Source organism: Pseudomonas sp. NBRC 111143 (genome assembly GCF_001320965.1).
Classification (GTDB): Bacteria; Pseudomonadota; Gammaproteobacteria; order Pseudomonadales; family Pseudomonadaceae; genus Aquipseudomonas; species Aquipseudomonas machongensis.
Genome location: NZ_BCBT01000006.1, coordinates 54,408 through 112,078, shown reverse-complemented (window position 1 = coordinate 112,078; position 57,671 = coordinate 54,408). Strand labels below are relative to the sequence as shown.

Sequence of the window (57,671 nt, the reverse complement as noted above, 5' to 3'; positions counted from 1 at the left end):
CGCACTGCGCAGCGTGGCCAAGGCCTGGGTCGGCAGCGACAACGCGCTGAAGAACCTGCGTGCACTTCTCAAGACCAACCAGAACGGCGGCTTCGACTGCCCTGGTTGCGCCTGGGGCGACTCGCCCGAGAGCGGCATGGTCAAGTTCTGCGAGAACGGCGCCAAGGCCGTCAACTGGGAGGCCACCAAGCGTCGCGTCGACGCTGCCTTCTTCGCTCGCTACAGCGTCAGTGCGCTGCTCGAGCAGAGCGACTACTGGCTCGAGTACCAGGGCCGCCTGACCGAACCGATGGTCTACGACCCGGCCAGCGACCGTTACCAGCCGATTGCCTGGGATGCAGCCTTCGAGCTGATCGCCAGCCACCTCAAGGCGCTGGAGTCACCAGACCAGGCCGAGTTCTATACCTCCGGGCGGGCCAGCAACGAGGCGGCGTACCTGTACCAACTGTTCGTGCGCGCCTTCGGCACCAACAACTTCCCTGACTGCTCGAACATGTGCCACGAGGCCAGCGGCGTGGCCCTGGGGCAGAGCGTCGGCGTCGGCAAGGGCACCGTCACCTACGACGACTTCGAACATGCCGACGCGATCTTCGTCCTGGGCCAGAACCCCGGCACCAACCACCCACGCATGCTCGACCCGCTGCGCGATGCAGTGAAGCGCGGCGCCCAGGTGGTCTGCGTCAACCCGCTCAAGGAGCGCGGCCTGGAACGCTTCCAGCACCCGCAACATCCACTGGAGATGTTGCTCAACAGCGACCGGCCGACCAATACCGCATTCTTCCGCCCGGCCCTGGGTGGCGACATGGCGTTGCTGCGCGGCATGGCCAAGTTCCTGCTGCAGTGGGAGCGTGAGGCTCAAGCCAAGGGCGAACCCGCGATCTTCGATCATGTGTTCATCGCCGAGCACGGCCAGGGCGTGAACGAGTACCTGGCGGTGGTCGATGCCACGCCGTGGGAGCAGATCGTCGAACAGTCAGGCCTGACCCTCGACGATATCGAGTTGTCGGCACGCATGTACTGCAAAGGCAAACGCGTGATCATGTGCTGGGCGATGGGGATCACCCAGCACCGCCACTCGGTGCCGACCATCCAGGAAATCGTCAACCTGATGCTGCTGCGCGGCAACATCGGTGTGCCTGGCGCCGGCCTGTGCCCGGTACGCGGCCACAGCAACGTACAGGGCGACCGCACCATGGGCATCAACGAGCGCCCACCGGTAGCCCTGCTCGATGCCATCGAGAAGCGCTTCGGCTTCCCGGTGCCGCGCAGCAACGGTCACAACACGGTCGAGGCGATCCACGCCATGCTCGAAGGCCGGGCCAAGGTGTTCATCGGATTGGGCGGCAACTTCGCCCAGGCCACCCCGGATACCGAGCGCACCGCCCAAGCCCTGCGCAACTGTGCGCTGACCGTGCACATCAGCACCAAGCTCAACCGCAGCCACCTGATCCATGGCCAGCAGGCATTGATCCTGCCGTGCCTGGGCCGCACCGATATCGACCTGCAGGCCGAAGGCCCGCAGGCGGTCACGGTGGAAGACTCGTTCAGCATGGTCCACGCCTCCAACGGCCAGTTGCGCGCGCTGTCCAAGCAGATGCGCTCGGAACCTGCGGTAGTCGCAGGCATCGCCGCCGCCACCCTGGGCAACCATCCTGTGGACTGGAACTGGGTAGTGGCCGACTACGATCGGATCCGCGACCTCATCGCCGATACCATCCCCGGTTTTGCCGACTTCAACCAGCGCCTGAACCTGCCGGGTGGTTTCTACCTGGGCAACAGCGCAGGCAGCCGCCAGTGGAAGACCGCGAGCGGCCGCGCCAACTTCAAGCCCAACCTGCTGCCCGACACCCTGCTCGACGAACGCGTGCGCGCCAGCGGCCAGGTGCCTGACCTGATCATGCAGTCGATGCGTTCGCACGATCAGTACAACACCACCATCTATGGCCTGGACGACCGCTACCGCGGCGTGCGCGGCCAGCGCGAAGTGCTGTTCGCCAACGAGGCCGACATCATTCGCCTGGGCTTCCAGCCAGGGCAGAAGGTCGACATCGTGTCGTTGTGGGGCGATGAGCATGTGCGTCGGGTGGAGGGTTTCACCCTGCTGGCTTTCGACATTCCGGCGGGGCAGGCAGCCGCCTACTACCCCGAGGTGAATCCGCTGGTTCCGCTGGAGAGCATCGGCGACGGCAGCCACACGCCAACCTCGAAGTTCATCGCCATCAAGCTCGAGGCGGCGCACGGGAACGGGCGTATCATCTGAAAGGCGCGGGCCGTACCGCGCTGACGGCCGACCAGAAAACAAAAAGCCCCGGCGTAGTAACCGGGGCTTTTTGTTGTCTCAAGTAACCTGAGACCGACAAAAACGAATAAAGTTTCATAGCCAAATCAGCAAGTTAGGAAATTGTGTACAACTCGTGCTACTCGTCGGATTTCCATTGCCAGCCGCTTCGCCGAGCCTCAAATTTCGCCTCGTCATCCCTCTGAGGCTCTCTTGATGAAGAAGTACTCCTCGATTCTGTTGTTGTCTTTTGGTCTGCTCAGCGGCGTTGCCATGGCAGGCGGCACCACCGAGGCCGGCATTGGCGGCGCATTGGGTGGGGTACTGGGCTCGGTGGTCGGCCAGTCCATCGGCGGCAACACCGGCTCGGCCATTGGCGCGGGCCTGGGTGGTGCGGCGGGCAGTGCCGTCGGTGCCGACAAGCGCCAGCGCGGTGAAGCCGCCATTGGTGGTGCCCTGGGCGCGGCGGGCGGCAACGTCGTCGGCCGCCAGGTTGGCGGCAGCACCGGTAGCCTGATCGGCGCAGCCGCAGGTGGCGGTGCCGGCGGTGCGCTCGGCAACTACATGGGCAACAAGGCCGACGAAGACGACCGTCACGACCGCGATCGTGACCGGCGTTACCGCCGTGGCGACGACCGTCGCCATTGGGACAACGGCCATCACTATGGCCATCGCAAGCACAAGCGCCACTGGCGTGACTGATCGGCGTCCATTCACCTACGCCTGATGCCTAAGGCCCCGCCCTCACCCGGCGGGGCCTTTGCATTCCGGCAGGTCGAGGGCTTAAGGGACACCCCGATATGGAGGCAACTAGCCACTAGCTATCATTTCCCACCGCCATCACAACAGGGGACGCAGGGAATGCGCACGAGCCTCGTCGATTCAATACGCCAGCCCGACGCCGGGGAAGCAGAAGGATGACGGACGATACGCGCCCGCCGCACCTCGACCACGCCTGCTTCCAGCGCATCCGACAGCGGGTTTCCCAGGCCACCGGCCTGCAACTGGCAGACGATCGCCAGAACGTGGTCGCCCATCGGCTGCATGCACGCTTGCGGTTACACCGGCTGGCGAGCTTCGAGGCCTACCTCGACCTGATCGATGCACACCCCAGCGAACAGACGCACCTGCTGCACCTGCTCATCGCCCGGGACACCTACTTCTTTCGCGAGCACCGCCACTTCGAACAGTTGCTGCGCTGGCTTCCCACACTCGCTCATCCTGCGCGCCTCTGGAGTGCGGCCTGTGCCAGTGGCGAAGAGGCCTGGAGCCTGGCCATGGTCGCGCAACAAAGCACATCCGCCGGCTGGCAGGTGCTGGCCAGCGACTACGACAGCGCACTGCTGCGACAGGCTGAAACCGGTGTCTACGACATCGCCCAGGCCCGCTACTTTCCCCATGGCTGGCTGGACCGCCATTGCCTGTGTGGCGCCGACGAAGCAGCCGGTCGTCTACGTATCGCACCGGGTCTGCGCGAACGGGTACGCTTCGAGACAATCAACCTGATCAAGCCATTGCCGACCGATCTGGGCGAGTTCGATGTGATCCTGCTACGCAACCTGCTCGCGGGCTTCGACGCGCGATGCAAGGCCGATGTCCTGCTGCGCCTGATGCCACACCTGCGTCCGGGCGGACTGCTGATGATCGGCCACAGCGAAAGCATCCACGGCCTGGATCTGCCCCTGCGGCCACTACTGCCGTCGGTGTTCGAACGCCTATGATGAATAGCCCTGCCGCATCGAACGGCAGACAAGGACTGGTCGCGCCCCCGGCGCGGCAGTGCGCTTGTGGATCGAGCAGGCCTGCCGCCCCCCTTCCCTTGCGAAACAGGCCTTGACCCATGCCCTGCCGAATCCTGCTTGCCGACGACTCGCCACTTTTCCGCGCCGGCCTGCGCGCCCTGCTCGAACAGAAGAAGGATTACGCCGTGGTAGGAGACACCAACGACGGCATGAGCGCCGTGGCGTTGGCGGAGAAGCTGCGGCCGGAGATCGTCGTGCTCGACATGAACAGCGATGCGCTGGATTGTCAGCAGGTATTGCAGGAGCTGTTCATCCGGGTTCCGGCCACACGCGTGCTGATGCTCTCGACCCGCTCGGAACTGGAGCATGTGATGAGTTGCCTGCAACTCGGCGCCCAGGGTTTCCTGCTCAAGAGCGCCACCGTCGCAGAATTCGAGCAGGCCTTGCAGACCTTGCGCAGCGGCGGACAGTACCTTTCCTCGACAGTGCTACCAATGGTCATCGGGCAGGCCCTCAAGCACAGTCGCAAACGTCCGCCCAGCCCCGCACAAGCGCCGCTGACCACGCGTCAGCTGGAAGTCCTGCGCCTGATCGCTCGCGGCGAGAGCACCCGCTCCATCGCCGATGGGCTGGGGCTGAGCATCAAGACCATCGAGGCCCATCGCTCGCAGATCATGCACCGCCTGCAGATCCACGATGTTCCAGGGTTGGTGCTGTTTGCCGTGCGCGAGGGGATCATCCGCCTCAACGATTGAGCGACAGCCCCGCCAGGATCAATTGCAGGGTTTCCGGCAGCACCGCCGGTTGCCCCGTGCTGCGCTCGATGAACACCTGCACCAGAGTGCCCGCCGCACAGGGCTCGACCTCGCCCGGCCGGTACAACGCCAGACGAAACTCCACTGTGCTGCCAGCAAGCCGCGTTACTCCTAGGCCAACCTCCAGCACATCGGGAAACCCGGGCAAGGCATAGAAATCCGCGGCAGAACTGACCACGAACCCGGCCAGCTCGCCGTCACGCAGGTCCAGCTCGGCCTGCTCGACGAGAAATGCCTGGATGGCCGTCTCGAAGAAGGCATGCACCGTGGAACCGCCAAGGTGGCCGTTGTGGTCGTTGTCCTGTGGACGCGTGAGGATGGGGTGGAAATGAGAAAAGGCGCTGCGTTGGATGGTCTCGGTCATGGGGTATCCAAGGCGGGTGGCAGGAAAGGGGAGCTTCCCACATCTGGTCTGGAAAACCATAGCCGCAAACACAGTGCTCGCTCGCCAGACATGAAAAAGCCGCCCCGAAGGGCGGCTTTTCACTGCGGGCAGTACAGCTTACAGCTGCGGGCCAGCGGCCTTGATGGCGTCGGAAACTTCGAACTTCTTGAAGTTTTCGATGAACAGCTTGGCCAGGCCTTTGGCGGCCTCGTCGTAAGCGGCCTTGTCAGCCCAGGTGGCGCGCGGGTTGAGCAGCTCGGTATCGACGCCTGGAACGAACTTCGGTACGTCCAGGTTGATGATGTCCAGGTGCTCGGTTTCAGCGCCGACCAGAGCACCGCTCTGGATCGCGGCGATCACGCCACGGGTGGTCGGGATGCTGAAGCGCTTGCCAACACCGTAGCCACCGCCGGTCCAGCCGGTGTTGACCAGGTAAACCTTGGAGTTGAAGCCATTGATACGCTTGATCAACAGCTCGGCGTACTCGCCTGCAGGACGGGCGAAGAACGGCGCGCCGAAGCAAGTGGAGAAGGTCGACTTGATGCCGCCGCCCGAACCCATTTCGGTGGAACCGACCAGCGCGGTGTAGCCCGACAGGAAGTGGTAGGCCGCCTGCTCGTTGTTCAGGATCGACACCGGAGGCAGAACGCCGGTCAGGTCGCAGGTCAGGAAGATGACCGCGTTAGGCTCGCCACCCAGGTTGGCTTCGGCACGCTTGGCGACGTGCTCCAGTGGGTAGGCGGCACGGCTGTTCTGGGTCAGGCTGACATTGGTGTAGTCGGCGTGGCCGGCTTCGTCGATGACGACGTTTTCCAGCACCGCGCCATGCTTGATGGCTTTCCAGATGACCGGCTCGTTCTTCTCGGACAGGTCGATGCACTTGGCGTAGCAACCACCTTCCATGTTGAAGACGACACCTTCGCCCCAACCGTGCTCGTCGTCACCGATCAGGTAACGGCTTTCGTCGGCGGAGAGGGTGGTCTTGCCAGTACCGGACAGGCCGAAGAACAGGGTCACATCGCCGTCTTCGCCGATGTTGGCCGCGCAGTGCATCGGCAGCACGTCGACTTCCGGCAGCAGGAAGTTCTGTACCGAGAACATGGCCTTCTTCATTTCGCCGGCGTAGCGCATGCCAGCGATCAGCACTTTCTTCTGGGCGAAGTTGAGGATCACGCAACCATCGGAGTTGGTGCCGTCACGCTCTGGAACGCACTCGAAGTTGGCGACGTTGAGGATCTGCCACTGGTCGCGGCCGGCCGGGTTGAACTGGCCTTTTTCCGGATTGATGAACAGGCAACGGCCGAACAGGTTCTGCCAGGCGGTCTGGGTGGTCATCTTGACCGGCAGGTAGTGCTCGGCCGCGGCACCGACATGAACGTAGGAGACGAAGTGTTCCTGGGCGTTGTTGAACGCCTCGACGCGGTCCCACAGGGCATCGAACTTGTCGGCCGGGAACTTGCGGTTGATCGGGCCCCAGGCGATGGCGGCAGAGGTGCTCGGTTCATCGACGATGAAACGGTCAGCGGGCGAACGGCCAGTACGGTGACCGGTTTCCACGACCAGTGCGCCAGTATCGGCCAGCACGCCTTCACCGCGTTGCAGCGCATGTTTTACCAGCTCGTCGACGGTCAGGTCGGTGTACACGGTGTTGTTGGCTTGCGTCATGAGATACCCCATCCGGCCCGAGGCCGAGTGCTCCAAACGTTTTGTAGTGGCCTGTTTCAAACTACTACAGCGAAAAAAGTGGCCGGATTATGCCAGAAACGCCCAAAAAAAGTAGGCCCCTCCTGTCGTAACTGCGCTTTTACGCAATTAGACAGGAGAATCTCCTGTAGTGAAGCGTTTCAGTGGCGAGTTTCTGACGCCTCGTCTGTGCCACCACCCGCAAACAATTGCGCTACATCGCTGGCATCGAAGAAATACCGCTCGTTGCAGAACTGGCAATCGATCTCGACCTGGCCACCGCATTCCTCCACCAGCGCCTTGGCATCCGCCTCGCCGAGGCTGACCAGGGCGTTGCCGGAACGCTCACGCGAGCAGCTGCAGTGGAAGCGCAGCGGCTCGATGTCGAACAGGCGTACGGCATCCTCGTGATAGAGGCGGTGCAGGAGGGTTTCGTTACCTTCGGCCCACTCTTCGGGCTTCAGCGTGCTGGCCATGGCCACGACGTGTTGCCAGCTGTCTTCGCGTTCTTCTTCATCGCGCTGGCGGTCGACCGGCAACTGCTGCAGCAGCAGGCCACGGGCCTTGCCCGTCGAGGTGTCGAGCCAGAAGCGCGTGTTGAGCTGCTGGGATTGCACGAAGTAGTTGGTGAAGCACTCGGACAGGTTGGCACCATCGAGCTCGACGGTGCCCTGGTAGCGCTGGCCCTTGACCGGGTCGATGGTCAGCGTGAGGTGGCCATCAGGCATCAGGTCCGCCAGGGTCGCGTCAGCCGCGATCTGCTCGGCCTCGTAACGCGCCATGCCGCGGATGTCGCGCTCACCCGAGCACTCCACCATCAGCAGCGGGATCGGCCCTTGCGAGCGCGCCTGCAGGATCAGCAGGCCATCGAACTTGAGTGCGCCGACCAGCAGCGAGGTGGCAGCCATCAGCTCACCCAGCAGAGCGGCAACCGGCTGCGGATAAGGGTGACGGGCGAGCACTTCGCTGTAGCTCTTGTCGAGCTCGACCCATTCGCCGCGCACATCGCGCTCTTCGAACAGGAAGCGTTGGGTGAAATCGGTATCCGGTAAATCGCTCATGGTTTTGGCTATCTGAAAATTCTGAAAAGAGTGACAAAATGATTACAGGAGCCTACAAAGGCCCGTGTTAAAGCGCGCACGACGCGCGGAAATTCAGCTGGCAATTGAGGTATTTTATGGATAATCGGCCACTGTTCCAAGAAAAGTGGTCCTGGGGACCTCTGGCAGCCTGCACTTTACTGCCGATCGCTCTACTGTGTTTCTGGTTGTGGCCGTTTGGCCAGATCCTGTTCCTGACTTTCGACGAGTGGCTATTCCGTGCACTCAACAGCCCGTTGGCAGACAGCACCACCTGGCGCTACATCTGGACCCTGGGCAGCCTGCGCCCCTTCGACATCGTCGTCGGTCTGATCCTGCTCCTGCTGCTGATCAAGGGCGACTGGGTGTTCAAGGCCGTGCAGGTACGGCAGGCATTCTTCGGCTTTTTCGTCAGCCTGCTCCTCTTAGTGGTGGTTCGCGCGCTGTTTTCCAAGTGGGTGGATGCATCCGGATGGCAGCATGACAGCCCGTCGATCGTATTCGACGACGCCGTGCGCCTGAGCCACTACTACCCGAACCTTGAAGCCCACTGGGAACTGAAGGACCGTTCCAGCAAGAGCTTCCCGGGCGATCACGCTTCGGTACTGCTCCTCTGGGCGCTGTTCATGAGTCTGTTCAGTCGCCGGCTGGTGCAAAGCCTGGTGATCTGGGGGCTGGCCGTGCTGTTCATGCTGCCGCGTCTGGTCGCTGGCGCGCACTGGGGGCAGGATGACTACATCGGTGGTCTGGGGATGGCATTACTGGCCCTGGGCTGGACCGTGCATACACCTCTCGCGGCCAAGGCCAGCGCGGCACTGGTGCGCTGGACCTCACCGCTGTTCAGGGTACTCGGCAAGCTACCGCTGATCGGGCGCATGAGCGTGATGCGCACGGCCTTCTAAGCGCAACTGACGGCGCAGGTCTACTCGAAACTGCCATGCAGCTGGTGGATCTGCCGCCGTTGCTTCTTGTTCGGCCGGCCGTCGGTGGTCACCCCCATCGCCCCGGCCTTGCGCAGTTCGGCGGCCTGCTCGCGGCGCTTCACGCTGTCGGCAGTTTCCTCGTAGAGGGTCTGCGCCTCGGGCGCCCCACGACGCACCACCGACAGCGCCTTGACCACCACGGTCTTTTCGTCGAAACCGGTGCGCAGCACGAACTCGTCACCTACCCGCGGTTCCTTGCCCGGTTTGCAGCGCTCACCACGGCAATGCACCTTGCCACTCTCGATCGCCGCCTTGGCCAGCGCACGCGTCTTGTAGAAGCGCGCCGCCCACAGCCATTTGTCCAGGCGGACCTTGTCGTCGTCTTCCGCTTTCTGTGCCATCCCTCTACCTCGAATTCTGTCTTTAACGGAACTGTACTACCGTAACTGTCGGATGCAAAAAGTCCGCGCCATGCTTACAGTTCACCACCTCATTCGCAGGGTGTGCTTCGTGAAAACATTTGACCATCTGACAGTGATCGGCCTGCGCGAGTGGATCGCCCTGCCCGACCTCGGTCTCGCCGGGCTTCGGGCCAAGATCGACACCGGCGCCAGCACCTCCAGCCTGCACGCCACCGACATCGAACCCTTCGAGCGCGACGGCCAGTCCTGGGTACGTTTCACCGCGCACCTGGGCTCCGTAGTGCAACTGCGTCATCGCCGCTGCGAAGCGCCTCTGGTGACCATGAAAACCATCAAGAGCTCCAATGGCCATGCCCAGACCCGCTATGTGATCCGAACGCCACTGGCATTGGGCGACCGGGTTTGGGAAGTGGAATTCACCCTGGCTTGCCGCAAGAGCATGCGCTATCGGTTGTTACTTGGATCGAAAGCCTTGATCCACGGTCAACTGGTCGTCAACCCCGGCCTCAAGTACGTTCAGGACAAACCGGCCTTCCCGGCCACTCTCTCCCCTGTCACAGGTGCTGCATGAAGATCGCCGTGCTTTCGCGCAACCCGCGTCTGTATTCCACCCGCCGCCTGGTCGAAGCCGGCACCCAGCGCGGCCATGAAATGGTCGTGATCGACACCCTGCGCGCCTACATGAACATCGCCAGCCACAAGCCGCAGATCCACTATCGCGGCAAACCGCTGGAAGGTTTCGATGCAGTGATCCCGCGTATCGGCGCCTCGGTGACCTTTTATGGCTGCGCAGTGCTGCGTCAGTTCGAGATGATGGGCGTCTACCCGCTCAATGAATCGGTGGCCATCGCCCGCTCGCGCGACAAGCTGCGCTCTTTGCAATTGCTGTCACGCCGCGGCATCGGTCTGCCGATCACAGGTTTCGCTCACTCGCCGGATGACATTCCCGACCTGATCCAGATGGTCAATGGCGCACCGCTGGTGATCAAGGTGCTCGAAGGCACCCAGGGCATCGGCGTGGTGCTGTGCGAAACGACCAAGGCTGCCGAGTCGGTCATCGAAGCGTTCATGGGCCTGAAGCAGAACATCATGGTCCAGGAATACATCAAGGAGGCTGGCGGCGCCGACATCCGCTGCTTCGTGGTTGGTGACAAGGTCATCGCCTCGATGAAGCGCCAGGCCAAGCCCGGTGAGTTCCGCTCCAACCTGCACCGCGGTGGAGTGGCCAGCCTGATCAAGATCACCCCCGAGGAACGCATGACGGCCATTCGCGCGGCCAAGGTCATGGGCCTCAGCGTGGCCGGTGTAGATATCCTGCGCTCCAATCATGGCCCGCTGGTGATGGAGGTGAATTCGTCGCCGGGGCTGGAGGGCATCGAAGTCACCACCGGCAAGAACGTTGCCGGGATGATCATCGAACACCTGGAGAAGAACGGCGGACCGAACCAGACCCGGACCAAAGGCAAGGGTTGATTCGAAATCGTGTCGGTCTCTTCGCGGCTTTAGCCACAAAGAGACCACAGAACCTCACACGGCATCGCGCGGCAGCAACAGCCCCAAGGGCAAGCGCACCCGCGCCTCGATACCGCCACCGGAGCGGTTGCGCAACTCGACATTGCCGCCATGCTGGGCGGCGATACGCTTGACGATCGCCAGGCCCAGCCCGGTGCCCTTGCCCCCACGCGCACGGTCGCCGCGAATGAACGGATTGAAGATGGTCTCCAGTTCCGATTCGTCGATCCCCGCGCCCCGGTCGAGCACGCTGAGTACCACGTACGGCGCCCCCTGCTCACCTGACACATAAGCCGCCACCTCGACGCCCTTGCCCGCATGGTGCAGGGCATTGCCGATCAGGTTGCCCAGCATGCGCTTGAGCGATACGCGCCGTAGCGGGAAGGGTGGAATAGGCTCCAGGCACAGGCGCACGCGCTCTTCGGGCTGGTTATACGGCGCCACCACCTCGCGAATCAGATCACCCAGGTCGACTTCTTCCACCGGCTCGTCGCGGCCATCGCGAATGAAGGCCAGGAACTGGTCGAGAATGGCGTCCATGTCTTCGATGTCGCGCACCATGTCGTCGCTGAGCTCGCTTTCGTTCCCCATCAGCGACAGCGACAGCCGTAGCCGGGTCAGTGGCGTACGCAGGTCGTGGGAGACCCCCGCCAGCATCAGCTCGCGCTCGCGCCCGGCCTGCTCGACATCCTCGGCCATCTGGTTGAACGCACGGTACACCTCGGTCATCTCGCTGGGTGTATCGCTGATGGGCAGGCGCACGCTGCGCCCCTGCCCGAGCTGACGGGCAGCGAACACCAGGCGTTTGAGCGGCTGGTTGAGCTGGCGCACGAAGATCCAGGCCGACGCGGTGGACAGCAGGCCGATGGCCAGGAACCAACCGAGCACGTTCCAGATCTTCTGCCCGCGCAACGGGTGCGGATACAACGGCACCTTCAGCCAACCCGGCCCCAGGCTCGGCGCATTGACCCACAGTGCTGGCGGCGCATGGATGCGCAGGCGTACCTCGGTATCCTCGCCCAGCTCAGCCTGCATCTGGCGCTGGTAGATCTCGCTGTACGGCCAGTGCTGCTCACCCTCCGGCACACCCGAGCCGGTCACGCGGATCAGACCGGCCGCCTCGGCGATCTGGTCGCGGTTCTCTTCATCGGCCGCCCAATAGGCACGCAAGGTCAGCGCCACACCGTGGCTGTACTGGCGGTCGACCAGAACGTCCTCGTTCATCAGCAGGTACACCAGCGTCAGCGCCTTGGAAAACAGGACGACGATCAGTACCAGCCACAGGGTGCGGGCGAAGAAGCTTTGCGGAAACCAGAGAGGCGTTTTCATTGGCGACGATTACTGCACGGCGGGAACAAGCAAGGCGGGGACCACAGACGAAAACAGGGCGACCCTTTCGGGCCGCCCTGCCGTGTCATGGCAGCGGTTCATTTACCAGCATTTCCGTCCGGCACGAAGACATAACCCACACCCCAGACCGTCTGGATGTAGCGAGGCTTCGATGGATCGGGCTCGATCATGCGGCGCAGACGCGAGATCTGCACGTCGATGGAGCGTTCCAGGGCGTCCCACTCACGGCCGCGGGCAAGGTTCATCAGTTTGTCGCGGGTCAGCGGTTCGCGAGCATGCATGACCAAAGCCTTGAGCACGGCGAATTCACCGGTGGTGAGCATGTGCACTTCATCGCCGCGCTTGAGTTCGCGGGTCGCCAGCGACAGCTCGTAGTCGCCGAACGTGACGGTTTCTTCCTCGCTGCCCGGGGCGCCAGGAACGCTCGGAGCCTGGCGCCGCAGCACGGCCTTGACCCGCGCGACCAGCTCGTCGGGGTTGAACGGCTTGGCGAGATAATCGTCAGCGCCCAGTTCAAGGCCCTTGATGCGGCTAAGCTCGTCGCCCTTGGCGGTGAGCATGATGATCGGGATCTGGTTGTTCGCCGCGCGCAGGCGGCGGCAGGCGGAGAGGCCGTCTTCACCCGGCAGCATGAGATCGAGCACCACCAGGTTGAACACTTCACGGGCCAGCAGGCGGTCCATCTGCTCGACGTTCGGCACGGCGCGGGCACGGAAGCCCTTGCTGGTGAAGAAACGCTCCAGCAGGCTGCTCAGCCCCGGATCGTCGTCAACGATGAGAATCTTTTCGCCTTCAGCAATGTTTGCGGTGCTGGTCATCAATAACTCCTCTGATATCGCCGCGCATTATGGCGTAGCCATTGCGACGCGTGCCGTGTGCATTGTTAGCAGATTTTTCCCCGGGTGCCACTTCTCGCTCGACACACATGGCTCAGCGCCATCACCGCAAGCCGGACACGATGGGTATAATGCGCGGCTTTCATCCAGTGCCGCCGGGCCTGAACCCCCACTGCGGCCTTAGTATTCACTATTTGTCAGGTGGTTCTCATGGACAGCATCAACAGCCGTATCGCCGAGGAACTGGGCGTGCGCCCACAGCAGGTCGAGGCGGCCGTGGGCCTGTTGGACGAAGGCTCGACGGTGCCCTTCATCGCCCGTTACCGCAAGGAAGTGACCGGCAGCCTGGACGATACGCAACTGCGCCACCTGGAAGAGCGCCTGCGTTACCTGCGTGAACTCGACGAGCGCCGCGCCAGCATCCTGGCCAGCATCGAGGAGCAGGGCAAGCTGACCCCGGAACTGGCCCGCGAGATCAAGCTCGCCGACACCAAGACCCGCCTCGAAGATCTTTACCTGCCTTACAAGCAAAAGCGCCGCACCAAGGGCCAGATCGCCCTGGAAGCCGGCCTGGGTGAACTGGCCGACGGCCTGTTCGACGACCCGCAGCGCGACCCTGAAAGCGAAGCCGTGCGATTCGTCGACGCCGACAAAGGCGTCGCCGACGTCAAGGCCGCCCTCGAAGGCGCCAAGTACATCCTCATGGAGCGCTTCGCGGAAGACGCCGCCCTGCTCGACAAACTGCGCGGTTTCCTCAAGCAGGAGGCGGTGCTCACCGCGCGCGTGGTGCCGGGCAAGGAAGAGGAAGGCGCCAAGTTCCGCGACTACTTCGCCCACGACGAACTGCTGCGCAACGCCCCGTCGCACCGCGCCCTGGCGATCTTCCGCGGTCGCAACGAAGGCGTGCTGAGCGCCTCGCTCAAGGTCGGCGAGGAACTACCGGGCACCCTGCACCCGTGCGAGCTGATGATCGCCAGCCACGTTGGTATCGAAAACCGCGGCCGCCCGGCCGACAAATGGCTGGGCGAGGTGGTGCGCTGGACCTGGAAGGTCAAGCTCTACACCCACCTGGAAACCGACCTGTTCGGCGAGCTGCGCGACAACGCCGAAAGCGAGGCGATCAACGTCTTCGCCCATAACCTGCACGACCTGCTGTTGGCCGCCCCCGCCGGCCCGCGTGCGACCCTAGGCTTCGACCCGGGCCTGCGCACTGGCTGCAAGGTCGCGGTAGTCGATGCCACCGGCAAGCTGCTGGACTACACCACCGTCTACCCGCACGCACCGAAAAACGACTGGGACCGCACCCTCGCCGTACTGGCGGCCCTGTGCGCCAAGCATTCGGTGGAGCTGATCGCCATCGGCAACGGCACCGCCAGCCGCGAAAGCGACAAACTGATCGCTGACCTGGTGAAAAAATATCCGGCACTGCAGATCACCAAGATCATGGTCTCCGAGGCGGGCGCCTCGGTGTATTCAGCGTCCGAACTGGCTGCCCGCGAATTCCCCGATCTCGACGTCTCGATCCGCGGCGCGGTGTCGATTGCCCGTCGCCTGCAGGACCCGCTGGCCGAACTGGTGAAGATCGATCCGAAGTCCATCGGGGTAGGCCAGTACCAGCACGATGTGTCGCAGGTGAAATTGGCGCGCGGCCTGGACGCTGTGGTCGAGGACTGCGTGAACGCCGTGGGCGTGGACGTCAACACCGCCTCGGTGGCCTTGCTGACCCGCATCTCCGGCCTCAATGCGACGCTGGCACAGAACATCGTCGCCCACCGCGACGCCAACGGCCCGTTCGCCACCCGGGCGGCACTGAAGAAAGTCAGCCGCCTGGGCGAGAAGACCTTCGAGCAGGCCGCAGGCTTCCTGCGCGTGATGAACGGTGACAATCCGCTGGACGCCTCTGCCGTGCACCCCGAGGCCTACCCGCTGGTACAACGCATCGCCGCCGACACCGGCCGCGATATCCGCTCGCTGATCGGCGACAGCAGCTTCCTCAAGCGCCTCGACCCGAAGAAATTCACCGACGAATCCTTCGGCCTGCCGACCGTCACCGACATCCTCCAGGAGCTGGACAAGCCCGGCCGCGACCCGCGCCCTGAGTTCAAGACCGCGACCTTCCAGGATGGCGTCGAGGACCTCAAGGACCTGGAGCCCGGCATGATCCTCGAAGGCGTGGTGACCAACGTCACCAACTTCGGCGCCTTCGTCGACATCGGCGTGCACCAGGATGGCCTGGTGCACATCTCGGCGCTGTCGGAGAAGTTCGTCAAGGATCCGCGCGAAGCGGTCAAGGCCGGCGACGTGGTCAAGGTCAAGGTCATGGAAGTGGACATCCCGCGCAAGCGCGTCGGCTTGTCCATGCGCATGAGCGATACCCCGGGCGAGAAGGTCGAAGGCAACCGTGGCGGCCCACGCGGCAACGGCGGCAACCGTTCGCAACAGGCCCCGCGCCCACGTGAAATGGCCACCGCCGCGCCGGCCAACAACGCCATGGCCGCGCTGTTCGCCAACGCCAAGCAGTTGAAGAAGAAGTGATGGACGTCCCGAAGGAATACGTCGAAAGCGCCTTCAGCCAGCTCCTGGGCTGCCGCCTGCAACGCCTGGACACAGGCGTTGCCGAGGTGGCCCTGGCGCTGGAACCACACCTGCGCAACCGTGGCCAGAAACTGCACGGCGGGGCGATCTTCAGCCTGGTGGACATCGCCATGGGCCTGGCCTGCTCGGCCAGCCATGGCTTCGACCAGCAAAGCGTGACCATCGAATGCAAGATCAACTACATGCGCGCTGTCAGCGACGGCGAAGTGCTGTGCACCGCCCGGGTGATACACGCAGGGCGGCGCACGCTGGTGGTCGACGCCGACGTGCTCCAGGGCGACAAACTGGTGGCCAAGGCACAGGGAACCTTCGCGGTTCTCTAGCTCCCCGAGTGGTAACTGCGGTATTTTTGCCGGTATTGGTCGGGCGCTGTCACTGACCCTATCGCGGGACAAGCCCGCTCCCACAGGTGCCTCGGTGCTTATGTGGGAGCGGGCTTGTCCCGCGATGGGCTCGGCAAGGCCCCGAAGTATCTGCGCTACCAGCACCGGAACCGCGTAAACCAGGCGACAACGCCAGTTCCTTTGTCCCTACCCTTGTAGACCGTCACTTCTACCCCCATATTGGGGCGACTGACGCGTGAAGGAATCCATCTTGAGCGACCTCCTCAATCGCCGCCTGAGCTTGCTCGGCGCCAATCTCTCCCTGCTCAAGCAGTGCCTGCACGGCATTGAGCGCGAATGCCTGCGAGTAACCGACGAAGGTCGGCTGGCCCAGACCCCACACCCCGAAGCCCTGGGTTCGGCACTGACCAACGAGCAGATCACCACCGATTACTCCGAATCGCTGCTGGAGTTCATCACCCCGGCCCTGCCTGACCCGGCCAAGGTGCTCGAGAACCTCGAGGAGATCCACCGCTTCGTCTACACCAAGCTCGGCGATGAATACCTGTGGAGCCCGTCGATGCCGTGCGCGCTGCCCGCCGAGGAAGACATTCCGATCGCCGAGTACGGCAGCTCCAACATCGGCAAGCTCAAGCACGTGTACCGCAAGGGCCTGGCCTTGCGCTACGGCCGCACCATGCAGTGCATCGCCGGCATCCACTACAACTTCTCGCTGCCCGAGGCCCTCTGGCCCCTGCTGCGTGAAGCCGAAGGCAGCGAACAGGACGATCGTGACTATCAGTCGTCGGCCTACATCGCGCTGATCCGCAACTTCCGCCGCTACAGCTGGCTGCTGATGTACCTGTTCGGTGCCTCGCCAGCGCTGGACAAAGGCTTCCTGCGCGGCCGCCCGCACCAGCTCGAAGAGCTGGACGCCGACACCCTCTACCTGCCCTACGCCACCAGCCTGCGCATGAGCGACCTGGGATACCAGAGCAACGCCCAGGCAGGCCTGACGCCCTGCTACAACAATCTGTCCAGCTACACCGACAGCCTGCGCAAGGCCGTTGGCACGCCTTACCCACCCTATGTCGAAGTGGGCACGCACAAGGACGGCGAATGGGTGCAGTTGAACACCAACATCCTGCAGATCGAGAACGAGTACTACTCGAACATTCGCCCCAAGCGCGTGACCTACACCGGCGAACGTCCGATCCAGGCCTTGATCTCGCGCGGCGTGCAGTATGTCGAGGTGCGCTGCCTGGACATCAACCCGTTCCTGCCGGTGGGCATCGACCTCACCGAGGCGCGCTTCCTCGACGCCTTCCTGCTGTTCTGCGCGCTTGATGAGAGCCCGTCGCTGGACAACGGCGAATGCGGCCAGTGCACCAGCAACTTCCTCACCGTGGTCAAGGAGGGGCGCCGCCCAGGCCTTGAGCTGCAGCGCGATGGCCAGCCGGTCACCCTGCGCGAATGGGCCAGCGAGCTGATCGCCCGCATCGGCCAGCTGGCCGGACTGCTTGACCAGGCGCAAGGTGGCGACGACCACGCCAAGGCCCTGGAGGCGCAGCAAGCCAAGGTCGAGGACCCTGAGCTGACACCTTCTGCACAGGTCCTGGCGCGCATGACCGAGCACGACGAAAGCTTCGTCGCATTCTCGCTGCGCCAGAGCAAGCTGCACGCCGAAACCTTCCGCGAGCAAGCGCTGCCTGGCGAGCGCCAGCAAGCCTTCGAAACCCTCGCCCGCGACTCTCTGGCCGAACAGTCGCGTCTGGAGCAGCAGGAAGTCGGCGACTTCGACCTGTTCGTTGGTGCCTACCAGGCCAGCATCCTGGCGATCAGCAACTGATGAGCCGCACGCCCTCGCCGCGCAAGCCCCGCGCCAGTAGCCAGGCCAGGATCGAAGCGATCCTGGCGGCCGCTCGCGAGCTGCTGGCAGGCGAAGGTGTGGCGGGGCTGTCGATCTACAGCGTGGCCGAACGGGCGCAGATCCCTCCGTCCTCGGTCTATCACTTCTTCGCCAGCGTTCCGGCGTTGCTCGAAGCTCTGACTGCAGATGTGCACCGCGCTTTTCGCGAGGCGCTGAGCGCGCCGATCGACGCCCACGCCTTCAGCACCTGGCAGGGCTTGTCACGTCTGGTGGAGCAGCGCACGCTGGAGATCTACCGCCAGGACACCGCCGCCCGGCAGTTGATCCTTGCCCAGCATGGGCTGAGTGAAGTGGCGCAAGCCGACCGCCAGCACGACCTGGAGCTCGGCAAGCTGATGCACAGCTTGTTCGACCGGCATTTCCAGTTACCCAGAATGCCCACCGACGTGGATGTGTTTGCCCTGGCGATGGAGCTGAGCGACCGGGTCTATGCCCGGTCGATGCAGTTGCACGAACAGATCACTCCGCGCATGGCGGAGGAAGGGATGCGGGTCTTCGAAGCGTATCTGGGGCTTTACCTGCCGCCCTTTCTGGCCAAACGCCCAAGCTGAAACCGCTTTCGCGGGCAAGCCCGCTCCTACGGGGAACCGTGGGAGCGGGCTTGCCCGCGAAGGCCTTCACAAGGGCCTGGGAGTCGAACGCCATCACAGCTTGGCGATAGACACCTCGGTCGATTTCACGAAGGCAATCACTTCACTGCCAACCTGCAGTTCCAGCTCGCGCACGGAACGGGTGGTGATCACCGAAGTGACGATGCCGGAGGCGGTCTGCACGTCGATTTCCGACAATACCGGGCCTTCGAGGATTTCTTTGACGGTGCCTTTGAACTGGTTGCGGACGTTGATCGCTTTAATGGTCATGGCTTGATTCCTTTGGTTGGCTTCGCAGATTCAGTGGGCCCAACGCAGTTGCGTGGGCAAAGGGGCTACAGGCTCCGGCTCGGGCGGGGTGCCAGGGACGGACAGGACACGGTTGAGCACTTCGCTTTCCAGCGCAGCCAGGCGGTGCGAACCACGCGCCCGCGGCCTTGCCAGGTCGACGGTAAGGTCCAGGCCGACCTCGCCGTCCTCGATCAGGATCACCCGGTCGGCCACGGCGACGGCTTCGTTGACGTCGTGGGTGACCAGCAAAACGGTGAAGCCGTGTTCGCGCCACAGGCGCTCGATCAGTTGCTGCATTTCGATCCGGGTCAGGGCATCCAGTGCACCCAGCGGCTCGTCGAGCAGCAGCAGGCGCGGCTGGTGGATCAGCGCCCGAGCCAGGGCCACGCGCTGCTTTTGTCCGCCGGACAGCGCAGCAGGCCATTCGTTGGCTCGATCGGCCAGGCCGACCTCCTCCAGCGCTTGCACCGCGCGCGGCCGCCAGTCACCGGACAAGCCCAGGCCGACGTTGTCGATCACCTTCTTCCAGGGCAGCAGACGGGCGTCCTGGAACATCAGGCGAGTTTCCTCGCGCGCATCGGCCAGCGGCGCAGCACCGGCCAGCAGATCACCGGCACTGGGCTGGTCCAGACCGGCCAGCAAGCGCAGCAAGGTGCTCTTGCCGCAGCCGGAGCGGCCGACGATGGCGACGAACTGACCGGCCGGGATGTGCAGGTCGATACCGCGCAGCACTTCACGCTTGCCGAACGTCTTGCGCAGGCCGTTGGCGGCCAGCGGGATGCCACGCAGCAGGCGCGGCGGTTGTTGCTTGAGCACGGTCATGCGCCCTCCTTCTTCGCCACCTGGTAGGCGGGGTGCCAGCGCAGCCAGACACGCTCCAGACCACGGGCGGCGAGGTCGGCGAGCTTGCCGAGCACGGCGTACATGACGATGGCCAGGACCACCACGTCGGTTTGCAGGAATTCACGGGCGTTCATCGCCAGGTAACCGATGCCGGCATTGGCCGAGATGGTCTCGGCAACGATCAGGGTCAGCCACATGAAGCCCAAGGCGAAGCGCACACCGACCAGGATCGACGGCAGCGCCCCGGGCAGGATCACCTGGCGGAACAGCGAGAAACCGGACAGGCCATAGCTGCGCGCCATTTCCACCAGCGCCGGGTCGACATTACGGATGCCGTGGTAGGTGTTCAGGTAGATCGGGAACAGCGTGCCCAGCGCGACCAGGAAGATCTTCGCCGACTCGTCGATGCCGAACCACAGGATCACCAGCGGGATCAGCGCCAGGTGCGGCACGTTGCGGATCATCTGTACCGAGCTGTCGAGCAGGCGTTCGCCCCAGTTCGAAAGGCCGGTGATGAACCCCAGCAACAGGCCGATGCTACCGCCAATCAGAAAGCCCACACCGGCGCGCCAGCCGCTGATCGCCAGGTGTGTCCAGATCTCGCCGCTGCGCACCAGCTCGACACCGGCGCTGACCACCGCGCTCGGTGCCGGCAGGATGCGCGTGGACAACCATCCAGCGCTGACCGCCAGCTGCCACACCGCCAGCAGCAACACGGGCAAGGCCCATGGCGCCAGGCGCTGTGTCAGGGTGGAAGAAGTTGCACGACTCATGACCTGACCCTCAGCTCTGCGACACGGACTTGGGCAGGATGTCGTTGGCGACCATTTCACCGAACGGGCTCACATAGCCCCCGGTCTTGGCCTGCTCCGGGCGCTGCACGTCCAGGTGCGGGAACAGCAGCTCGGCGACGCGATAGGACTCTTCCAGGTGTGGGTAACCGGAGAAGATGAAGGTATCGATGCCCAGGTCGGCGTATTCCTTGACGCGTGCCGCGACCGTCGGGCCATCACCCACCAGTGCGGTACCGGCGCCGCCTCGCACCAGGCCGACGCCCGCCCACAGGTTGGGGCTGACTTCGAGCTTGTCGCGGTTGCCGTTGTGCAGGGCTGCCATGCGTTGCTGGCCAACCGAATCGAAGCGCGCCAGCGAGGCCTGGGCGCGGGCGATGGTGTCGTCGTCCAGGTGCGAAATCAGGCGATCGGCGGCGGCCCAGGCTTCTTCGTTGGTTTCCCGCACGATCACGTGCAGGCGGATACCGAAGCGCACCTCGCGGCCTTGCGCAGCGGCTTTCTCACGCACTGCGGCAATCTTCTCCGCTACGGCAGCCGGTGGCTCACCCCAGGTCAGGTACAGCTCGACCTGCTCGGCGGCCAGATCCTGTGCGGCCTCGGACGAACCGCCGAAATACAGCGGAGGACGCGGCTGCTGGATCGGCGGATAGAGCAGCTTGGCGCCCTTCACCTGGATGTGCTTGCCGTCATAGTCGACCACTTCGCCTTCCAGCACCTTGCGCCAGATGCGGGTGAACTCGACCGAGGCTTCGTAGCGCTCCTCGTGATTCAGGTGCAGGCCGTCACCGGCCAGCTCGTCCGGATCGCCACCGGTCACCAGGTTGAACAGCGCACGGCCGTTGGACAGGCGATCCAGGGTCGCTGCCTGGCGAGCGGCCACGGTCGGCGAAATGATGCCCGGGCGCAGCGCAACCAGGAACTTCAGGTTCTGGGTCACCGGAATCAGTGATGCCGCAACCAGCCAGGAATCCTCGCAGGAGCGACCGGTAGGGATCAGCACGCCACCGAAACCCAGGCGATCGGCCGCCTGGGCGACCTGGGTCAGGTAGCCGTGATCGACGGCGCGTGCGCCTTCGGTGGTACCCAGGTACTTGCCGTCACCGTGGGTGGGGAGGAACCAGAAAATGTTAAGGCTCATTGGAGTTGTCTCCTCAAGGGTGGCTCAAGCCGCAGCGATGCTGCGGCGCAGGCGAATCGTTCAAGGTGCGCTGGCGACCTTGGCCGGTGGGGTCCAGATCACGTCCTTGATGCTCAAGGGCTTGGGAATCAGCTTCAGAGCCTGGAAGGTGTCGGCGATCTTCTGTTGCGCGGCGATCACTTCGGGCGTCAGCGGCGCAGCGCCGTAGCCCTGGCGCTTGACCGAGGTCAGGGTGATGTCGGCCGGCAGGCCGAGCAGCGGCGCGACCTGGTCGGTCACTTGCTGCGGGTTGGCCTGGGACCACTCGCCCACGGCGCGCACCTCGTCGATCAGGGCGCTGACCACTGCCGGGTGCTGGGTCGCGTAGCTGCGGGTGGCCAGGTAGAACTGGTGGTTGTCGACCAGGTCCTTGCCATCACGCAGGGTACGGGCCTGCAACTGCTGTTCGGCAGCCGCCTGGTACGGGTCCCAGATCACCCAGGCATCGACGCTGCCACGCTCGAAGGCGGCGCGGGCATCGGCAGGCGGCAGGTACACGGGTTGGATATCGCTGTATTTCAGGCCGGCGTCCTCAAGGGCGCGGACCAGCAGGTAGTGCACGTTGGAGCCTTTGTTCAGCGCGACTTTCTTGCCTTTGAGCTCTTTCACCGACTGGATCGGCGAGCCCTTGGGCACGAGGATCGCCTCGCTGTGCGGCGCAGGCGGCTCATAGGCCACGTAGAGCAGGTCGGCACCGGCGGCCTGGGCGAAGACGGGCGGGGTTTCGCCGGTGACACCGAAATCGATCGAGCCGACGTTCAGCCCTTCGAGGAGCTGCGGGCCACCGGGGAACTCGGTCCACTGCACGTCGATGCCCTGTTCCTTCAGGCGCTTCTCCAGCGAGCCCTTGGCCTTGAGCAGCACCAGGGTGCCGTATTTCTGGTAACCGATGCGCAGGCTCTCGGCCTGGGCTTGGGTGATGGCGCCGAAGGACACAGCCGCCGCAAACAGGGCGACCAGACCACGACGCAAGAAGACTGTGCGCATGGCGCTCTCCTGTGCGAATGAGGTTCGGGTTGCACCTGCTTGCCTCGTTGTCGGGCGAGTAAGGTGGAAAAACGGTGACGCATTTGCGGGCTGGTTCAGATGCTCCAGCGAGCACTGATCAGGCGTTCGTTGAGTACACCTGGAGCGACCGGCTTGGGTCGACGCGCCAGGGCACTGTGGAAGGTTTCCAGCGAGTCCAGCAGGCGGGCTTCCAGGGCCTCGGCCAACTGTGCCGGGCGATTGCCTTCGGCGTAAGCGACCTGGCTGTCGTCGGCGAAGATCCCTTGAAGGGTCTCCTGCGCCTTGAGTGCCGACAGCACAGGCTTCAATGCGTAATCCACCGCCAGCATGTGGGCGATGCTGCCGCCGGTCGCGATCGGCAGGACCACCTTGTGTTCCAGCGCACGCTCGGGCAACAGGTCGAGCAACGTTTTCAGGGCCCCGGCGAACGATGCCTTGTACACCGGGGTCGACACCACCAGCCCATCAGCCTGGGCTACCAGTTGCTGGAAGTGCTGTACCTGCGGGCTGTCGAAACGTGCGTGGAGCAGGTCCTCTGCCGGAAACTCGCGCACCTGGAAGGTCACCACCTCCACACCACGATCCTGCAACCACTGGCGCGAACGCTCTAGCAGCACGCCGGAGCGTGAACGGGTACTGGGGCTACCACCTATCGAAACAACCAGCATTGCAGCGCTTCCTTCAATTCGGTTCCGGGGTGTGGCCCCTGTGAATGACTCCGACATTAGCAGCTCGCCACATATATCTAGAAATCATATTTTTTCATTTGTTTATTCGTTATGGAGATATAGCTTTTCACCCTGAAGCGCGCCCTCTCATTCGCTTCACGGGCAAGCCTGCCCGCACGAAGAGCAGGCATAAAAAAGGGCCGTCGAAACGGCCCGAAATCCCTGCTATGGCTAAGAACAATGCAACGAGGATTCAACGATTGGGTTGCGGGGTGAGGCGCAGATAGGGTTTGACTGCCCGATAACCTTTCGGGAAGCGCTGCTTGATCTCGTCCTCATCCTTCAGCGAAGGCACGATCACTACCTCGTCGCCGTCCTGCCAGTTACCCGGGGTGGCGACCTTGTAGTTGTCGGTCAGCTGCAACGAATCGATCACCCGCAGGATCTCGTTGAAGTTGCGCCCGGTGCTGGCTGGATAGGTGATGGTCAGGCGTACCTTCTTGTTCGGGTCGATCACGAACAGCGAGCGTACGGTAAGCGTGTCGTTGGCGTTGGGGTGGATCAGGTCGTACAGGTCGGACACCTTGCGATCAGCATCGGCGATGATCGGGAAGTTGACCACGGTGTTCTGGGTCTCGTTGATGTCATCGATCCACTTGTGGTGCGAGTCGACCGGGTCCACCGACAGTGCGATAGCCTTGACGCCGCGCTTGGCGAACTCATCCTTGAGCTTGGCGGTCAGGCCCAGTTCAGTGGTGCACACCGGGGTGAAGTCGGCCGGGTGGGAGAACAGCACGCCCCAGCTGTTGCCCAGCCACTCATGGAAACGGATCTTGCCGGCGCTGGAATCCTGTTCGAAGTCGGGGGCGATGTCGCCGAGTTTGAGGCTCATGGAAGCGGCTCCTGTGCTGTGTCTGGCCTTGTGGGATTCAATGTGCCTGCTTCCGATTAAAAACAAAAAGAATAAATACTGATTTATTTATAACCGGAAAGAATACGGATTCGCAGGCACAAAAAAGCCTCGCACCAGGCGAGGCTCTTTCGTTGCAGCTACGACTTACATGAAGTTGTAAGTGTAGTTGAAGATCAGACGAGTCTGATCGGCATCGTTGATGCTCTCGCCGCCGCCACGGTAGGTGCCGTGACGCAGGCTGACGCCCAGGCCCTTGAGGGTGCCTTCCTGCAGTACGTAGTCGATACGCGCGTCGCGTTCCCACTCGCTGTAGGTGCCGCTGGTGCGGGCGTTCTTGATGTCATCACCGCGCAGGTAGGCCACGGATGCCTTCAGGCCCGGTACGCCCAGACGTGCGAAGTCATAGGAGTACTGACCGAAAGTGGTGTTCTCGCCAGCACGGGCGAACTGGTTGATCATGCTGTCGGTGAACAGGTAGAAGCTCGAGCCACCGTTGCCTTCCAGCGGCGAGGTGCTGCCGTCCTTGCGCACGTTACCCTGGTTCAGCCAGACGAAACCGCCGTCGTCGCCAACCTGTTGGTGACCCAGCATGATTGCGTGGCCGCCGATGGTGTAGGTGAACATCGCGGACCAGGTCTTGTTGTCGACCTCGCCTGCGTTCTTGGCGTAGCCACCGTTGTTGTTGAAGGTGTAGCCGGCTTCGCCGTTCTTGCCGTCGCTGCTGCTCTTGAACCAGCGCAGGTCGGTCTTGAACGACTGATCATTGGCGATCTGGTAGACGTGGGTCAGACCCAGGAAGTGCTGCTTGTAGAAGTCTTCCAGGTTCGAGTAGTAGTACTGCAGGGTCAGGTCTTTGGTGACCTTCCAGTCGCCGCCGGCGAACTGGAACTTGTTGCTGTCGCGGTAAGCGCCGCCAACGGACAGGCCGGTGCGGTTGCTCGAGGCACGACCCATGGCGTGGGTCAGCTGACCCGCGTTGAGGGTAACGTTGTCGATTTCCTTCGACTGGACGGTACCGCCCTCGAAGGTTTGCGGCAGCAGACGACCGTCGTTGGAAACCAGGATCGGCAGGTTTGGCGCCAGGGCGCTGCCATAGTGGACTTCGGTCTTGGAGAAGCGAGCCTTGGCGTTACCACCGATGCGAGCCCACTGGCTCACGGCAGAGCCGTCGCTGTCGCTTGGGAAGAAGGTGTTGTTATCCGGGTGACGGCCACGGCCGCCATCGAGGTGGATACCCCAGAGAGCTTGAACGTCGACACCGAAACCAACGGTGCCTTGGGTGAAGCCGGACAGGTAGTCGAGCTTGAAACCTTGGGCGGTTTCGCGCTGGTCACCGTTACGACCCTGAGCGTTCGTGCGAACTTCATGGTCGTCGTTGTTGAAGTACATGGTGCGCGAGCTGATGGATACCTTGCTGTCTTCGATGAAGCCAGCGGCGCCCGCTTGTTGGGCGAGAACCCCCAGTGCCACGGCCAGGGCCAGGCTAGACTTGTACATGCTTTGCTCCTCTACATTCTAATTTTTGTATTCTCAAGGCGGGGGGATCTGATGCCCCCCTCGCCACGGGTAAGCGATTTAGCACCAAAGTGTGACTGGTAAGTCAATCGTTACCAGAGATTTCACGACTTTGGTCTAATGCACCTGCGCTACAGGATAATGACAATCCTATAAATCCAAAATGACCGTTTTATGAAATCGTCAGATTTTTCCGGAATAACTACGGAACCTTAAGCGTCATTTGGTGTATGCACATCCTTCGCTCATAGCTTCCGGTTATCTGCACCCCTTTGCCAGAGGGCGCTCCGTGAAAAGTTGTGAAAGCGTAGCCTTTCACAAAAATTTCACAACCCTTCCTCTGACGGCGCCGATTTCTAAGCGTTTTGTCTCCTAAGCTAATTCTGAAAAGTTATTTATTTTGTAATTATTAGATCATTTAGTCTTCGCGTCATTCATCACCCGATGCCTGACGAGAGGTTCGATCATGATCCCCCACGCCCCCCTGCGCCTGTTCGCCGCGCTGACCCTGGCAAGCGCCAGCTGGTTCGCCCAGGCCGCCGACCTGACCGTGGCCTACCAGACCACCGTGGACCCGGCCAAGGTGGCCCAGGCCGATGGCAGCTACGAAAAAGCCAGCCACGCCAGCATCGACTGGCGCAAATTCGACAACGGTGCCGACATCATCGCCGCCGTCGCCTCCGGCGACGTGCAGATCGGCTACCTGGGCTCCAGCCCGCTGGCTGCCGCGACCACCCGCAAGGTGCCGGTAGAAACCTTCCTCATCGCCACCCAGATCGGTGCCGGTGAAGCGCTGGTCGCCCGCGACAGCATCAAGAGTCCACAGGACCTGATCGGCAAGAAAGTCGCCGTGCCCTTCGTCTCCACTGGGCATTACAGCCTGCTGGCGGCGCTCAAGAGCTGGAACATCGACCCGGCCAAGGTGCAGATCCTCAACCTCGCGCCACCGGCGATCATCGCCGCCTGGAAACGCGGCGACATCGACGCCACCTACGTCTGGGACCCAGCGCTGGGCGTGGCCAAGGAAAACGGCAAGGTGCTGATCACCTCTGGCGAACTGGCAAAGAAAGGCGCCCCGACCTTCGATGCCTGGATCGTGCGCAAGGACTTCGCCGAGAAGCACCCGGAGATCGTCAAGTCGTTCGCCAAGGTCACCCTTGACGCGTACGCCGACTACCGCAAGGACCCGAAAGCCTGGTTGGCCAATCCAGACAACGTGAACAAGCTCGCCAAACTGTCCGGCGCCAAGACCGGCGATATCCCGGGCCTGCTGGAGGGCAACGTCTACCCGTTGGCCGCCGACCAGACCGCGGCACTGGGCGCGCCCACCACCCAGGCACTGACCGACACCGCGACGTTCCTCAAGGAGCAGGGCAAGGTCGAGGCAGTGCTGCCGGATTACTCGCCGTACGTAACGGCCAAGTTCCTGCCCAACTGAAGCACCCGCCCAACCGATCGAACCCAGGGGCGCCCTGCGCCCCGAACCGGAGCCCATCATGGCCTTGCTCGAGCTGGAGCGCATCAGCGCACAGTACCCCGGCGCCACCACCCCGGTGCTGGATGACATCAACCTGACGCTGGGGCCACGCCAACTGCTGGTCGCCCTCGGGCCCTCCGGCAGCGGCAAGACCTCGCTGCTCAATCTCATCGCCGGCTTCGTCGCCCCCAGCGGCGGGCGCATCACCCTTGACGGTGCGCCCGTGCAAGGCCCAGGCGCCGACCGCGGCGTGGTGTTCCAGGATGACGCCCTGCTGCCCTGGCAGGACGTGCTCGGCAATGTCGCTTTCGGCCTGGAGCTGGCCGGCGTACCTCGCGCACAGCGTGAAGCCAAGGCGCGTGAGATGCTGGCACTGGTCGATCTGGCCGGGTTCGGCGACCGACGCATCTGGCAGCTTTCAGGCGGACAGAAGCAACGCGTGGGCCTGGCCCGCGCCCTGGCTGCCGACCCACGCGTACTGTTGATGGACGAACCCTTCGGCGCCCTCGATGCCTTCACCCGCGAGCAGATGCAAGAGTTGCTGCTGCAGGTCTGGCAGCGCACCGCAAAGCCGGTGTTCCTGATCACCCACGACATCGAGGAAGCCGTGTTCCTGGCCAGCGAACTGGTGTTGCTGGCACCGAATCCGGGCCGCGTGGTCGAGCGCCTGCAACTGGACTTCGGCCAGCGTTATGCCGCGGGCGAACCGGCGCGGGCGATCAAGTCCGATCCACGTTTCATCGAAACCCGCGAGCATGTGCTGTCGCGAGTCTTTTCCCAACGTGCCGCCCGCCGCGAGGAGTCCGCATGAGCAGCCTGGACCTGCCGGTCGCCGGCAAAACCGACACCCGCACCGCGTCGGCGATCAAGGCCCGCCGCCCGCTGCCGACGCGCTGGATCAGCGCCCTGACCCTGGGCAGCCTGCTGCTGGCCTGGTGGCTGGTGACCGCTGCCGGCTGGGTCGAGCCACTGTTTCTACCCGCCCCCGGCGACATCGTGGCCAAGGCCTGGGTGCTGCTGACCCAAGGCTATATGGACGCCAGCCTCTGGCAGCATCTGGGCGCGAGCCTGGGCCGTATTGGCGTGGCGTTGCTGGCGGCAACCCTGACCGCGATTCCGGTCGGCATCGCCATCGGCTACAACCGCGTGGCCCGCGGCATCCTCGATCCACTGATCGAGTTCTACCGGCCGATCCCACCGCTGGCCTACCTGCCGCTGATCGTGATCTGGTGCGGCATCGGCGAGTTGTCGAAGGTGCTGCTGATCTACCTGGCGATCTTCGCCCCGATCGCCATCGCCACCGCCACCGGCGTGCGCACCGTCGACCCGGCCAAGCTGCGCGCCGCGCAGTCGCTGGGAGCGAGCAAGGTACAACTGATTCGCCATGTGATCCTGCCCAGCGCCTTGCCCGACATACTCACCGGCATTCGCATCGGCCTCGGGGTCGGCTGGTCGACACTGGTCGCCGCCGAACTGATCGCCGCTACCAGCGGCCTGGGCTTCATGGTCCAGTCAGCCGCGCAGTTCCTGGTCACCGATGTTGTTGTGCTGGGCATCTTGCTGATCGCGCTGATCGCCTTTGCCCTGGAGATGGGCCTGCGTGCCCTGCAGCGCCGCCTCGTGCCTTGGCATGGACAAAGTCACTGACCTTTCCGGCCTCATCGCGGGTTCACAGAGCTACCTGTAGGAGCGGGCTTGCCCCGCGATGAGGCCCGCAACGACACCGCCAACCGCCCCCATTCGAGACCGACATGAGCCTGACCATCACCCCCCTCAGCCCGGCCCTCGGCGCGCAGATCAGCGGCGTCGACCTGTCCCGCGACATCACCGACGCACAGCGCGACGCCATCGAGCAGGCGCTGCTCGAGCACCAGGTGTTGTTCTTCCGCGAACAATCGATCGACCCCGCCCAGCAGGCCCGCTTCGCTGCGCGCTTCGGCGACCTGCACATCCATCCGATCTATCCCAACGTGCCGGAAACCCCGCAGGTGCTGATTCTCGACACCGCAGTCACCGACGTGCGCGACAACGCGATCTGGCACACCGACGTTACCTTCCTGCCGACCCCGGCACTGGGCGCGGTGCTCAGCGCCAAGCAACTGCCCGCCTACGGCGGTGACACCTTGTGGGCCAGCGGCATCGCTGCGTTCGAAGCCTTGTCGGCGCCCCTGCGCACCCTGCTCGACGGCCTCACGGCCACCCACGACTTCACCAAGTCGTTCCCGCTCGAGCGCTTCGGCACCACTGCCCAGGACCTGGAGCGCTGGGAAGCCACCCGCCGCAACAACCCACCGCTGTCGCACCCGGTGGTGCGCACCCATCCGGTGAGCGGGCGCAAGGCGTTGTTCGTCAACGAAGGGTTCACCACACGGATCAACGAGCTTGCCGACCACGAGAGCGAGGCGCTGCTCAAGCTGCTGTTCGCCCATGCCACGCGGCCAGAATTCAGCATTCGCTGGCGTTGGCAGGAGAATGACGTGGCGTTCTGGGACAACCGCGTGACCCAGCATTACGCGGTGGATGACTACCGGCCGCAGCGGCGGGTGATGCACCGGGCGACGATTCTCGGCGACGCGCCGTTCTGAAACCATTCGCGGGCAAGCCCGCTCCCACAGGTGCACCACAGTCGTCAGCAACTGTGTTGCACCTGTGGGAGCGGCGGTTCGGCGCTCCGACTTGCCCGCGAATGGAAGCGCCGCGCGTTACCTGACCAGGTGCAGGAACTGCATGTGCCGCTCGTACTGGTCGAGGATGTCGTTGATGATCTGCTCCTTGCTGTAGCCGACCAGATCATAGTTCTGGCTGCCTTCGGCCAGGTGCACCTCGGCGCGGTAGTAGCGGCGGTTCTTCAGCTCCTGCGTACCCAGCCCACCCAACGCGAACGACGGCGTGAAGTAGCCACGCATCTGCACCTGGTAGATGAACGGCTGCTCCTCGCCATGGCCGATCTTCAGGCTGACGTTGTCGTGGCTCGGGTCGTCCTGGGTGATCAGCGCCAGGCCCTTCTGCTCGAAGACCTCGGTCACGTCGGCAATCGCCGGGCGCACCACGTCATCCATGAAGCGATACACCTCGTCGCGTGATGGGAAGTGCACGGCCTGGCTCAAGCGCTGGCGCCAGCCACCGCGTCCGCGGCGGGACTGGGCGAACGGTGCCAGCGAGTGCATCTGCGCGATCTGCCGCTGGCTCTCCAGGTAGAACGCCTTGTGCAGGCCCCACATCATGCACAGCAAGATCAGCGAGAATGGCAGCGACGTCAGCACCACCGCCGATTTCAGCGAATCAATGCTGCCAGCGAACAGCAAGCCGCTGGTGACCAGCGCAGTCATCGCGCCCCAGAAGATCCGCAGCCAGTTCGGCCCGTCCTCGTCGGCGTCGCCGCCTTTGGCAGAAAGCGTCGACAGCACCACGGTGCCGGAGTCGGCGGAGGTGACGAAGAACACGAAGCTGATGAACACGGTGACGGCAATCACCGTCTTGCTCCATGGATAGGTCTCCAGCAGCAGGTACAGGCTCATCGAGGGGTTGTCCAACGCCGACTGCCCCAGCGCGGTCATGCCGTGGTTGATCACCTGGTCCAGCGCACTGTTGCCGAAGATCGACATCCACGCGAGGGTGAAGCCCAGCGGGATCAGCAGCACGCCGAAGACGAATTCGCGAATGGTGCGGCCACGCGAGATCCGCGCGATGAACAGCCCGACGAAGGGCGCCCAGGCGATCCACCAGGCCCAGTAGAACACCGTCCAGCCGCCCAGCCAGTCGCGATTCTCGCCATAGGCATACACGTCGAAACTCTTGCGCGGCAGGGCGCCGAGGTAATCGCCAAGGTTCTGGATCAGGGTGTTGAACAGGTGCTGCGTGGGGCCGGCGAAGAGCACGAACAACAGCAGCGCGCAGGCCAGGAACAGGTTGATGTCGCTCATCACCCGCACGCCCTTCTCCACCCCGGCAACTGCAACGGCCACCGCTGCACCCATCATCAGGGCGATCAGCAGCACCTGCACCCACTGGCTGTGGTCGATGCCGAACAGGTAGTCGAGGCCGGCGTTGAGGTGCAGCACGCCAAAGCCCATGTCCGCACCCAGGCCGAACACCGTGGCGATGATGCCGAAGCCGTCCACTGCGTAGCCGATCGGCCCGTTGATGCGTTTGCCGATCAGCGGGTACAGCGCCGAGCGCAATGCCAATGGCAGGTTGTGGCGGTAGGCGAAATACGCCAGGGCCATGCCGACGAAGGCGAACACGCCCCAACCATGCAGACCCCAGTGCAGGAACAGGATCTGCATCGCCTGGCGCCCGGCCTCGGCCGTGCCCGCCTCGCCCTGGGGCGGCTGGAGCATGTGGGTCAGCGGCTCGGAGACGCAGAAGAAGAACAACGTGATGCTGATGCCGGCAGCGAACAGCATGCCGGCCCAGGACAGGTAGCTGAACTCGGGCTCGTCATGGTCGGCGCCGAGCTTGATCTTGCCGTAGCCGGACACCGCAGTGACCACCACGAACACCAGGTACAGGGTCATGGCCAGCATGTAGTACCAGCCGACCGTGTTGGCCGCCCAGTTCTGTGCAGCCAGCAACCAGTCGCCCGCCGCTTGCGGGTTGGCGATGACCACCAGGCCGAAGATGAGGATGAAACTTGCCGCGAAGTAGAACACCGGGGGGTTCATGCGGATCTTGCCATTGGCAAGGGAAGGCGTCGGTGCACTCATGAAACGGGCACCTCTACAGCAGTGAAAAGGCTCGGATTGAACGGGTTCAGCAAAGGGAATCCTCCTGTTGAACACCGGCAGCGGACCAGCGTTTTAATTTGAACAAGCGTTCAAGTTAAACATGGATCGGATTTCAATGCGACCTGTGGTCGCTGGCGGGCGACCAGTTGACCTTTGCTCTTTGCCAGCAGTTCCGGCCCTATCGCGGGACAAGCCCGCTCCACTCTGTGGGAGCGGACTTGTGCTGCGATAGGGCCCGCCGGGCCTACCTCACTGTTTGTCCTGGCAATCGAGTTGCAGGTTCGCCTGGGTGATGTTGCTCTCGGCCGGCACGCTGCGAGTCAGCCAGACATTGCCGCCAATGGTCGAACCCTTGCCGATGGTGATGCGCCCCAGAATGGTCGCACCGGCATAGATGACCACGTCGTCCTCGACGATCGGGTGGCGCGCCAGGCCCTTGTGCAAGGTGCCCGACTCGTCCGACGGGAAGCGCTTGGCGCCAAGGGTCACCGCTTGATAGATGCGTACGCGCTCGCCGATGATCGCCGTCTCGCCGATCACCACGCCTGTGCCGTGGTCGATGAAGAAGCTCTGGCCGATCTGTGCGCCGGGATGAATGTCGATGCCGGTGGCCGAATGCGCCAGCTCCGAGCTGATTCGCGCCAGCAGCGGCAGCCCGGCCTGGTAGAGGTGATGCGCCAGGCGGTGGTGGATGATCGCCAGGATGCCGGGATAGCACAGCAACACCTCGTCGACGCTACGCGCCGCGGGGTCACCGTGGTAGGCCGCCAGCACGTCGGTGTCGAGCAGTACGCGCAACCCTGGCAAGGCTTTGGCAAAACCTTGGATCAAACCCAGTGCGTGGGCATCGACGTCCTTGGGCTCGACCTCGGTATTGCCGTGCCGCGCGGCGTAGCGCAGTTCCAGGCGCGCCTGGTCGAGCAGTGCGGTCAGCGCCGCATCCAGGGTGTGGCCGACATAGAAATCCTCGCCCTCCTCACGCAGGTCCACAGGCCCCAGGCGCATGGGAAACAACGCTCCACATAATTGCTCGAGGATCTCGCGCATCGCCTCGCGCGAGGGCAGTTCGCGCCCGCCCTGCTTGTTGCTGCAACGGCCATTGCGACTACGCCACTGGTCACGGGCCTGGCGCAGTTCGCTGACGATGCCCGGCAATTGCCAATGGCCGGTCGATGGATGTTCGCTCACGGTGTTCTCCTGGCTTGCGACGGTGTCGGTCGGTAGAGCCGCCACTTGTGGGAATTACTCTACGGCAAATTCTTCCCTTGGAAAAAACAACGCTTTATTCCATCCTGCACTAAGTCGGGCATAAGCAGCGATGACGGGGACCCGGTTCACGGCTACCCTCAAAACTGCCCTTCAGGGACGAAATAACAGAAAGGAATAATAGATAATTTTTTATTATTTCCTGAGCTATACAGCCCACCCTATAGTCGCCACCCACTACTTAAAACAAAGCGCGGGGAAAGCCATGACCAAATTCACCAAACCACTTCTCAATGCCAGCCTGGCCATCCTGCTGGGCACCGGCCTGTTCAGCCACGCCTTTGCGGGTGAGCAGCTCAAGACCATCCAGGAAAAAGGCGTGATCAACGTCGGCCTGGAAGGCACCTACCCACCCTTCAGCTTCGTCGACGAAAACGGCAAGCTGACCGGTTTCGAAGTGGAACTCTCCGAACTGCTGGCCAAGGAGCTGGGCGTCAAGGCCAAGGTCCAGCCAACCAAGTGGGACGGCATCCTCGCCGCGCTGGAATCCAAGCGCCTGGACGTGGTGATCAACCAGGTGACCATCTCCGAAGAGCGCAAGAAGAAGTATGACTTCTCCGAGCCCTACACCATCTCCGGCATCCAGGCGCTGATCCTGAAGAAGAAGGCCGAGCAGCTGAACATCAAGACCGCGCAGGACCTGGCGGGCAAGAAGGTCGGTGTGGGCCTGGGCACCAACTACGAGCAGTGGGTCAAGCAGGACGTACCCAAAGCCGACGTACGTACCTATGAAGACGATCCGAGCAAGTTCGCCGACCTGCGCAACGGCCGTATCGACGCCATCCTGATCGACCGCCTGGCCGCCCTGGAATACGCACAAAAGGCCAAGGACACTCAACTTGCCGGCGAAGCCTTCTCGCGCCTGGAAAGCGGCGTGGCCCTGCGCAAGGGCGAACCTGAACTGCTCGCAGCAGTGAACAAGGCGCTGGACAAGCTCAAAGCTGACGGCACCCTGGCCAAGCTGTCCGAGAAATACTTCGGTGCCGACGTCACCAAATGATCTCTGAAAGCCTGCAACTCGTTATCGACTCTACGCCCTTCCTGCTCAAGGGCGCGGGTTACACGGTACTGCTCAGTGTCGGCGGCATGTTCTTCGGCCTGGTGCTGGGCTTTGCCCTGGCACTGATGCGCCTGTCGAAGATCCTGCCGCTGGACTGGCTGGCGCGGATCTACGTGTCGTTCTTCCGCGGCACGCCGCTGCTGGTGCAACTGTTCGTGATCTACTTCGGCATGCCGCAGATCGGCATCGAACTCGATCCGATCCCCGCCTCGCTGATCGGCCTGTCGCTGAACATGGCGGCGTACATCTGCGAAATCCTGCGCGCGGCGATCTCCTCGATCGACCGCGGCCAGTGGGAAGCCGCAGCCAGCATCGGCATGACCCGTACCCAGGCCATGCGCCGGGCGATCCTGCCCCAGGCCATGCGCACCGCCTTGCCGCCGCTGGGCAACAGCTTCATCTCGCTGGTCAAGGATACCGCCCTGGCGGCGACCATCCAGGTGCCAGAGCTGTTCCGCCAGGCACAGTTGATCACCGCACGGACCTTCGAAGTCTTCACCATGTACCTGGCCGTGGCCGTCATCTACTGGATTCTCTGCAGTATCCTGGCGCACTTCCAGAACCGCATGGAAGCGCGGGTCAACCAGCATGACCAGGAGCACTGAGATGATCGTAGTAGAAGGCCTGACCAAGCAGTTCAAGGGCCAGACCGTGCTCAAGGGCATCGACCTGACGGTCGAGGCCGGTGAAGTCGTCGCCATCATCGGCCCCAGCGGCTCGGGCAAGACCACCTTCCTGCGCTGCCTGAACCTGCTGGAAACCCCCGATGCCGGGAAGATCCGCATCGGCGATATCGACATCGACGCCGACCGCCCGCTCGGCGGCCAGCAGAGCGCGATCCGCCGTCTGCGCCAGCAGGCCGGGTTCGTGTTCCAGAACTTCAACCTGTTCCCGCACCGCACCGCCCTGGAGAACGTCATCGAAGGGCCGGTGATCGTCAAGAAGACCCCGCGCGACCAGGCCCTGGAACTGGGCCGCAAGCTGCTCGCCAAGGTCGGCCTGGCCGGCAAGGAAGACGCCTATCCACGGCGCCTGTCCGGCGGCCAGCAGCAGCGCGTGGCCATCGCCCGGGCCCTGGCGATGGAGCCTGAAGTGATCCTCTTCGACGAACCGACCTCCGCGCTCGACCCCGAGCTGGTCGGCGAAGTGCTGGCGACCATCCGCGGCCTGGCCGAAGAGAAGCGCACCATGATCATCGTCACCCACGAGATGAGCTTTGCACGTGATGTGGCGAACCGGGTGATCTTCTTCGACAAGGGCGTGATCGTCGAGCAGGGCGAGGCCAAGGCACTGTTCGCCAATCCGAAGGAAGAACGCACCCGGCAGTTCCTGCGCAAGTTCCTCGGGACCACTGCTTCGCAAGACTGAAAAGCTCGGCTGGATCTTCGCGGGCAAGTCCCGCTTCCACAGGAGCCGCACCGGTGATGAAGCCTGTGCGGTTCTCTGTGGGAGCGGGCCTTTTCCCGCGAAGAGTCCGGTACATCCAGACAAATGCCTCTCTTCTATTCATATTCCAAAGAGTTAGTTCATAAACTTTTTATAAGCACATAAGGTATATAGACCGGACCACCGGACCCGCATACATCCGTCGCGACCAGCTGTAGCGACGCATCTACTTCGTGAGGTTCAGGAATGGTCAGGAACACAATCACCCCAGTGCGTAACGCCAGGGCATTGAGTGCAGCCAAGGAGCGGCACTGATGTCCAGCCAACCCAATACCCAATTCCACAGCGATATCGACAGCTCGCCCCTGCTGCTGCCGGCCAAGGTGTTGCGCAATGACGCCGAGGCCCTGCAAGCGGCCCGCGAACTGGCCGAAGTCGCGCGCCAGCAGGCCTCGCGCCGCGACCAGCAACGCAAGCTGCCGTGGGCCGAGATCGAGCTGTTCACCCGCTCGGGGCTTGGCAGCATCAGCGTGCCCAAGGCCCATGGCGGCCCGGATGTGTCGTTCGCGACCATCGCCGAAGTCTTTCGCCTGATCAGCGCCGCCGACCCGGCGTTGGGGCAGATCCCACAGAATCAGTTCGGCCTGCTGCAACTGCTGCGCCTGACCGCCAGCGAAGCGCAGCAGGCGCTGATCTTCCGCTCGGTGCTGGACGGCTGGCGCATCGGCAATGCCGGCCCCGAACGCAGCACCAAAGACACCTTGACCCTCAAGGCCCGCATCACCCGCGACGGCGACACCTACCGCATCAGCGGCGAGAAGTTCTACTCCACAGGCGCCCTGTTCGCCCACTGGGTGGCGGTCAAGGCCCTGGACGACGAAGGTCGCCAGCGCCTGGCCTTCGTACGCCGTGGCAGCCCTGGGCTGCGCATCGTCGACGACGGGTCCGGCTTCGGCCAGCGCACCACCGCCAGCGGCACGGTGCTGCTCGACCAGGTGCCGGTGGACGCGGACCTGGTGATCGACAACTGGCGCCAGGCCGACCAGCCCAATATCCAGGGCGCGGTCTCGCAACTGATCCAGACTGCCATCGACGCCGGAATCGCCGAAGCGGCCATCGACGACGCCATCGCCTTCGTGCGTGACAAGTCGCGGCCGTGGATCGATGCCAAGGTCGAACGGGCCAGCGATGATCTCTACGTGATCGCCGACATCGGCCGTCTCAAGCTCGAGCTGCACGCCGCAGAGGCGCTGCTGCGCAAGGCCGCGCAGGTACTGGACGAAGTCAATGCGGCGCCCATCGATGCCGCTGCGGCGGCGCGCGCCTCGATTGCCGTGGCCGAGGCCAAGGTGCTCACCACCGAGATTTCGCTGCAGGCCAGCGAGAAGCTGCTCGAACTCGCCGGCAGCCGCGCCACCCTCGCCGAATTCAACCTCGACCGCCACTGGCGCAACGCCCGGGTGCACACGCTGCACGACCCGGTGCGCTGGAAGTACCACGCGGTCGGCGCCTATTACCTCAACGGCACGCTGCCTGCACGGCATTCCTGGATCTGACTTGAGGGCCTTTCGCGGGCAAGCCCGCTCCTACAGGGACAACACAGGTCTGTAGGAGCGGCGGTTCGCCGCTGCGACTTGTCCCGCGAAAGGCCCCGGAGAACAACATGACAACATCCGTGATCACCAGCGACGCGCAGGCCATTGCCGTCGCTGAAGACATCGCCCGGCAACTGCAGCGCGACAGCGCCCTGCGCGACCGCGAGCGCCGCCTGCCGCACGCCGAACTGGAACTGTTCACCCGCTCCGGCCTGTGGGCGATCAGCGTACCCAAGGCCTTCGGCGGCGCCGAAGTATCGAACGTCACCCTGGCCAAGGTCATCGCCCGCATCGCCCAGGCCGACGCCTCGCTCGGGCAGATTCCGCAGAACCACTTCTACGCCCTCGAAGTGCTGCGCGTGAACGGCACCCTCGAACAACAGCAACGTCTCTACGCCGAGGTGCTGGCCGGCAAGCGCTTCGGTAACGCCCTGGCCGAACTCGGCACCAGGACCTCCAGCGACCGCTCTACCCGCCTGACCCGCGACGGCGCGGGCTACCGCATCAACGGCCGCAAGTTCTACGCCACCGGCGCGATCTACGCCCAGCGCATCCCCACCTCGGTGGTCGATGACGAGGGCGTGCAGCAACTGGCGTTCGTGCCCGCCGACAGCCCCGGTGTGCAAGTGATCGACGACTGGAGCGGCTTCGGCCAGCGCACCACCGGCAGCGGTTCGGTGCTGTTCGACAATGTCCGTGTCGAGGCTACCGACCTGGTGCCCTTCCAGGCCGCGTTCGAACGCCCGACCACAGTCGGCCCATTGGCCCAGATTCTCCACGCTGCCATCGACACCGGCATCGCTCGCGCCGCAGTCGAAGACGCCCTGCACTTCGTGCGCAACCACAGCCGCCCATGGATCGACGCAGGTGTCGACCAGGCCTCGGCCGATCCACTGACACTCAACAGCTTCGGTCGCCTGAGCATCCGCCTGCACGCCGCCGAAGCACTGCTCGAGCGGGCCGGTGAAATCCTCGACCAGGCTCAGCGCGACAGCAACGCCAGCAGCGTGGCCGCCGCCTCCATCGCCGTCGCCGAGGCGCGCGCGATCAGCACCGAGATTTCCCTGTCCGCCGCCAGCACCCTGTTCGAGCTGGCCGGCAGCCGCGCCACCCTGGCCGAACACAACCTCGATCGCCACTGGCGCAACGCCCGGGTCCACACCCTGCACGACCCGGTGCGCTGGAAGTACCACGCCATCGGCAACTACTACCTCAACGGCGAAAACCCACCGCTGCGAGGGACCATCTGATGAGCAAGCAGATCCTGCTCAACGCTTTCAACATGAACTGCATTGGCCATATCAACCACGGCCTGTGGACCCATCCGCGCGACACCTCGACCCGCTACAAGGACATCGAGTACTGGACCGACCTCGCGCGCCTGCTGGAGCGCGGGCTGTTCGACGGGCTTTTCATCGCCGACATCGTCGGCACCTACGACATCTACGGCGACTCGGTCGACGTCACGCTCAAGGAGTCGATCCAGCTGCCGGTCAACGACCCGCTGCTGCTGGTCTCGGCCATGGCCGCGGTGACCCGCAACCTGGGCTTCGGCCTGACCGCCAACCTCACCTACGAGCCGCCCTATCTGTTCGCCCGCAGGCTCTCGACCCTCGACCACCTGAGCAAGGGCAGGGTCGGCTGGAACATCGTCACCGGCTACCTCGACAGCGCGGCACGTGCCATGGGCCTGGAACAACAGCCCGAGCACGACCGGCGCTACGACCAGGCCGACGAATACCTGCAGGTGCTGTACAAGCTGCTCGAAGGCAGTTGGGCGGACGATGCCGTGGTCGAAGACCGCAAGCAGCGCGTCTATGCCCGGCCCGACAAAGTGCGCAAGGTCGAGCACCGAGGCGAGTTCTACAAAGTCGAGGGCTATCACCTGTGCGAGCCCTCGCCGCAGCGCACACCGGTGCTGTTCCAGGCGGGCAGCTCGGCACGCGGCCTGGCATTTGCCGGCAACCACGCCGAGTGCGTGTTCATCGGCGGCCAGACCCACTCAGGCACCCGCGCCCAGGTCGACAAGGTGCGCGCGGCCGCCCTCGCCGCCGGCCGCGACCCTCAGGCGATCAAGGTGTTCATGGGCATCACCGTGATCGTCGCCCGCACCGAGGAGCAGGCCCGCGCCAAGCACGCCGAGTATTTGCGCCACGCCAGCGCCGAAGCCGGTGTGGCGCACTTTGCCGCCTCCACCGGCATCGACTTCGCCGCCTTCGACCTCGACGCGCCGATCAACGCAGGCCAGGGCAATGCGATCCAGTCCGCCACCAAGCTCCTGCAGGACAACGCCTGGACCCGCCGCCGCCTGCTGGAACAACACGCCCTGGGCGGACGCTACGTGACCCTGGTCGGTGCGCCTGATCAGGTCGCCGAGCAACTGATCGGCTGGATCGACGAAACCGGCCTGGACGGCTTCAACCTGGCACGCACCGTCACCCCGGAAAGCTACGAAGACTTCATCGACCTGGTGGTCCCCGAACTGCAACGCCGCGGCCGCTACAAGACCGCCTACGCCGAGGGCAGCCTGCGCCAGAAGCTGTTCGCCAGCCCTAGCGCACATCTGCCTGCCGACCATCCCGGCAGCACCTACCGCACCCCGACCAACGCCCCGACCGGAGCCGCGCATCATGCTTGAGAAACTCTATCGGCCCGTCGCGGCCGCCCTGCTGTCCCTAGGCCTTGCCGGCGCCGCGCTGGCAGTCGAACCCCTGAAGATCGGTACCACGGCCGCCTTCGCCATTCCGCTCGAAGCGGCCGTGGCAGAAGCGCACAAGCAAGGCCTGGAGGTGAAGCTGATCGAGTTCAGCGACTGGATCGCCCCCAACGTCAGCCTCAACAGCGGCGACATCGACGTGAACTACTTCCAGCACATTCCTTTCCTGGAAAACGCCAAGGCCGCAGCAGGCTTCAACCTGGTGCCCTATGCACCGGGGATCATCAACAACGTCGGCCTGTATTCGAAGAAGTACAAGCGCTTCGCCGAACTGCCCGAAGGCGCCAGCGTGGCCATCGCCAACGACCCGATCAACAGCGGGCGCGGCCTGCAGTTGCTGGCCAAGGCCGGGCTGATCACGCTCAAGCCTGGCGTGGGTTACAAGGCCACCGAAGACGACATCGTCGCCAACCCCAAGAAGCTCAAGATTCTTCAGGTCGAGGCCGTGCAACTGGTGCGGGCCTACGACGATGCCGACCTGGTGCAGGGCTACCCGGCCTACATTCGCCTGGCTAACAGCTTCGATGCCACCTCGGCGTTACTGTTCGACGGCCTGGAGAACAAGGAGTACGTGATCCAGTTCGTGATCCGCCCGCAAAGCAAGGACGACCCGCGCCTGGCCAAGTTCGTCGATATCTACCAGCATTCGCCGGCCGTGCGTGAAGCCTTGAACAAGGCCCACGGCAGCCTGTACCAGGCCGGCTGGGAGGGCTGAGATGAGTAGCGCCAGCGCCCTCAGGGCGCCCGTCCCCCACGCCACGCCGGCCCCGGCGCGCGAGCAGGTATTGCGCCCGGAGGTGAACGAGGCTCATGTACGCTTCATCGGGTTGGGCAAGACCTACCCCGGGCAAGCTCACCCTGCCCTGCACGACATCGACCTGAACATCCGCCGCGGCGAGATCTTCGGCATCATCGGCCGCAGCGGCGCCGGCAAGTCGTCACTGCTGCGCACCATCAACCGCCTGGAGCAACCCAGCGAAGGGCGCGTGCTGATCGACCAGGTCGACATCGCTCCGTTCGACGAGGATCGCCTGGTGTCGCTGCGCCGGCGCATCGGCATGATCTTCCAGCACTTCAACCTGATGTCGGCCAAGACCGTGTGGCAGAACGTCGAGCTCCCCTTGAAGGTCGCCGGCGTGGCCAAGGCCGAGCGTCACCGCAAAGTGCGCGAGTTGCTGGAGCTGGTAGGCCTGGAACAGAAACACCATGTCTATCCGGCGCAGTTGTCCGGCGGTCAGAAGCAGCGTGTCGGCATCGCCCGCGCGCTGGTGCACGATCCGCAGATCCTGTTGTGCGACGAAGCGACCTCGGCACTGGACCCTGAAACCACCGCCTCGATCCTCGACCTGCTGCGCGATATCAACCAGCGCCTTGGCCTGACCATCGTGCTGATCACTCACGAGATGGCGGTGATCCGCGACATCTGCCAGCGCGTGGTGGTGCTCGAACGTGGCGAAGTAGTCGAGCAGGGCGAGGTCTGGCAGGTATTCGGCGCGCCGCGCCACGAAGTGACCCGCACCTTGCTCGCCCCCTTGCAGACCAAGCTACCCGCAGCCTTGCAGGCCAATTTGCGGGCTCAACCGGTCAGCCAGGACGCTGCCGTGGTGTTGCGCCTGCAGCTGGTCGGCGAGCCGGAGCTGTCGGCATTGTTCACCGATCTCGGCGGGCGTGTGCGTCTGCTCCAGGGGGGTGTCGAGACCATTGGCGAGCACGCCTTGGGCCAACTGGTCCTGGCCGTGCGCGGCTCCGCGCTCGGGGCTCATCAACTGCTCGAACGTGCCCGGCGCTGGGCTGCCGATGTGGAGGTGCTGGGTTATGTGGACTGAACGCCTGCTGCAAGGCCTGATCGATACCCTGCTCATGGTGGGGGTGTCTTCGTTGATCGCGCTGCTGGTGGGGATTCCGATGGCGGTGCTGCTGGTCACCAGCGGCAAGGGCGGCATCTACGAAGCGCCGCTGCTCAACCGCGTGCTCGGCGCCTTCGTCAACCTGTTCCGTTCGATCCCCTTCCTGATCCTGATGGTGGCACTGATCCCCTTTACCCGGCTGATCGTCGGTACCACCTATGGCGTCTGGGCGGCCGTGGTGCCATTGACCATCGCTGCCACGCCGTTCTTCGCCCGAATCGCCGAAGTCAGCCTGCGCGAGGTCGACCACGGCCTGATCGAAGCGGCGCAGGCCATGGGCTGCCGACGCTGGCACATCATCTGGCATGTGCTGCTGCCTGAAGCGCTGCCAGGGATCGTCGGCGGTTTCACCATCACCTTGGTGACCATGATCAACTCCTCGGCCATGGCCGGCGCGATCGGTGCCGGTGGTCTGGGTGACATCGCCTACCGCTATGGGTACCAGCGCTTCGACAGCCAGATCATGCTGACGGTGATCGTCATGCTGGTGGCCTTGGTGGCGGTGATCCAGTTGGGCGGGGATCGGTTGGCCAAAGGCTTGAACAAGCGCTGAGCTGAAATCGAGTTCCTACGACCAGCGCAGGTTCTCGGCCGCCACGGGCCGTCCGAACCAGTAGCCCTGCCCCAGGTCGCACTGCTGCTCCAGCAGCAGTCGCGCCTGCTCGGCCAGCTCGATCCCCTCGGCATGCACCTGCATCCCCATGCTCCGCGCCAGGGCGATGATCACCCGCACGATGGCGATGTCGTCTTCGTCATTGGGCAATCCGGCGACGAAGCCCTGGTCGATCTTCAGCTTCTGCACCGGCAGGCGCTTGAGCCGCAACAGCGATGAATAGCCGGTGCCGAAATCGTCGATCGCCAGGCGCAAGCCCAGCTCGCGCAGACGGTGCAACTGCTCCAGCGCCACCTCGGGGTCCTCCATCACCGCGCTCTCGGTCACTTCCAGCTCCAGCAGCGCCGGGTCCAGGCCGGTCTCGTCCAGCACCTCGGCCACTTGTCGATACAGGCCACGCTGGCCGAACAGGCGACTCGACAAATTAACCGCGACGAAGTCCAGCACTCGCCCCTCGGCTTGCCACTGCACCATCTGCCGACAAGCCTGGCGCAGCACCCAGGCATCGATATCGACGATCAGCCCGGTGCGCTCGGCGATCGGGATGAACTCGCCCGGCGGCACCAGGCCGCGCTCGGGATGCTGCCAGCGCACCAGCGCCTCGACCCCGACCATGCTCCCGGTGAACAGGTCGTGCACCGGCTGGTAGAAGACACGCAACTCTTCCTGGGCCAGCGCCCGGCGCAGTTCGCCGGCGGTCTCGACGCGATGCTGGGCGTGGGCGGTAAGTTCTTCGGTGTACAGCGCATAGCAGGCGCGACCATTGCTTTGGCCTTGAACAGCGCCGAGTCGGCATTGCGCAACAGTTGCTCGGCGCTCAGCGCGTCGCTGGGGAACAGGCTGATACCGATGCTCGCACCGATGAACAGCTGCTGCCCTTCGAACGCGAACGGCTGACGAAGGCGTTCAAGGATGCCCTGTGCAGTGGTCGCCGCCTGGGCGACCTGCTGGCACCCCTCGAGCAGTACCGCGAACTCATCGCCGCCCAGGCGCGCCAGGGTCACGCCGCTACCCAGCTGCTCCTGCAAACGCTCGCCCACCAGCTTGAGCAACTGGTCGCCAATGGTGTGCCCCAGGCTGTCGTTGATGCTCTGGAAGTGGTCGAGGTCGAGCAGCAGCAAGGCGCAGCCACGCTTGTTCGCCTGCGCCGCCGCCAACGCCTGCTCGGCACGGTCGCTGAACAGCAGGCGGTTGGGCAGGCCGGTCAAGGGGTCGTGATGGGCGAGGTAGGCCAGCTCTTGCTCGGAATGCTTGATCGCACTGATGTCGCTGAACACCGCGACGTAGTGGCTCAGCTCACCGCTGTCGTCGCGAATCGCGCAGATCGTCTGCCATTGCGGATAGATCTCGCCACTCTTGCGGCGATTCCAGATTTCCCCGCTCCACTCGCCTTTTTCGGCCAAGGTCGCGTAGATCTGCTGGTAGAAAGGCGCCCCATGGCGTCCCGACTTGAACTTGCTCGGGCGCTGGCCCAGCACTTCGTCCTGGTGATAACCGGTGATGCGCATGAAGGCGCGGTTCACATGCACGATCAGGCCGTTGCGATCGGTCACCAGCACACCTTCCAGGGTGCTGTCGAAGACCGCTGCCGCCATGCGCAGGCGTTCGCGATCCTCGCTGCGCAGACGCGCACCAACGCCGATGAAGTTGAGCAGCCGGGCCCGTGACACGAAGATCAGCAAGGCGCTGAGCAGCACCCAGACCACCACGTTGATCTGCCGCCCGACGGTCAGCGCCAGGTCGTTGTCGGTCATGCCACGCAGCACCCACTCCGACAGCACCAGCCAGAGGAACGACAACACAACGTAGAGCGCAGCCATGCGCAAGGCGTCGCGAACAGAAACAGACATGTCGGGTGCATCAGTCCATGGAAAATAATGGCGCAGTATAAAGGTTGAAACATGCCGTGACTTTAAATCCCGGCTCATAAATAAGTCGCGGTTCCCGCCGCCCTGGCCCGTCCAGCCTGCCTTGGCGACACCCTCGCCGACGGCAAGGTGACCGGCGGTGACGATCCCGGCGAAAGCACGACTGGTTTTATTTCCCCGTCAAGGGATAATGCGCCCGTTGTTTCCCCTGTTTTCCCGAGGGTTTTTCCAACTATGTGGTACAACGGTCTGCTCGACCTGTCGGCCTGGCAACTGGTCGCGGTCACCCTGCTGATGACCCATGTGACCATCGTCAGCGTCACGATCTACCTGCATCGCTACTCGGCGCACCGCTCCCTGGAGCTCAATGCCGGGCTCAAGCATTTCTTCCGCTTCTGGCTGTGGCTGACCACGGCGCAGAACACGCGTGAATGGACAGCGATCCATCGCAAGGACACGCCAAGTGCGAAACCCCCGACGACCCGCACAGCCCGGTGTACAAGGGCCTGGGCACCGTCCTGCGCAAAGGTGCGGAGCTGTACCGGAAAGAGGCGCGCAACGAGGAAACCCTGCGCATCTACGGCAAGAACTGCCCGGATGACTGGATCGAACGCAACCTCTACTCGCGCTACAAAATGGGCGGCATCGCCCTGATGGCGGTGCTCGACCTGCTGCTGTTCGGCACCATCGGCATCACCATCTGGGCCATCCAGATGATGTGGATTCCGTTCTGGGCCGCTGGCGTGGTCAATGGCCTGGGCCATGCGGTCGGCTATCGCAACTTCGAATGCCGCGACGCCGCCACCAACCTGGTGCCCTGGGGCATCATCATCGGCGGCGAAGAGCTGCACAACAACCACCACACCTACCCCAATTCGGCCAAGCTGTCGGTGCGCCGCTGGGAGTTCGACATGGGCTGGATGTGGATTCGTCTGCTGTGCCTGCTGCGCCTGGCCAAGGTGCAGCGCGTGGCGCCGATCGCCCACCGAGTCGAAGGCAAGGCCTCGTTGGACATGGACACCGCCATGGCAATCCTCAACAACCGCTTCCAGATCATGGCCCAGTACCGCAAGCTGGTGATCGGCCCGCTGGTCAAGCAGGAGCTGGAAAAGGTCGACACCTCGGTGCGCCACCACTTCCGCCGTGCCAAGCGCCTGCTGTCACGCGAGACCAGCCTGCTGCAGGATCGCCACCACGTACGCATCGAATCGATGCTGACGCACAGCCAGACGCTCAAGACCATCTACGAGAAGCGCCTGGCGCTGCAACAGATCTGGGCGCGCACCAGCGCCAACGGCCATGACATGCTGGCGGCCATGAAAGACTGGGTACACGAGGCCGAAGCCAGCGGTATCCAGTCGCTGCGCGACTTCGCCGCACAGCTCAAGACCTACTCCCTACGCCCTACCGGCGCCTGACTGCCGTTGATCGGCATGCCCCGTCCAAGGGCATGCCGACCGGAACTTCACCCCCCTGCTCGACTCAAAATCGGCATATCGCCCGCGTGGCGGGCCGAGTCGTGGCCGCACGCACATTCGTCGAGATCCGATCCGTGCACATGGCCAAAGAACGTCACCCCTCGATCCAGGCCGGTCCGCCCCGCCCCGAAGCTGCCCAGACCCTGCTCGCCCTGCTGCATGCCCAGGGTGAAGTGGCGCGCCTGAGCGAGCGCGAGCAGCTCTACAGCTCGCTGCTCGACAGCGTCAACGCCGTGCTCTGGGCCTTCGACTGGGAAACCCGCCAGGTGCTGTACGTCAGCCCCGCCTACGAGCGCATTTTTGGCCGCCCGGCCAGCCTGGTGATGGCCGACTACAACGAGTGGCGTGACGCAATCCACCCCGACGACCTCGACTACGCCGAGCGCAGCCTGGCCCAGGTACTGCTCCAGGGCACCGTCGAGGACCGCGAATACCGCATCATCAACGGCGCAGGCGAAGTGCGCTGGCTCAGCGACAAGTGCTACATCAACCAGCAGCGCGAAGGCGAGCGGGTGATCATCGTCGGCATTGCCGAGGACATCACCGAGAAGAAACAGCTCGAAGGCGAATTGCAGCGCCTTGCCACCACCGACGTCCTGACCCAGAGCAGCAATCGTCGGCACTTCTTCGAATGCGCCCAGCAAGCCTTCGACCGCGCCCGCGAAGACGGCACGCCAATGGCATTCCTGCTCCTGGACATCGACGACTTCAAGCACATCAACGACAGCTACGGGCATCCGGAAGGCGACCAGGTGCTACAGCGCATCGCCGACAGCGGCAAGGCAGTGCTGCGTCGGGGCGATCTGTTCGGCCGTATTGGCGGCGAGGAATTCGCGGCGGTATTCCCAGGCTGCACGGCACAGGTCGCCGAGCAGATCGCCGAGCGCTTGCAGCGAGAAATCCAGCGCCTGAGCTTCACCTACGGCCAGCAGACCTACGGCGTGACCGTGAGCCAGGGGCTGACCGAGCTGAGCGATCAGGACACCGACCTGGACAACCTGTTCGGTCGCGCCGACGCGGCGATGTACCAGGCCAAGCGCCAGGGCAAGAACCAAATCGTGCGCGGATGAGCGGTAGCGCTCACGGTTTTTCCGTGGCGCTGTCTTCGTCGGTGTTCGGGGCCTGAGGCATCTCTTCCACAACCTCAGCTTCAACGGTCGCGACTTCGACCTCAGGCGTTGTGATCACCGCCGGCGGCGCGGGTGGCTCGCGCAGGCGGTTGAGCTCAGGCAGGCCGAGCTTGAGCAGGCGTGCGGTCTTGCTGCTGGCGATCTTCTCGTTGCCCTGGGTCGGCAGCGCCCGCGACAACTGGCCGGCCAGGTTCATCGCCAGAATCTCTCGCGAATACACGCCACCACCCAGCTGATAGATCGCAGCGATCAGCTCGCGCAGGTTCAGCGGCAGGCGCCAGCGGGTGCGCAGGGCCGAACCGAATGGCGCGCCAAACTCATTGAGCGACAACTGCACCTGGTCTTCGTCCAGCTCGCCACCGGCCAGACGCCACTCCTGCAGGGTACGCAACACGGCCAGGTCTCCCAGGCAATGCAGCAGGCCCGCGCAGTAGCAGCGCTCTTGGTCCAGCTCGAGCATGCGTGCCAAGGTACGCGCGAATTCGGCGGTATGCAGCGAGATGTTCCAGAAGCGCGCGGCATGCTGCGCCAGCAGCGGATCGCTCAAGCGTGCGCTGCGCTTCAGCGTGAGGCCCAGGATCAGGTTCATGCTCTGGGTGCTGCCCAGCTTGTTCAGCGCCTGCAGCAGGGTCTGCACCGGCGCATCGCTATGCATGGCGGCACTGTTGGCCGCGGCGATGAGCACGCCGGTGATCTGCGGGTCATTGCGCACTTCCTCTTCCAGCACACGCAGGTTCAGGCCCTGCGGGTTGAGGGCGCGCTTGATCGCCACCTGTACATCGGCAAACAGCGGGCCGCCATCGGCAGTAGCGCGGCGCTGCTCAAGGTAGGCCGGCAGGCTGGCACCTGGCTGAAGGGGCGGCACCGGGCAGGCGATCTGCTCGCCGACTTCGAGCAACAGGTTTTCCAGGCGTTTGCGCAGGTTGTCCAGGTTCAGCGGTTTGCTCAGGTAGGCGGTGGGATGCAGCGGCAGCGCTTCTTTCACACTGGCGCTGTCGGTGCGTTCGCTCATGAGGATGAACGGCAGCCCAGGCTTGTCGCTCTTGGCGCGCACCTTGCGCAACAGGTCGAGGCCATCGACACCGGACAGCTCTCGGGCGGCGATAATCAGGTCGGGCTTGCTCGACAGCGCCGTCAGGGCCTGGGAGCCATCGGCGCAGACTTCCAGACGGGCATCGCAGCGCACGCTGAGCAGCATCTCGCGAAGCATGTCGCGCACCCAGGGATCGCTCTCGGCGATCAGCACGCGGGGTGGGAGGGGGTCTGCAGCGCTCATGGGCAACTCCTGAATAATCCTGACACGCAGTCCATCGCGGCTTCCAAACACGTCCATCGGTTAACCATAGCGCCACCTGCCGCGAATTGGCATAAAAAAACCCGCGATGGCATGCAGTTCACAGTTTGTTCATCTTCGTCGCAGCATCCGTGCATGCATTAACTACCACCTCGCCCAGCGCCCGCCTGGCTCTAGTGATGCCCCCATCACAAAGCCGTACAACACGCACGGCCAGCGAGGAACTCATGACGCTCAACCTTTCATCCGTCACCCAACACGCCCTTTCGACCCTGCGCACCCGCATCGACCAACGCCTTGAAGCGCACCCCTCGCTTGAGCGCATGGGGCTGGTCAATCTGGACCATGCGCTGACAGACGCAGAAGCTGCGAGCATCGAGCTGACGATCAGGAGCACCCTGCACGCCTACTGGGAGTCGCTCGAAAAGCCCGCCATGACGAGGCGCCAGTGTCACATCGAAGATATCGAGGCCACGCTGCGGCAATTGCTCGATGTCCAGATCGCCGCCGGCAGAATCCATCCGATCTATGCCACCTGCCTGCCCGCTTCGCTCGATCAGAATGACCTGACCATCAGCACCCTGAGCCTCAAGCTCGAGGCAAGCCGCACAGCCACACTGCATGGCTGCCTCATGTTCAGCCTGGACAGCGGCCCGACCCTCGTGTGGCTCGCAGGCCGGCAATGGGCCGCTTTCGCCACGCGCGACCTGGCAATCGCAGCGCTGACCGCGCTGGTGAACCAGCCGGTAGCCAGGGCCAGCATCACCGATACCCTGCCCCGCACGCAGCGCCTCGCGATGACCCAGCCATCGGCAGTGCAAACCTACGAACAGCGCCACTGGGTGATCAGGTCCGCACCGCGCAAGGCCTTTGCCGAGCTGCATCGACAACTGCGCAGCCTGCAACTGCACGATATCAAGCACGCCTTGCAGGCCGGGCTGGCGCCTGGTGAATCCCGTTCCGGGCGCGTCGAGGATGCCGTGCACCTGCCGCTTGCCCTCGGGCCAGGCAGCGCGCTCGACGCTACTCTCGAAGAAGCGCTCAAGACACCGCCCAAAGCACCCGATTGGCTGCGATACGCGCCTGAGGACCAGGCCAATCAATGCCTGAAGGCACTCCAGGAATACGACCACGCGCGTGCCGCCATGCTCAGTGCGCTGGGCGGCTGCGACAGTATCGAAAGCTTCGCCGCGACCCATCTGCGCAGCAGTATCGCCAACGACCTGGGCCTGGACCCCGAGCAGATCATGCTGGTGACCAAGCGTACGCTGCCCGAAACCGCCGCCCCCTACGAGATCCGGCGCAGCCTTGTACACCTGGCGTTGCAGGGCCTGCACGACGGCGACGACCAACCGGCGTCGGAATTCATCACCGCCACGCGCTTCGAGCAACAAGACCGGCCACTGCCTGAGGCGTACGCCACACTCACGCCCGCTTATGTCTGCAAGCTGATCGAAACACTGGCGCTACACGGCAAGTTCGCCCCCGCTCAGAGAGCCGCACATAAGCAAGACAGCAGCCGGCCGCTGATGAACGCCGCGCTCTTGCAGCAGATCGCGGCCCAGGCCTGGTGCGCACGCCTGCAGGGCCAGATCAAGCCAGAAGACCAGCAAACACTGGCAACCTTCGCCGCCGGAAGCGGCACGGGCTACGACAGGTTGTCCAGTGCCAACCTGCTCCTGGCCGACCAGTACCTGCTCAGCGACGCGTTGCTAGTGCGCCAGGACGACGCCGAGGGCGCCCTGCAACGCCTGCTGCTCTGCTGCCCGCATCATCCGCACAAGCCGGTACTGGGTTTCGACAGCGAACGGCAGTTGCTCGTCGAGGTGGTGGGCTGGTTCGCAGAAGCGGACACCCAGGCCTACCTGCTGCAGAACGTGATAGCCCAGCAGCGCACCTCGTTCGCCGCCCTGATCACTCAGATCGCCAACAAGCCATTCCCGCAAACACAGCAACAGCCAGCCAGCACCGAGACGCAGGTCTGGGACACCTGGTACCTGGATATCCGCAGGCAGCGTCAGCAGATCCCTACCCCGGAAAAGCTCTACGAGCAGTTCATGACACTGGTGCGCTTCACGGGCCAGGAAGGGGTCAAAGCCCTGACCCAGAACCGCATCGAGGTTGCCGAGGCCAACACAGCTGCGCGCACGCCAGCCTGGTTGCAGGCGGCCAGTGCCTCCCAGCGTGGCCAGCTGACACGCCTGGAAGACCAGATCCAGGCTGCAGAGCAGCAGTATGCCGACGCCGAGCATGCGCAACTGCCGGATTTCGAGGCGTATGTCCATGCCCAGGCCCAGGACAAGCTCAAGCAGTTGCTCGGCAACCGTGCCGACAGCATCGATCCGGACAGCGTGATCATCAAGTCACCCAGGGAGACCCTTACCTACACCCAATTGCTGCGCAACGGCTATGACGACAGCCTGGGCCTGTTCACGGCCACAGCCGATACCACGGCAACCCTCGAAGGCCCCGACGGGGTTGATCTTTCGGCGTTGACGCCGCAGTCGGTCACAGGCTCCGTACGCGGTCAGTGGGTATCCGACCGCTACGTCAGCCTGATCGAGGAAACCCTGCTCTCGCCCATACACACCGGCTACGCCTGGCGTCGTCGGCAGAGCGTGTTGATCGTACAACTGCAGATGCAACTGGCGGCGCTGCGCAGCCTCCTGCAAGGGCATCTGGATGCCGACCAGCACACCTGGGTGCTGGCGAGCATCCAGAGCATGCACCAGACTGCCGACACGGAGCGTGAGCGTCATGCCTTCTACCGATTGGTGGTGCGCATCGACAACGAGTTCCTGGCCGACGAGCCGACCATCGGCAAGTTGTTCAACGCGCTGTATCGGATCATGGGCAAGACCCCGCCCTACCGTGAAGAAGTCATCCACGGTTGCTACCTGCTCAAGTCGCCGGTAGGGCAACCCTCGCAAACGTTGCTCTACACTCCGGCGGCTGCAGACGGCATCGATTTTCGGCCCTTTAGCAGCTTCGTCCAGTCGCTCGACACCCCTGGCATGATCGACTACTACAAGGACCGCAGTCGCAGGCAAGCCGGGCAACTGCTGGCCTTCCTGTTCAAGGACCTGCGCGAGGGCGGACCGAGCCCGGTGCCAAGCGTGCCCGAAGCCCCCACGGACGACCTGCGCATCCCGTGCTACGACGATGGGCTGCGCCAACGCATCGTCGATGTGCGCGATGTCACCAAGGGTCGCGCCGATATGATCGCGAGCATCGTCTGGAACACGCTGGAAACGGTGGTCCAGATCGTGACGCTACCCTTCCCGCCTGCTGCCTTCACAGTGGGCGCCGCGCTTGCCCTGCGCGACTACATCGGCGCACTGAGCGCATTCATCAATCGCGATGCCGGCACCGCGAGCCTGTACCTGTTGTCTTCGCTGCTAAACGGCGCAGGCGCTTATGGTGACCTGGCACACGGCATGAAAGGCTTTGGTGGCCTGCTGCGCGATGCCGAGCGGCTGCCCAGCCAACCACGGCGCTGGGCAGACACGAAAACGGCAGTGCTCGGTCTCACCGAGCGTGAGCTCAAGCCCGTCGAACTGAAGGGTCAGTCGGTACTGCTCGGCCCCCCTTCCACCCAGGGATTGGCGCGGATAGCCAGGCGTAACGCGAGCGGTGAACTGATCGACACCGGACGTTACGCCAGGCAGGACAAGCTGGGTGACTGGACCCCGGTGGAGAGCGCGGACAACGCCGTAGTCCAGCCTGCCCCCGACCAGCACGCTGTCGCCATCTCGCTGGAAGGTGGCACACCGGCCAGTGGCGCACACGCGCAAGGCATCACTCTGGTCAATGGCCACCCTTACGTGCAGATCGACGACAAGGTGTTCCGGGTGCAATTCGATGCGCATACCGCGCAATGGTCGATCATCGACCCGGACAATCCCTTCGCCTTCTTCGGACGCCAGCCATTGGCGCGCCAGGCGGACGGTACCTGGAAGCGCGTCGACAGTGGCGGGTTGCGGGGTGGCACCCCTGGTGACGACGGCCTGGTGACTACACCAAAGCCTGTGACAACGCCTGAAACCGTGACCCCGCCTGTGGCGGGTGGCGACAACGTCGTGAGTCTGCCCAGCGATCGCTCGAGCTTCTGGGATATCCACATGAAAGAGGACGCGGCGCAAAGCGAACTGCTCTCGAACCAGGCCCAGGCCCGTCATCGCGCGCTGTTGGACGATATCGATATCGCCCGCCTGGAAGATGGCGAAGATGCGCCCATGGATGAGCATGACTTCGAGTACCTGCGAACCGATGAAGGCATCACCTACACCTACAAGGAAGACGAAGACTACGTAAACCGCCTCATCGGCAACTACACGGATGAAAGCTCGCAAATCAACAGCTACCTGCGCCGCGGGGTGCATGAGTTCCCGTTCTGCGACTCGGACACTTTCGTCGACAAGCTGGTGGACTCGCTGGAAACCCTGCCCAAGAGCAACACGGTCGCTCTCTACCGCGGAGGCAACGGATCGAGAAGCACATCGGGCGAGCACTTTCGCACCGGAAAACTGAAGAAAGGCGACGTACTGGTCAACTCGGACCTGACGTCCTTTACCGAAAATCCCTACGTGATACGCGCCTTCGCCAGCGATGAGCTGTCCTCGCCGGACATCGTGAAGGGCACGTTCGACGACACATCGGTGGTTTTCGAGATACCCGCGGGCCAATACCAGAGCGGGGTGCCCATAGCTCCCCTGTCATGGACAGCAACAGAGGCGGAAACCCTGTTCCCGCCAGGGTGCCGTTTCGAGATCGAAGACATCGGCGAGGTCGTGGGTGACGACTTCCGCTTCGTCAATGTGAAGCTCAAGGAGATCCCGAGCACAACGCCCGTGGTGCACCCGGTATACGATCTGCGCACCGGCAACCCGTTCAAGCGCGACGAGTACGCCGCCATGCTCAAGAACGACGACCTGGTCGAACGCTTCTTCCCTGCTGCCGACTGGACACCTCCCAGCCCTTCGAGCACCTGATCCTCAGGTTGAAAAAAAACGCCCAGGCAATGCCTGGGCGTTTTTTATCGGCTACGCGGATCGGCAATCAAGCCAGTTCAGCGAAGCACTCTTCGATGATGGCCAGGCCTTTGTCCAGCAGGGCGTCTTCGGCGGTCAGCGGAACCAGGATCCGCAGGACGTTGCCGTAGGTGCCGCAGGACAGCAGGATCAGACCCTTGTCGCGTGCCTTGGCGACTACTTGGGCCACGGCGGCAGCGTTCGGGGTGTGGGTGCCCTTCTCGAACACTTCCACGGCGATCATCGAACCCAGACCACGGACGTCACCGATGATCGAGTGCTTCTTCTGGATTTCACGCAGGCCAGCGGTCAGGCGCTCGCCAACGGCCTTGCTGCGGTCCAGCAGTTTCTCTTCCTCGAACACCTGGATGACGGCCAGGGCCGCGGCGCAGGCGATCGGCGAACCGGCGTAGGTGCCGCCCAGGCCACCTGGGGCGATGGCGTCCATGTATTCGGCCTTGCCGCACACACCGGCCAGCGGGAAGCCGCCAGCGATGGACTTGGCGAAGGTGGTCAGGTCAGGCGCGACGCCCATCTGCTCCATGGCGAAGAAGGTGCCGGTACGGCCAGCGCCGGTCTGCACTTCGTCGGCGATCAGCAGGATGCCGTGCTGGTCGCACAGGGCGCGCAGGCGCTGCATCAGCTCTTTCGGCGCTGGCAGGAAACCACCTTCGCCTTGTACTGGCTCGAGGATGATCGCAGCGATGTCGCGTGGCTCGGCGTCGTTCTTGAAGATGCGCTCGACCGACGCGATGGCGTCATCGACGCTCACGCCGTGCAGCTCGCTCGGGAACAGGGCACGGAACACGCCGCCTGGCATCAGGCCCATGCCTGCGGAGTACGGCACGACCTTGCCGGTCAGGCCCAGGGTCATCATGGTACGACCGTGGTAGCCACCGGTGAAGGCGATCACACCGGCACGGCCAGTGGCGGCACGGGCGATCTTCACGGCGTTTTCAACGGCTTCGGAGCCGGTGGAAACCAGCAGGGTCTTCTTGTCGAAGTCACCCGGAACCAGCTTGTTGATCTTCTCGCACAGCTCGACGTAAGGCTCGTAGGCCAGCACCTGGAAGCAGGTGTGGCTGACCTTGGTCAGTTGCTCTTGAACGGCAGCGACCACTTTCGGGTGCAGGTGGCCGGTGTTCAGTACTGCGATGCCGCCGGCGAAGTCGATCAGTTCGCGGCCTTCAACGTCGATCACCGTGGAGTTCTTCGCCGACTCGACGAAGATCGGGTGGATCTGGCCAACGCCACGTGGGACGGCGGCGACACGGCGTTGCATCAAGGATTCGTTGGTCTTGCTCATAATGCCCTCATTCGCGCCGACTCTGACGGCGCTGTTATTCGGGGGTGGCTGGGTGTGCCTGCGAACAGTATTCGTTGATCGACTGTCACCGGCGCCCTGGCCACCAGGTACTGCATGTCAAAAAAACCAGCGAGACGTCGCTCTCGCGCCCCGCTGGCAGAGGTAAAGCCCTTAGCGCATCAAACGCTGATGCACAGGTATTTGATTTCGAGGTAGTCCTCGATGCCGTACTTGGAACCTTCGCGGCCCAGGCCCGAGGCCTTGATACCGCCGAACGGCGCGACTTCGTTGGAGATCAGGCCGGTGTTGATGCCGACCATGCCGTATTCCAGGGCCTCGGCGACGCGGAACACGCGGCTCATGTCGCGGGCATAGAAGTACGAGGCCAGGCCGAACTCGGTGTCGTTGGACATGGCGATGACTTCGGCCTCGTCCTTGAAGCGGAACAGCGGCGCGAGCGGGCCGAAGGTCTCTTCCTTGGCGACGGCGGCAGTCTTCGGTACGTCGACCAGGATGGTCGGCTCGAAGAAGTTGCCTTCGATCAGCTTGCCGCCGGACAGCACCTTGGCGCCCTTGGAGACGGCGTCCTCGATGTGCTCCTGGACCTTGGCGACCGCCTTGTTGTCGATCAGCGGGCCAGTGGTGGTGCCTTCTTCCAGGCCGTTACCGATCTTCAGCTTGCCAACGGCAGCCTTGAGCTTCTCGGCGAACGCGTCGTAGACGCCGTCCTGCACGTAGATACGGTTGGCGCAGACGCAGGTCTGGCCGTTGTTGCGGTACTTGGAGATGATCGCGCCCTCGACCGCCTTGTCCAGGTCGGCGTCGTCGAACACGATGAACGGAGCATTGCCGCCCAGCTCCAGGGAAACCTTCTTGATGTCCTTGGCGCATTCTTCCATCAGCTGGCGACCGATTTCGGTCGAGCCGGTGAAGGACAGTTTGCGTACCAGGGAGTTGCCAGTCAGCTCGCCGCCGACTTCGCCGGCGCTGCCGGTAACAACGCTCAGCACGCCAGCCGGGATACCGGCGCGGGTGGCCAGCTCGACCAGGGCCAGGGCGGAGTAAGGGGTCTGCGAAGCAGGCTTGAGCACCATGGTGCAGCCAGCGGCCAGGGCCGGGCCGGCTTTACGGGTGATCATCGCCGCCGGGAAGTTCCACGGGGTGATGGCCGCGGTGACACCGATCGGCTGCTTGATGACGATCAGGCGTTTGTCTGGCTGGTGACCTGGGATGGTGTCGCCGTAGACGCGCTTGGCTTCCTCGGCGAACCACTCGATGAACGAGGCGGCATAGGCGATTTCGCCCTTGGCTTCGGCCAGCGGCTTGCCCTGCTCGGTGGTCATCAGGCGAGCCAGGTCGTCCTGGTTCTCGATCATCAGCTCGAACCAGCGGCGCAGCTTGTTCGAACGCTCCTTGGCGGTCAGGGCGCGCCAGGCCGGCAGGGCCTTGTCGGCGGCTTCGATGGCGCGGCGGGTTTCCGCAGCCCCCATCTTCGGCACGGTACCGATGACTTCGCCGGTGGCCGGGTTGGTCACCTTGATGGTCTGACCGCTGTCCGCATCCAGCCATTCACCGTTGATGAAGGCTTGCTGGCGGAACAACTGAGCGTCTTTGAGCTGCATGTCGGCTTCCCTTGACCGCGCCGCGCTGGCACGGAACGTCTTGTTGATTGTTGAAAGGCGCCCCTGGTGGGGCTGCCGTCAGGAATTCTGGCACCCAAACGAGCCAAGTGTTCAATATGGGCATCGAGCGTTTGAAATCTCAAACGAATGCTAAGCGGGTGCTGGGGTGTTGGACAATAGGCTGTTCGAAAAAAAGAACGAATGGTCTTTAGACAGCGCTGGCCCTATCGCGGGACAAGCCCGCTCCCACAGGTTGTGGGAGCAACTGTCTTGTTCAAAATCTAAAGGTCAGCCCAATCCCTGTTGGAGCAACTGTCTTTCTCAAAAATCTGGGGCCTGCCCAATCCCTGTGGGAGCGGGCTTGTCCCGCGATAGGGCCAGCAAAGATTAGACGAGCGAGCTGACGAAAATGTGATGCCGCTCTATCAGAAGGCCTTGTCCAGCTCGATCACCAGAGCCCGATACCCCACACTCCCCGGCTGACGGCTGTGCACCTTCAACTCCACCAACACCTCCTGGGTCCCCCGGCGCACCTCATTGAGCACCGTAGTGGTTAGCTTCTCCGGCGTCAGGTAGCCCACCGAGGCGGAATAGATGAACTGGGTATCGGTCTCCGGACGGTAGGCCACCACCGAAGTGATCGGGCTATACCACTCGTCGCCTCGCTCCTTGCCGTATTCCCACACCTGCTCGACCGTACCCTTGGCCTCATCGATGCGGTACTCCACCGCGCGGCTGTAGTTGCCGCTGAGCTTGGTCGGGGCGAAATCGCGGCCCCAGCCGTTGTCGAACACGGTCAGCGTACCCTTGCCGGTGAGCCAGGCGGTGTGCTGCGTCCACGACCAGTCGAAGCCATCGCCGCCCACTGGCGTCAGCACCTTTGCCTTCAACCGCACGGGCCAGCCCTGGGGCGAGGCGAGGATCCACTTCACCTGCTTGTCACGCCCGATCTTCACCACCCCTTGATGACGCGCTGAAACGATGATGCTGTCGTTATCGGCGTCGTAGTCGATGGCATTGACGTGCGCCCAGTTGCGCCCGGTGCCGACGCCGGGCGTGTCGCCGAACGGCAGGTCGCCTTCGGCCAGCTCGTTGGCCAGGCGCTCGTCCTGCTTGTGCACGCCCGCCGGCAACTGGATCGCCGCCTTGCCGAGGGTTTCCAGCAGGTCGCCGCGGTAGGGGTCGAGGATCTGGTTGAGGTCCCAGAAGTCCAGGACATCCCCCGCCTCGTCAACCTCGATGATGTGGTCGCGGATCGAGCGCACGCGCTTGCCGTCCGGACGCCGGTAGTCGCTGGTGCCCACCCGCAGCAGGTAGGTGCCCTGTGCCGTTTCGCGGATCTCGTGGGAGAAGTCGGCGAACTTGTCCGGCAGGTTGCGCTGCCAGACACGCCGCCCCAGCAGGTCGAACTTGGAGTAGGTCTGGCCCTGGCCCCAGATCAGCTTGCCGTCGCGGGTCTGCTGGAAGCCCATGGTCCCCCCCAGGCCATCGCGGCGGTTGGAGTCGTGGATCTGCTCGATATCC

46 protein-coding genes and 2 pseudogenes (2 of these 48 cut by a window edge) are annotated in these 57,671 nt (G+C 63.7%); 27 read left to right on the top strand and 21 right to left on the bottom strand.

What is annotated here, in order from left to right:
- From APH44_RS05455 to APH44_RS05440, 4 genes are all read left to right on the top strand, one after another.
- Positions 1-2,260: the 3' portion of an FdhF/YdeP family oxidoreductase gene (locus APH44_RS05455; RefSeq protein ID WP_054891684.1), read on the top strand. It extends 86 nt beyond the left edge of the window; only the last 2,260 of its 2,346 coding nucleotides appear in the window; the start codon falls outside the window, past its left edge; it ends in the stop codon at positions 2,258-2,260.
- Positions 2,261-2,494: 234 nt separating this feature from the next.
- Positions 2,495-2,980 carry a YMGG-like glycine zipper-containing protein gene (locus tag APH44_RS05450; RefSeq protein WP_054891683.1) on the top strand — a complete coding sequence of 162 codons (486 nt, stop codon included), beginning with the start codon at positions 2,495-2,497 and terminating at the stop codon, positions 2,978-2,980.
- A gap of 215 nt (positions 2,981-3,195) precedes the next feature.
- Positions 3,196-3,999 (top strand): protein-glutamate O-methyltransferase CheR, encoded by an 804-nt coding sequence (locus tag APH44_RS05445; protein ID WP_054891682.1) that lies wholly within the window; start codon positions 3,196-3,198, stop codon positions 3,997-3,999.
- Between the two features lie 119 nt (positions 4,000-4,118).
- Positions 4,119-4,775 (top strand): response regulator transcription factor, encoded by a 657-nt coding sequence (locus APH44_RS05440; RefSeq protein WP_054891681.1) that lies wholly within the window; start codon positions 4,119-4,121, stop codon positions 4,773-4,775.
- Here APH44_RS05440 and APH44_RS05435 read toward each other — a convergent pair.
- From APH44_RS05435 to hslO, 3 genes are all read right to left on the bottom strand, one after another.
- On the bottom strand, positions 4,765-5,199 hold the full coding sequence (locus tag APH44_RS05435) for a thioesterase family protein (protein ID WP_054891680.1): 435 nt from the start codon (positions 5,197-5,199) through the stop codon (positions 4,765-4,767). The two genes, APH44_RS05440 and APH44_RS05435, sit on opposite strands and share 11 nt — an antisense overlap.
- Before the next feature lie 138 nt (positions 5,200-5,337).
- A complete protein-coding gene (locus tag APH44_RS05430) occupies positions 5,338-6,885 on the bottom strand; it encodes a phosphoenolpyruvate carboxykinase (protein WP_054891679.1) in 1,548 nt (515 codons plus the stop codon).
- Between the two features lie 179 nt (positions 6,886-7,064).
- Positions 7,065-7,964 (bottom strand): Hsp33 family molecular chaperone HslO, encoded by a 900-nt coding sequence (hslO, locus tag APH44_RS05425; RefSeq protein ID WP_054891678.1) that lies wholly within the window; start codon positions 7,962-7,964, stop codon positions 7,065-7,067.
- 116 nt (positions 7,965-8,080) lie between these two features.
- Here hslO and APH44_RS05420 point away from each other — a divergent pair, with 116 nt between their 5' ends.
- Complete coding sequence (locus APH44_RS05420) at positions 8,081-8,884, top strand: phosphatase PAP2 family protein (protein ID WP_054891677.1); 804 nt, start codon at positions 8,081-8,083, stop codon at positions 8,882-8,884.
- Between the two features lie 20 nt (positions 8,885-8,904).
- Here APH44_RS05420 and APH44_RS05415 read toward each other — a convergent pair whose 3' ends face one another.
- Positions 8,905-9,306, bottom strand: a complete 402-nt coding sequence (locus APH44_RS05415; protein ID WP_054891676.1) for an RNA-binding S4 domain-containing protein — start codon at positions 9,304-9,306, stop codon at positions 8,905-8,907.
- A 109-nt stretch (positions 9,307-9,415) separates the two neighbouring features.
- Between APH44_RS05415 and APH44_RS05410 the strand changes: the two genes are divergently transcribed.
- A complete protein-coding gene (locus tag APH44_RS05410; RefSeq protein ID WP_054891675.1) occupies positions 9,416-9,898 on the top strand; it encodes an ATP-dependent zinc protease in 483 nt (160 codons plus the stop codon).
- Positions 9,895-10,800 carry a 30S ribosomal protein S6--L-glutamate ligase gene (gene rimK, locus APH44_RS05405; RefSeq protein WP_015268602.1) on the top strand — a complete coding sequence of 302 codons (906 nt, stop codon included), beginning with the start codon at positions 9,895-9,897 and terminating at the stop codon, positions 10,798-10,800. Before APH44_RS05410 ends, rimK begins: the two co-directional genes overlap by 4 nt.
- 54 nt (positions 10,801-10,854) lie before the next feature.
- On the opposite strand, the gene APH44_RS05400 is transcribed toward rimK, so the two are convergent.
- Both APH44_RS05400 and ompR read right to left on the bottom strand, forming a co-directional pair.
- Positions 10,855-12,168, bottom strand: coding sequence for an ATP-binding protein (locus tag APH44_RS05400; RefSeq protein WP_054891674.1), 1,314 nt, complete (start codon positions 12,166-12,168; stop codon positions 10,855-10,857).
- Between the two features lie 98 nt (positions 12,169-12,266).
- Positions 12,267-13,007: a two-component system response regulator OmpR gene (gene ompR / locus APH44_RS05395; RefSeq protein WP_054891673.1), complete on the bottom strand. Its 741-nt coding sequence runs from the start codon at positions 13,005-13,007 to the stop codon at positions 12,267-12,269.
- Between the two features lie 228 nt (positions 13,008-13,235).
- Between ompR and APH44_RS05390 the strand changes: the two genes are divergently transcribed.
- The 4 genes from APH44_RS05390 to APH44_RS05375 all read left to right on the top strand — a co-directional run bounded on the left by APH44_RS05390 (position 13,236) and on the right by APH44_RS05375 (position 18,424).
- Positions 13,236-15,560, top strand: coding sequence for a Tex family protein (locus APH44_RS05390; RefSeq protein WP_054891672.1), 2,325 nt, complete (start codon positions 13,236-13,238; stop codon positions 15,558-15,560).
- Entirely contained in the window at positions 15,560-15,943 is a 384-nt protein-coding gene (locus APH44_RS05385) for a PaaI family thioesterase (protein ID WP_054891671.1), read from the top strand. The genes APH44_RS05390 and APH44_RS05385 overlap by 1 nt, the downstream gene beginning before the upstream one ends.
- A 271-nt stretch (positions 15,944-16,214) precedes the next feature.
- Positions 16,215-17,792, top strand: a complete 1,578-nt coding sequence (gshA, locus tag APH44_RS05380) for a glutamate--cysteine ligase (RefSeq protein ID WP_177339328.1) — start codon at positions 16,215-16,217, stop codon at positions 17,790-17,792.
- Positions 17,792-18,424: a TetR/AcrR family transcriptional regulator gene (locus APH44_RS05375; RefSeq protein ID WP_054891669.1), complete on the top strand. Its 633-nt coding sequence runs from the start codon at positions 17,792-17,794 to the stop codon at positions 18,422-18,424. Before gshA ends, APH44_RS05375 begins: the two co-directional genes overlap by 1 nt.
- Positions 18,425-18,517: 93 nt before the next feature.
- Here APH44_RS05375 and APH44_RS05370 read toward each other — a convergent pair whose 3' ends face one another.
- From APH44_RS05370 to APH44_RS05335, 8 genes are all read right to left on the bottom strand, one after another.
- On the bottom strand, positions 18,518-18,733 hold the full coding sequence (locus tag APH44_RS05370) for a molybdopterin-binding protein (protein WP_003255829.1): 216 nt from the start codon (positions 18,731-18,733) through the stop codon (positions 18,518-18,520).
- A 30-nt stretch (positions 18,734-18,763) separates the two neighbouring features.
- Entirely contained in the window at positions 18,764-19,576 is an 813-nt protein-coding gene (gene ssuB / locus APH44_RS05365) for an aliphatic sulfonates ABC transporter ATP-binding protein (protein ID WP_054891668.1), read from the bottom strand.
- Positions 19,573-20,370 (bottom strand): aliphatic sulfonate ABC transporter permease SsuC, encoded by a 798-nt coding sequence (gene ssuC / locus APH44_RS05360; RefSeq protein WP_054891667.1) that lies wholly within the window; start codon positions 20,368-20,370, stop codon positions 19,573-19,575. The genes ssuB and ssuC overlap by 4 nt, the downstream gene beginning before the upstream one ends.
- A 10-nt stretch (positions 20,371-20,380) precedes the next feature.
- Positions 20,381-21,529 carry an FMNH2-dependent alkanesulfonate monooxygenase gene (ssuD, locus tag APH44_RS05355; protein WP_054891666.1) on the bottom strand — a complete coding sequence of 383 codons (1,149 nt, stop codon included), beginning with the start codon at positions 21,527-21,529 and terminating at the stop codon, positions 20,381-20,383.
- Between the two features lie 60 nt (positions 21,530-21,589).
- The gene (locus APH44_RS05350; protein WP_054891665.1) at positions 21,590-22,555 is read right to left on the bottom strand and encodes a sulfonate ABC transporter substrate-binding protein; all 966 of its coding nucleotides are present in this window, start codon (positions 22,553-22,555) and stop codon (positions 21,590-21,592) included.
- Positions 22,556-22,650: 95 nt separating this feature from the next.
- Complete coding sequence (ssuE, locus tag APH44_RS05345) at positions 22,651-23,244, bottom strand: NADPH-dependent FMN reductase (RefSeq protein WP_054891664.1); 594 nt, start codon at positions 23,242-23,244, stop codon at positions 22,651-22,653.
- 253 nt (positions 23,245-23,497) lie between these two features.
- Positions 23,498-24,136 carry a peroxiredoxin gene (locus tag APH44_RS05340; RefSeq protein WP_054891663.1) on the bottom strand — a complete coding sequence of 213 codons (639 nt, stop codon included), beginning with the start codon at positions 24,134-24,136 and terminating at the stop codon, positions 23,498-23,500.
- 165 nt (positions 24,137-24,301) lie between these two features.
- Positions 24,302-25,654, bottom strand: a complete 1,353-nt coding sequence (locus tag APH44_RS05335; protein WP_054891662.1) for an OprD family porin — start codon at positions 25,652-25,654, stop codon at positions 24,302-24,304.
- A gap of 484 nt (positions 25,655-26,138) precedes the next feature.
- Here APH44_RS05335 and tauA point away from each other — a divergent pair, with 484 nt between their 5' ends.
- The 4 genes from tauA (at position 26,139) to tauD (ending at position 29,734) form a co-directional block, all read left to right on the top strand.
- On the top strand, positions 26,139-27,110 hold the full coding sequence (tauA, locus tag APH44_RS05330; protein WP_054891661.1) for a taurine ABC transporter substrate-binding protein: 972 nt from the start codon (positions 26,139-26,141) through the stop codon (positions 27,108-27,110).
- Between the two features lie 58 nt (positions 27,111-27,168).
- Positions 27,169-27,960: a taurine ABC transporter ATP-binding subunit gene (tauB, locus tag APH44_RS05325; protein ID WP_054891660.1), complete on the top strand. Its 792-nt coding sequence runs from the start codon at positions 27,169-27,171 to the stop codon at positions 27,958-27,960.
- Positions 27,957-28,796: a taurine ABC transporter permease TauC gene (gene tauC / locus APH44_RS05320; RefSeq protein ID WP_054891659.1), complete on the top strand. Its 840-nt coding sequence runs from the start codon at positions 27,957-27,959 to the stop codon at positions 28,794-28,796. Before tauB ends, tauC begins: the two co-directional genes overlap by 4 nt.
- 104 nt (positions 28,797-28,900) lie before the next feature.
- Positions 28,901-29,734, top strand: a complete 834-nt coding sequence (gene tauD, locus APH44_RS05315) for a taurine dioxygenase (RefSeq protein WP_054891658.1) — start codon at positions 28,901-28,903, stop codon at positions 29,732-29,734.
- A 117-nt stretch (positions 29,735-29,851) separates the two neighbouring features.
- Here tauD and betT read toward each other — a convergent pair whose 3' ends face one another.
- Together betT and epsC are read right to left on the bottom strand one after the other, a co-directional pair.
- The gene (betT, locus tag APH44_RS05310) at positions 29,852-31,813 is read right to left on the bottom strand and encodes a choline transporter BetT (RefSeq protein WP_172964839.1); all 1,962 of its coding nucleotides are present in this window, start codon (positions 31,811-31,813) and stop codon (positions 29,852-29,854) included.
- Positions 31,814-32,125: 312 nt separating this feature from the next.
- Positions 32,126-33,064 carry a serine O-acetyltransferase EpsC gene (epsC, locus tag APH44_RS05305; protein ID WP_054891656.1) on the bottom strand — a complete coding sequence of 313 codons (939 nt, stop codon included), beginning with the start codon at positions 33,062-33,064 and terminating at the stop codon, positions 32,126-32,128.
- 283 nt (positions 33,065-33,347) lie between these two features.
- Here epsC and tcyJ point away from each other — a divergent pair, with 283 nt between their 5' ends.
- The 9 genes from tcyJ to APH44_RS05260 all read left to right on the top strand — a co-directional run bounded on the left by tcyJ (position 33,348) and on the right by APH44_RS05260 (position 42,359).
- Positions 33,348-34,142 carry a cystine ABC transporter substrate-binding protein gene (gene tcyJ / locus APH44_RS05300; RefSeq protein WP_054891655.1) on the top strand — a complete coding sequence of 265 codons (795 nt, stop codon included), beginning with the start codon at positions 33,348-33,350 and terminating at the stop codon, positions 34,140-34,142.
- Positions 34,139-34,807: a cystine ABC transporter permease gene (gene tcyL / locus APH44_RS05295; RefSeq protein ID WP_054891654.1), complete on the top strand. Its 669-nt coding sequence runs from the start codon at positions 34,139-34,141 to the stop codon at positions 34,805-34,807. The genes tcyJ and tcyL overlap by 4 nt, the downstream gene beginning before the upstream one ends.
- Position 34,808: 1 nt before the next feature.
- On the top strand, positions 34,809-35,570 hold the full coding sequence (gene tcyN, locus APH44_RS05290) for an L-cystine ABC transporter ATP-binding protein TcyN (protein WP_054891653.1): 762 nt from the start codon (positions 34,809-34,811) through the stop codon (positions 35,568-35,570).
- A 332-nt stretch (positions 35,571-35,902) separates the two neighbouring features.
- Complete coding sequence (locus APH44_RS05285) at positions 35,903-37,144, top strand: SfnB family sulfur acquisition oxidoreductase (protein WP_054891652.1); 1,242 nt, start codon at positions 35,903-35,905, stop codon at positions 37,142-37,144.
- A gap of 107 nt (positions 37,145-37,251) precedes the next feature.
- A complete protein-coding gene (locus tag APH44_RS05280) occupies positions 37,252-38,433 on the top strand; it encodes an SfnB family sulfur acquisition oxidoreductase (RefSeq protein ID WP_054891651.1) in 1,182 nt (393 codons plus the stop codon).
- On the top strand, positions 38,433-39,821 hold the full coding sequence (locus APH44_RS05275; protein ID WP_054891650.1) for an LLM class flavin-dependent oxidoreductase: 1,389 nt from the start codon (positions 38,433-38,435) through the stop codon (positions 39,819-39,821). The genes APH44_RS05280 and APH44_RS05275 overlap by 1 nt, the downstream gene beginning before the upstream one ends.
- On the top strand, positions 39,814-40,614 hold the full coding sequence (locus APH44_RS05270; RefSeq protein WP_054891649.1) for a MetQ/NlpA family ABC transporter substrate-binding protein: 801 nt from the start codon (positions 39,814-39,816) through the stop codon (positions 40,612-40,614). The genes APH44_RS05275 and APH44_RS05270 overlap by 8 nt, the downstream gene beginning before the upstream one ends.
- A gap of 1 nt (position 40,615) precedes the next feature.
- Positions 40,616-41,725 (top strand): methionine ABC transporter ATP-binding protein, encoded by a 1,110-nt coding sequence (locus tag APH44_RS05265; protein WP_054891648.1) that lies wholly within the window; start codon positions 40,616-40,618, stop codon positions 41,723-41,725.
- Positions 41,715-42,359, top strand: coding sequence for a methionine ABC transporter permease (locus tag APH44_RS05260; RefSeq protein WP_054891647.1), 645 nt, complete (start codon positions 41,715-41,717; stop codon positions 42,357-42,359). The genes APH44_RS05265 and APH44_RS05260 overlap by 11 nt, the downstream gene beginning before the upstream one ends.
- Before the next feature lie 15 nt (positions 42,360-42,374).
- Here the strand turns inward: APH44_RS05260 and dibA are convergent.
- Positions 42,375-44,269 (bottom strand): annotated as a pseudogene (gene dibA, locus APH44_RS05255) (phosphodiesterase DibA).
- 252 nt (positions 44,270-44,521) lie between these two features.
- On the opposite strand from dibA, the pseudogene desA reads away from it, so the two are divergent.
- Together desA and APH44_RS05245 are read left to right on the top strand one after the other, a co-directional pair.
- Positions 44,522-45,705: pseudogene (desA, locus tag APH44_RS05250) on the top strand (delta-9 fatty acid desaturase DesA).
- A gap of 140 nt (positions 45,706-45,845) precedes the next feature.
- A complete protein-coding gene (locus APH44_RS05245) occupies positions 45,846-46,835 on the top strand; it encodes a sensor domain-containing diguanylate cyclase (RefSeq protein WP_054891729.1) in 990 nt (329 codons plus the stop codon).
- Between the two features lie 10 nt (positions 46,836-46,845).
- Here APH44_RS05245 and APH44_RS05240 read toward each other — a convergent pair whose 3' ends face one another.
- Entirely contained in the window at positions 46,846-48,171 is a 1,326-nt protein-coding gene (locus tag APH44_RS05240; protein ID WP_054891646.1) for a response regulator, read from the bottom strand.
- A gap of 245 nt (positions 48,172-48,416) precedes the next feature.
- Between APH44_RS05240 and APH44_RS05235 the strand changes: the two genes are divergently transcribed.
- On the top strand, positions 48,417-53,180 hold the full coding sequence (locus APH44_RS05235; protein WP_054891645.1) for an ADP-ribosyltransferase: 4,764 nt from the start codon (positions 48,417-48,419) through the stop codon (positions 53,178-53,180).
- A gap of 67 nt (positions 53,181-53,247) precedes the next feature.
- On the opposite strand, the gene gabT is transcribed toward APH44_RS05235, so the two are convergent.
- From gabT to APH44_RS05220, 3 genes are all read right to left on the bottom strand, one after another.
- Positions 53,248-54,525, bottom strand: a complete 1,278-nt coding sequence (gene gabT, locus APH44_RS05230) for a 4-aminobutyrate--2-oxoglutarate transaminase (RefSeq protein WP_054891644.1) — start codon at positions 54,523-54,525, stop codon at positions 53,248-53,250.
- 179 nt (positions 54,526-54,704) lie between these two features.
- Entirely contained in the window at positions 54,705-56,147 is a 1,443-nt protein-coding gene (gabD, locus tag APH44_RS05225; RefSeq protein ID WP_054891643.1) for an NADP-dependent succinate-semialdehyde dehydrogenase, read from the bottom strand.
- A gap of 425 nt (positions 56,148-56,572) precedes the next feature.
- Positions 56,573-57,671, bottom strand: the 3' portion of a protein-coding gene (locus APH44_RS05220; protein ID WP_054891642.1) for an aryl-sulfate sulfotransferase. The gene runs 578 nt beyond the window's last position; the window shows 1,099 of its 1,677 coding nt (coding positions 579-1,677); the start codon falls outside the window, past its right edge; it ends in the stop codon at positions 56,573-56,575.

Coding starts and splice junctions, on each gene's coding strand:
- APH44_RS05450 (WP_054891683.1), top strand. CDS start 2,495: ATGAAGAAGTACTCCTCGATTCTGTTGTTGTCTTTTGGTCTGCTCAGC.
- APH44_RS05445 (WP_054891682.1), top strand. CDS start 3,196: ATGACGGACGATACGCGCCCGCCGCACCTCGACCACGCCTGCTTCCAG.
- APH44_RS05440 (WP_054891681.1), top strand. CDS start 4,119: ATGCCCTGCCGAATCCTGCTTGCCGACGACTCGCCACTTTTCCGCGCC.
- APH44_RS05435 (WP_054891680.1), bottom strand. CDS start 5,199: ATGACCGAGACCATCCAACGCAGCGCCTTTTCTCATTTCCACCCCATC.
- APH44_RS05430 (WP_054891679.1), bottom strand. CDS start 6,885: ATGACGCAAGCCAACAACACCGTGTACACCGACCTGACCGTCGACGAG.
- hslO (WP_054891678.1), bottom strand. CDS start 7,964: ATGAGCGATTTACCGGATACCGATTTCACCCAACGCTTCCTGTTCGAA.
- APH44_RS05420 (WP_054891677.1), top strand. CDS start 8,081: ATGGATAATCGGCCACTGTTCCAAGAAAAGTGGTCCTGGGGACCTCTG.
- APH44_RS05415 (WP_054891676.1), bottom strand. CDS start 9,306: ATGGCACAGAAAGCGGAAGACGACGACAAGGTCCGCCTGGACAAATGG.
- rimK (WP_015268602.1), top strand. CDS start 9,895: ATGAAGATCGCCGTGCTTTCGCGCAACCCGCGTCTGTATTCCACCCGC.
- APH44_RS05400 (WP_054891674.1), bottom strand. CDS start 12,168: ATGAAAACGCCTCTCTGGTTTCCGCAAAGCTTCTTCGCCCGCACCCTG.
- ompR (WP_054891673.1), bottom strand. CDS start 13,007: ATGACCAGCACCGCAAACATTGCTGAAGGCGAAAAGATTCTCATCGTT.
- APH44_RS05390 (WP_054891672.1), top strand. CDS start 13,236: ATGGACAGCATCAACAGCCGTATCGCCGAGGAACTGGGCGTGCGCCCA.
- APH44_RS05385 (WP_054891671.1), top strand. CDS start 15,560: ATGGACGTCCCGAAGGAATACGTCGAAAGCGCCTTCAGCCAGCTCCTG.
- APH44_RS05375 (WP_054891669.1), top strand. CDS start 17,792: ATGAGCCGCACGCCCTCGCCGCGCAAGCCCCGCGCCAGTAGCCAGGCC.
- APH44_RS05370 (WP_003255829.1), bottom strand. CDS start 18,733: ATGACCATTAAAGCGATCAACGTCCGCAACCAGTTCAAAGGCACCGTC.
- ssuB (WP_054891668.1), bottom strand. CDS start 19,576: ATGACCGTGCTCAAGCAACAACCGCCGCGCCTGCTGCGTGGCATCCCG.
- ssuC (WP_054891667.1), bottom strand. CDS start 20,370: ATGAGTCGTGCAACTTCTTCCACCCTGACACAGCGCCTGGCGCCATGG.
- ssuD (WP_054891666.1), bottom strand. CDS start 21,529: ATGAGCCTTAACATTTTCTGGTTCCTCCCCACCCACGGTGACGGCAAG.
- APH44_RS05350 (WP_054891665.1), bottom strand. CDS start 22,555: ATGCGCACAGTCTTCTTGCGTCGTGGTCTGGTCGCCCTGTTTGCGGCG.
- ssuE (WP_054891664.1), bottom strand. CDS start 23,244: ATGCTGGTTGTTTCGATAGGTGGTAGCCCCAGTACCCGTTCACGCTCC.
- APH44_RS05340 (WP_054891663.1), bottom strand. CDS start 24,136: ATGAGCCTCAAACTCGGCGACATCGCCCCCGACTTCGAACAGGATTCC.
- APH44_RS05335 (WP_054891662.1), bottom strand. CDS start 25,654: ATGTACAAGTCTAGCCTGGCCCTGGCCGTGGCACTGGGGGTTCTCGCC.
- tauA (WP_054891661.1), top strand. CDS start 26,139: ATGATCCCCCACGCCCCCCTGCGCCTGTTCGCCGCGCTGACCCTGGCA.
- tauB (WP_054891660.1), top strand. CDS start 27,169: ATGGCCTTGCTCGAGCTGGAGCGCATCAGCGCACAGTACCCCGGCGCC.
- tauC (WP_054891659.1), top strand. CDS start 27,957: ATGAGCAGCCTGGACCTGCCGGTCGCCGGCAAAACCGACACCCGCACC.
- tauD (WP_054891658.1), top strand. CDS start 28,901: ATGAGCCTGACCATCACCCCCCTCAGCCCGGCCCTCGGCGCGCAGATC.
- betT (WP_172964839.1), bottom strand. CDS start 31,813: ATGAACCCCCCGGTGTTCTACTTCGCGGCAAGTTTCATCCTCATCTTC.
- tcyJ (WP_054891655.1), top strand. CDS start 33,348: ATGACCAAATTCACCAAACCACTTCTCAATGCCAGCCTGGCCATCCTG.
- tcyL (WP_054891654.1), top strand. CDS start 34,139: ATGATCTCTGAAAGCCTGCAACTCGTTATCGACTCTACGCCCTTCCTG.
- tcyN (WP_054891653.1), top strand. CDS start 34,809: ATGATCGTAGTAGAAGGCCTGACCAAGCAGTTCAAGGGCCAGACCGTG.
- APH44_RS05285 (WP_054891652.1), top strand. CDS start 35,903: ATGTCCAGCCAACCCAATACCCAATTCCACAGCGATATCGACAGCTCG.
- APH44_RS05280 (WP_054891651.1), top strand. CDS start 37,252: ATGACAACATCCGTGATCACCAGCGACGCGCAGGCCATTGCCGTCGCT.
- APH44_RS05275 (WP_054891650.1), top strand. CDS start 38,433: ATGAGCAAGCAGATCCTGCTCAACGCTTTCAACATGAACTGCATTGGC.
- APH44_RS05270 (WP_054891649.1), top strand. CDS start 39,814: ATGCTTGAGAAACTCTATCGGCCCGTCGCGGCCGCCCTGCTGTCCCTA.
- APH44_RS05265 (WP_054891648.1), top strand. CDS start 40,616: ATGAGTAGCGCCAGCGCCCTCAGGGCGCCCGTCCCCCACGCCACGCCG.
- APH44_RS05260 (WP_054891647.1), top strand. CDS start 41,715: ATGTGGACTGAACGCCTGCTGCAAGGCCTGATCGATACCCTGCTCATG.
- APH44_RS05245 (WP_054891729.1), top strand. CDS start 45,846: ATGGCCAAAGAACGTCACCCCTCGATCCAGGCCGGTCCGCCCCGCCCC.
- APH44_RS05240 (WP_054891646.1), bottom strand. CDS start 48,171: ATGAGCGCTGCAGACCCCCTCCCACCCCGCGTGCTGATCGCCGAGAGC.
- APH44_RS05235 (WP_054891645.1), top strand. CDS start 48,417: ATGACGCTCAACCTTTCATCCGTCACCCAACACGCCCTTTCGACCCTG.
- gabT (WP_054891644.1), bottom strand. CDS start 54,525: ATGAGCAAGACCAACGAATCCTTGATGCAACGCCGTGTCGCCGCCGTC.
- gabD (WP_054891643.1), bottom strand. CDS start 56,147: ATGCAGCTCAAAGACGCTCAGTTGTTCCGCCAGCAAGCCTTCATCAAC.